Below are 56,340 nucleotides of genomic sequence, written 5' to 3'. Positions count from 1 at the left end.
GACACGGTCCAGGTGGACGAGGTACCCGCCTGGGACGCGCTCAGCCAGGGCCGGGTCGACGCGATCCTGGAGGACTGGGGCCACCCGGAGCAGGAGAAGCGGTACGTCGAGGACAAGAAGACGGTCACCCCGGGCGGTGAGCTGGGGGTGACCGGCCACATCGGCTGGTTCGTACCGACGTACTTCGCCGAGGCGCACCCGGACGTCACCGACTGGAGGAACCTCGACAAGTACGCCGGGGAGCTGCGCACCGCCGAGAGCCGCGGCAAGGGCCAACTGCTCGACGGCTCCCCCTCGTACGTCACGAACGACAAGGCGCTGGTGAAGAACCTGGGCCTCGACTTCGAAGTCGTGTTCGCGGGGTCCGAGGCCGCGCAGATCACCCAGATCAAGCAGTTCACGAAGGAGCGGAAGCCCTTCCTCACCTACTGGTACCAGCCGCAGTGGCTGTTCGAGCGGGTCCCCCTGACGGAGGTGAAGCTGCCGGCGCACGAGGAGGGCTGCGACGCCGATCCGCAGGAGGTGGCCTGCGGCTACCCGCACACGCCGCTGCGCAAGTTCCTCAACACGCGCTTCGCCCAGGAGGGCGGCAGGGCGGCCGCGTTCCTCAAGGAGTTCCGTTGGACGGTCGAGGAGCAGAACGAGGTGGCCCTGATGATCGCCGAGGAGAAGCTGCCCCCGCAGCAGGCCGCGAAGGCCTGGGTGGAGCGCAACGAACCGGTGTGGAAGCAGTGGGTCGGCTGATCCGCGCCCGGACCTGACGGTGCCGAGGCCGTCGCATCCCCCCTGGGTGCGGCGGCCTCGGCGTGGGCGGTGCGGCGCCGTCCTACTTCGCGGACACCTTCAGCAGCTTGTTCGGGGTGGCGCCGGTCGGGTTGGTGATCTTGCCGGCCGTCGCCCCGGCGGTCAGGGCCTGCGCGACCTGCGCGGGTGTCGCGCCCGTGTGACCCGCCAGGTAGAGGGCGGCGGCACCGGCGACGTGCGGGGCCGCCATCGAGGTGCCGGAGATGGTCTTCGTGCCCGTGTCGCCGTCGTTCCAGGCCGAGGTGATCTCCGAGCCGGGCGCGTAGAGGTCCACGACCGCGCCGAAGTTGGAGAAGGACGACTGGGCGTCGGCGGCCGTGCTGGAGGCCACGGTGATCGCCTCACCCACCCGGGAGGGCGATCCCTGTCCCGCGTCGCTCGACTCGTTGCCCGCCGCGACGGAGAAGGTGACACCGGCGGCTATCGCCCGGCGCACGGCCTCGTCGAGGGCCTCGTCGACCCCGCCGCCGAGGCTCATGTTCGCCACCGACGGGCCGGAGTGGTGCTGCGTCACCCAGTCGATGCCGGCCACGACCTGCTCGGTGCTGCCCGATCCGTTGTCGTCGAGCACGCGGACGGCGACGACCTTCGCCTTCTTCGCGACGCCGTGCGCCGTGCCGGCGATCGTGCCGGCGACGTGCGTACCGTGGCCGTTCCCGTCGTCGGCGCTGTCGTCGTTGTCCACCGCGTCGAATCCGTGCTGGGCGCGACCCCCGAAGTCCTTGTGGGTGACGCGCACACCGGTGTCGATGACGTACGCCGTGACACCCTCACCTCCCGCGTCGGGATAGGTGTACTTCTCGTCCGCGGCCGTCTCCTTCTGGTCGATGCGGTCGAGGCCCCAGGACGGGGGGTTGTCCTGCGTGGTGTTGATGGTGAACTTCTTGTTCTGGACGACCTTGCCGACGGCCGGGTCGGCGGCGAGGCGCTTGGCGTCGGACTCGGACAGCCCCGCCGCGGAGAAGCCGTTGATCGCGGACGTGTAGGTGCGCTTCACCTCGCCCCCGTACTTCTTGGCGAGGGCCTGCTTGTCGGCGTCCTCGTCGAGGATGACGATGTAACTGCCGCTGAGCGCTCCGGGTGCGCCGAGCCCGTACACCGTTCCCTCGGCCGGAGGGGTCGCGCCGGCGAGGGGGGACAGCAGCACGCAGAGGCCGGTTGCGGTCGTCACTCCGGTAGCGACTGCAAGGAGTCGGAAGCCGCGTGAACGGGTGCGCGCATGCTTGTGCGTTGACATGAAGGAGTTTCTCCTCGTGTTGACGTGTGGGGCGTCAAAGCGTTGTCGTGCCACCCCTGTTGGAGCCAAAAGATCTCCAGGGGCCGCTTCGAAACCCTGACCGATTCACGGAGGCGATTCAAGGCCGCCCGGGCCGTCGGCCTTGTTCAACAAGGTTTCTCAATGAGATCCCCTCGTCCGCACCGCAGGATGATCACACTCTTCGAACCATCCACACATTCACCGCACTTCCCCGGTGCATTAGCGAAGGCGCACATGCGACAGCCGCGGCGACCGTCAGGGGTCACCGCGGCTGTCGGTTCGGTGGGACCGGTTCGTGGGGACCGGTCCCCGGGTCCTCAGCAGATACGGGGCAGCTGCTCCCCGATCGGCAGGTCCACCACCCGGGTGCCGCCGAGCCCGGTACGGGCCACCACCAGGCCGGGGTGGGCCTCCACCGCCTCGCCGACGACCGCCGCGTGGCGGCCCAGCGGGTGGGCGCGCATGGCGTCGAGCACGGCGTCGGCGTGCTCGCGCGGCACGAAGGCGACCAGCTTGCCCTCGTTGGCCACGTACAGGGGGTCGAGCCCCAGGATCGCGCAGGCGTTGGCCACGGCCGCGGGGACCGGCACGCGTCCCTCGTGCAGGACGACTCCCGTGCCGGAGGCGGCCGCGATCTCGTTGAGCGATGCGGCCACACCGCCGCGCGTGGGGTCGCGCAGTACGTGGATGTCCGGGGTGACGGCGAGCATGGCCGCGACGAGACCGCCGAGGGCCGCGCAGTCGCTCTCGATGTCGACGCCGAATTCGAGCCCCTCGCGGACGCTCATGATCGCCACTCCATGGAGGCCGATCTCCCCGCTGACGATCACGACATCGCCGGGCACCACGCGCTGCGGACGCAGGTCCACTCCCTCGGGGATGAGCCCGATGCCGGCGGTGTTGAGGTAGATGCCGTCGCCGTGGCCCGCCTCGACGACTTTGGTGTCGCCCGTCGCCACCTCCACGCCCGCCGCCCGCGCGGCCGCTCCGAGGGCCTGTGCCACGCGCGCCACGACGGAGATCTCGACGCCCTCCTCCAGGATGAACCCGCAGGACAGGTAGGCAGCCCGGGCGCCGCTCATGGCCAGGTCGTTGACCGTGCCGTTGACCGCCAGGTCGCCGATGCTCCCGCCGGGGAAGAACAGCGGGCGCACGACGTAGGAGTCGGTGGAGAAGGCCAGTCGCACCCCGCCCAGTCGCAGTGCGGCGGAGTCCCCGAGCTGGGCCAGTACCTCGCCGCCGAAGGCGGGGGCGAAGAGGTGTTCGACGAGTTCGGCGGAGAGCGCTCCGCCGCCGCCGTGGCCCATCACCACGCGGGGGCGGTCCCGCAGCGGCGCCGGGCAGGTCCATCCGGTGATGTCGAGCGCGGTGTCAGGCAACGGGGCTCGCCTCCAGTGGTGCGGCGCTCTCGCCGGTTCCGGGCTTCGCGCCCTTCGCGGCCGGCGTGAGCTCCAGCCGCCGGTAGAGGTAGTAGGCGGCGCACGCGCCCTCGCTGGAGACCATGGTGGCTCCGAGCGGATTGCGCGGGGTGCACAGGCCGCCGAAGGCCTCGCACTCGTGCGGCTTGAGCAGCCCCTGGAGCACCTCGCCGCTGCGGCACTCGGCCGGTTCACGGGTCCGGATGCCGGTCACCGAGAAGCGGTGCTCGGCGTCGTAGTCCCGGTAGCGCGGGGAGAGCCGCCAGCCGCTGTCGGGGATGACGCCGATGCCGCGCCAGGCCCGGTCGGTCACCTCGAAGACGTCCTCCAGCATGGCGAGGGCGGCCGGGTTGCCCTCGGGGCGGACCGCGCGTGCGTAGGCGTTGTCGACGGTGTGCTCGCCGCGCTCCAGTTGCCGCACGGCGCGGCGCACGCCTTCGAGGATGTCCAGCGGCTCGAAGCCCGTGACCACGATCGGTACCTCGTGGCGCGCGGCGAGCTCGGGGTACTCCCCCATGCCCATCACGCTGCACACGTGCCCGGCGGCCAGGAAGCCCTGGACGCGGCAGCTCGGCGAGCGCATGATCGCCTCGATGGCCGGGGGGACCCGGACGTGCGAGACCAGCAGGCTGAAGTTGGCGATGCCCAGCTTCTTCGCCTGGTACACCGTCATGGCGTTGGGCGGGGCGGTCGTCTCGAAGCCGATGCCGAAGAACACCACTTGGCGCTCCGGGTTCTGCTGCGCGATCCGCAGGGCGTCGAGCGGGGAGTAGACGACGCGTACGTCGCCGCCCTCGCTGCGGACCTGGAACAGGTCCCGTCCGGTGCCCGGGACGCGGAGCATGTCCCCGAAGGAGCAGAAGATCACCTCGGGCCGGGAGGCGATCTCCAGTGCCTTGTCGATGACCTCCAGCGGGGTGACACACACCGGACATCCCGGGCCGTGGATCAATTCCACCTCGTCCGGCAGCAGTTGATCGATGCCATGGCGGATGATGGTGTGTGTCTGACCGCCGCAGACCTCCATCAGGGCCCAGGGGCGGGTCACGGTGGCGTGGATCTCGTCGAGGAGCCGACGGGCGAGATCGGGGTCCTGGAACTCGTCGATGTACTTCACTGTCGGGGCTCCTTCTGCCGTGCGCCTTCGGCGCGCTCGTCGTCGGCGGACTCGCCGTCGGGCTCGTCGTCGGCGGGCTCGTCGTCGGAGAAGGGCCAGGGAGCACCGCCGGCCTCCGCCGCCATCTCCCAGGGGTCACCGAACTCCTCTTGCAGGAGGCCGAGTTGGGCGAAGAGCTCCAGGGTCTGCCGGGCGGACTCCTCGTCGAGTCGCTGCAGGGCGAACCCGACGTGGACGATGGCGTACTCGCCTACCTGGAGGTCCGGGAGGTATTCGAGGCAGACCTCCTTCTGCACGCCGCCGAAATCGACGGTAGCCATGCGGGTGCCGTCCCTCTCCCCGATGTCAAGCACTCTGCCGGGTACCGCCAGGCACATGGGCTTCTCCTTGCTGTGGATGGGGTTCCGTGACGTGGGCGCCGGCCGCCGCCACCATGAGTTGTCCGAGGGACAGCCCGCCGTCGTTCGGCGGGACGAGGTGGTGGCGCAGGACCGTGAAGCGGCGCTCGCGCAGCATGCGGGCGCACGCGCCGGAGAGCAGGGTGTTGGCGAAGACCCCGCCGGTCAGGGCGACCGTGTCGAGGCCGTGCCGCTCGCGCGCGCTCTCGCACAGCGCGGTGACGAGGTCGGCCACGCAGGTGTGGAAGCGGGCGGCGATCACGCCGGGACGCACGCCCGCACGCACGTCGGCCACCACGGCGGCGAGCACCGGCGCCGGGTCGGCGGTGACCGGGAGCCCGGCATCCGCCGCGGGGACGCGCAGCGCGAAGGCGTAGCCCGGGTCGGCATCGGGGCCGGTGTCCGGGCCGGTTCCCGTCTCGGCCAGGGCGGCGTTCTCCAGCTCGACGGCGGCCTGGGCCTCGTACCCGGCGATGTGGCAGATGCCCGCGAGGGAGGAGACGGCGTCGAAGAGGCGCCCCATGCTGGAGGTCGGCGCGCAGTTCAGGTTCCGCTCCAGCAGCGCTGCCAGGAGCGGCAGTTCGGCGGGCGGGCAGGCCGCGACCGAGGGCAGCTCCGGCAGCCAGTCGATCCCCGCGGCTCGCAGATGAGAGAGGGCCATGCGGTACGGGAGCCGCACGGCGGCGTCGCCGCCCGGCAGCGGGACGTATCCGAGGTGGGCGAAGCGGGTGAACCCGGTGTAGTCGGCGAGCAGGACCTCACCGCCCCAGACCGCGCCGTCCTCGCCGTAGCCGGTGCCGTCGAAGGCGACGCCGATCACCCGCCGGCCGCCGTCCAGGCCGTGTTCGGCCATCGCCGAGGCCACGTGCGCGTGGTGGTGCTGCACCCTGACCAGAGGGCGGGAGCCGGCGCCGCGCCGGGCCCACCGGCCGGACCGGTAGCCGGGGTGGCGGTCCGCCGCGAGCAGGGTGGGCGCGACGCCGGTGAGGGACTCCAGCTGGAGCTCGGCCCGCTCGAAGGCGTCCTGCGTGGCGAGGTCGTCCATGTCGCCGATGTGCGCGGACAGCCAGGCCCTGCGGCCCTCGCCGAGGCAGAAGGTGTTCTTCAGGTCTCCCCCGGCGGCGAGGATCGGCGGGACCGGGACGGGCAGCGCGACCGGCAGCGGGGCGTACCCGCGGGAGCGCCGCACGGTGAGCTGCTCGCCGTCGCAGACGCGCACCACGGAGTCGTCACAGGGCACGTGGATCGGCCGGTCGTGCGCGAGCCAGCCGTCGGCGAGGCGCCCCAGCCGCTCCAGAGCCTCGTCGTCGTCGGTGACGATGGGTTCCCCGGCGAGGTTTCCGCTGGTCATCACCAGCAGGCGGGGGCCCGGGGGGTCGCCGGGCAGGCCGAGCAGGAGGTGGTGCAGCGGGGTGTACGGGAGCATCACCCCGAGGTCCGGACAGCGCGGGGCGATCGCCTCGGCGAGCCCCCCGGGGGCGTCGGCGCGTCGGCGCAGCAGCACGATGGGCCGTACTCCCCCGGTGAGCAGGCCGCGCTCCTCGGGGCCGATGTGCACGAGGTGCTCGACGGCGGCGAGGTCCCGGGCCATCAGGGCGAACGGTTTGTCCCCCCGGCCCTTGCGGCGGCGCAGTTCGGCCACGGCCCCGGGTCGGGCGGCGTCACAGGCGAGGTGGTAGCCGCCCAGCCCCTTGACGGCGAGGATCGCCCCGGCGGCCAGCATCCGGCGGGCCCCGGCGACCGGGTCGGCGTCGCGTGCCTCGCGGACCGGCCGCCCGGTGAGCAGCCTGAGCCGGGGCCCGCAGGCCGGGCAGGCGACCGGTTGGGCGTGGAACCGCCGGTCGGTGGGGTCGGTGTACTCCCGGGCGCAGTCCGGGCACATGGGGAAGCCGGCCATGGTGGTGTGTGCGCGGTCGTAGGGCAGCCCGGTGACGATGGTGAAGCGCGGGCCGCAGTGCGTGCAGGTGATGAAGGGGTGCCGGTGGCGCCGGTCGGCCGGGTCGGCCAGCTCGGCGAGGCAGTCGGCGCAGGTGGCCACGTCCGGGGAGACCAGCGTCCGGGCGGGACCGCCGGTGCGGGAGGCCACGATGGTGAAGCCCGCGCCGCCCGCGACGGGCACTTCGCAGTGGTCGACGGCGTCCACCACGGCGAGCGGGGGCGCGTCCGCGGCGAGCCGTTCGCAGAAGCTCAGGACGGCGGCGGAGTCGCCCTCGACCTCGGCTACGACGCCCTCCGGGGTGTTGGTGACGTGCCCGGCGAGGCCGAGGCCGACGGCGCGGGTGTACACGTAGGGGCGGAAGCCGACGCCCTGCACCACGCCGCGGACGGTGACGCGGCGCCGTTGTACGGACTCCATCAACGGGTGCGGGCCACGGTGTGCGGAGCCTGGTGGTGGTCGTGGTCAGGACCGTGGTGGTGCTCAGAACCGTGGTGGTGGCCGGGCCCGGCGTGGTGGCCGGGCCCGGGGCCGTCCTGCTGCCGCGCCATGACCGGTACGTGTACGGCGCTCCCCGTGCCGGCGGCCAGCGCCCGGTCGAGCAGCACGCCGAGCCCCTCGCCCGCGCGGGCGGAGGTCAGCACCACCTCGACCCCGGGGTTGACCCGCTGGACGTTCGCCCGGAAGGCGGCCTCGTCGAACTCCACGGCCTCGGCGATGTCCGTCTTGGTGACCACCACCAACTGGGCCAGACCGAAGGCCGTCGGGTACTTCAGCGGCTTGTCCTCCCCCTCGGTGACCGAGGCGAGCACCACGCGCAGGGACTCCCCCAGGTCGTACGAGGCCGGGCAGACGAGGTTGCCGACGTTCTCGACGAAGAGGAGGCGGGTGTCCTCGGGCAGCCACCCGTCGAGGTGCCGGCTCAGCATGGCGGCCTCCAGGTGGCAGAGCCCGTCGGTGAGCACCTGCTTGACGGGGGCCCCGGAACGGGCCAGCCGCACCGCGTCGTTCTCGGTCGCCAGATCGGCGGTGAGGGCGGCGACGGCGACTCCCCGTTCCCGGGCGAGGAGGAGTTCGCGCTCCAGCAGCTCCGTCTTGCCGCTGCCGGGGCTGGAGAGGAGATTGACGGTCACGGTGCCCCGGGCGGTGAGTTCGGCGCGCAGTGCCCGCGCCGCCTCGTCGTTCCTGGCGAGTACCGCCTGCCGTAGATCGACCACTCGGCACATGGTTTCAGGCCTCCTCGGAGATCGGTTCGCGGCTGTCCGCGCGGGCGGGGCCGTCCTCCCAGTCCACGCTGACGATCTGCAGCTCGCGGCCCGAGAGCAGCTCGACGTCCGTGGCCCGCCCGCAGCCGGGGCAGCACAGTTCGGGGGGCATGCCCACCGGCCATTCGCCGGTGCAGGACGCGCAGCGGGCGCGGGCCGCCACGGATTCCGCCGTGAGCTCCGCGCCCTGGAGTACCGTTGCGGCACAGGCCAGTTCGAAGCAGAAGGCCAGCGCGTCGGGGACCACGCCCGCCAGCTCCCCGACCTGGAGCCGGACAGCGGTGACGCGGCTCGCGCCCGCGGCCCGGGCCGCTTCCTCCACCTGGCCGACGACGGCCAGGGCGATCGACATCTCGTGCATCGGGACTCCGTCCTGCCGGGGCTCATTACACCGGCGGGGCGGGCACGGCGCGGGCGGCCACGCCGACGCACCGTGCCTCCCGTAAGCCATTCGGGCGCCCGGCGGGGGCCCGGTGTCACATCCGGCGCATGCGCAGGTAGCGCCTGACGTCGGGGAGGACCTGGGCCAGCACGGCGAGGACGGCCACGGCCGCCGCGACGCCGATGAGGGACTTCTTCACGGTGTTCTCCTCAGTTCTCGGCGGGACGATTCGCTCCGGAGCAGGTCCAGGAGCATGTGTACGGCGTGCGGCACGGCGGCGGCCACCGGCTCGCTCAGCCCGATGCCCTCCTCGGTCGAGGAGGGTTCGCAACCGAGGACGAGCGTCCTGCGGGGCGGGGTGGAGCCGGTGCCGGCGCACAGGGTGTCGAGCAGGGCGAGGACCGCGTCGGGGGACATGTGGTGGCCGTCGAGGACGGCGCCTCCCCCCGTGACGGAGCCGGGCTCGGCGGCCTCGATGAGATAGAGCGTGCCCGGGTCGCCGCCCCGGGCGGTGGCGTCGACCAGGACGAGCGTGTCGTAGCCGTCGAGGAGCTGGTAGGCGAGGTGGACTCCGCGCACTCCGAAGTCCACCACCTCGACGTCCGGGGGGAGTTCGGCCGCGGACAGGGCGCGCACGACCTCGACGCCGAAGCCGTCGTCGCCGAGGAACACGTTGCCGATGCCCGCGACCAGGATGGCGCCGCTCACGCTTCCTCCAGGGGGGTGACCTCGTCGGGCTGGAAGTAGAGGAACCGGCCCTGCTCCCGGCGGATGTCCGCGCCCGGGTCCCCCTCGACGACGACGGCGAGGTGCACTCCCCCGTCGACGTCGTGCAGGACGGCCTCGACCCCGGCGGCCCGGCCGTGGAGGAACAGGTCCTGGGCGTCGGTGCGCCGCGCCCCGGGACGCAGCAGTACGCGGCTGCCCGCGCCCACCGACACCCCGTCGACCAGGACGCGGTCACGGGCCGGGTCCGCGGTGTCCGCGCGGGCCGGGTCCCACCAGGGGGTGCCGGGACGGAACACGTCGCCGTCCTGCGGGGGTTCGCTCGTGGAGCCCGCCATACCGGGGACATCCGGGAGCCGGGGGACGCCGGCGAGGTCCGGCGGAGGCGCGGCCCCGTCCGGGCCGGTGATCTCGCGCAGGGCACGGACCGCTCCGTGGAGCCGCTCCAGGACCTCGGGCGGCATGGAGTCGGCCAGGTCGATCACGGCGGCGGCGCGCGGGTCCGTTCCGCGCGCCTCGCGCTTCTCCTGGTCCGTGAGGGCGGCCGTGCGCAGGGCGAGGATCTCGTCGATCTCGGTGGCGTCGTACATCGCTCCGGCGCTCTCGGGCGCGATGGCCGGGTGGTCCTCCAGGATGATCGGTGAGGAGAGCACCACGTCCGCGCGGCCGGGCTCGCCGGCCAGTACGGGCCAGGTGTGCTCGTTGACGCAGGCGGCGACGGCGTTCCTGGCCCACTCGGGCGGGTCCGTCATCGACAGGAAGGAGCCGGCGTCGAGGCCCAGCAGGAGGTGGGCGGCGACCAGTGAGTGCGGCAGGGCGGCCTCGCGGTCGGCGCGGTCGCCGCCTGGCGTCCACGGGCTGGTGTTCTCCACCACCGCGGTGAGCCGGACCACCCGGTAGGGGCCGTCGAGTTCCGCGGCGGTCAGCCGCACGACGCCGCTGATCTCCCGTGTGCGCCGGACGAGGCGGCCGACGGTGCGGCCGTCCGCGTCCCGCACGGTTTCGGTGTCCTGCCCGGCGGGGCGGGAGAAGGGCAGGGTGACGCCGTCCGCCGCCAGTTCGGCCACGCCGACGGACAGTTCGACCCGTTCCTCGATCCCCTCGTCCCAGGGGACCAGGACGCGGTCGGCCAGGTGCAGTTCGTCGGTGTCGGCGAACACACCGTCCTTGAGCACCTGTTGGACCGTACGGCGCTGAGCACGCAGGAAGCGCAGCTCCAGGGTGAGTGCGGCGGCGCCCTTCGGCTCCATCAGGATCTCGGTCCGCGAGCGGGTGTGCTCGCCGTGCACGGGGGCCCAGGCGGGGGGTACGAGCACGCCGAACTGCCAGCGCAGCCGGTTCTTGGCCGCCGAGGCCCGGTACGGGTACAGCACGTAGCCCTCGAAGAGGACGGTGTCGGCCACCTGCCGGGCGGTGGCGAAACGGGACTCCTGGGCGGTGGTCACGGTCACGGCGCCGCCTTCCCGCCGGCGCGCGGCAGGACGGCGCCCGCCCACACGGGGTCCCGTGGTGCCGGTTCGGTGCGTGCGGCCGTGTCGAGAAGGGCCCGTACGGTCGTCTCCCAGGAGGCGAGCGCGTGGCGTGAGCGGTAGGCGAGCAGCTCGTCCATGAGGTCGCGGGGCAGCCGCAGCCAGCCGCAGCCCGGGAAGTGCTGTTCGACCATCTCGCGCCATGCGGTGACCGGCATCCGGTACGAGGCCTCCCGGTCCCAGGGCACGGGCTCGACGCGGAAGCCGCCGTCGCCGGTGAAGGCGGTGCCGGAGAAGAGCATCAGCAGCGGCACCTCACCGTCCTCGACGGCGTTGAAGTAGCGGGTCGCGGCGATGTCCATGTCGTAGGTGCAGGGGACGACCAGGTCGGTCTCGGTCTCCCCGGTGAAGCTGGGCACCATGACCGCGACCTGGGCGAACTGCACCGGCTGGAGGGTGGTTCCCCAGCGGGCCCGGTCGCCGAACAGGTCGGCGAGGGCTTCGGCCTCGGCGCCGCTGTAGCCGCGCCTGGCCGGTTCGATGCGCAGCTGGCAGCGCAGCGCCATGGCGTGCACCCGGGTGCCGGCGTCCGCGGTGATGCGGAGCCGGAAGACGAGGGTGGGGCCGGCGGCGTAGGCGTCGGCGCGCACACCGGTGCAGGTGAAGGTGAATCCGGTGGTGGCGGTCATGTCCGGGGCACCTCCGCCCGCCGCCCGGCCGCCGTCCCGGCTCCGGGACCGGTGTCCGGCACGGCCCTGGCCCGTTGCTCGACCTGCTCGAAGAAGGTGCGCAGGGCGGCCCTCGCCTCGGCGCCGCCGTCGAAGCCCTGCCACAGCAGCCGCATCCGCCCCACCAGCTCGTAGCAGATGTCGATCGGCACCAGGTAGCACTCGGTCCGGCCCTCCGTGCGGCGCAGGAGCAGCGCTTCGACGTCCGGCTCCAGCAGGGCCGACAGCCGGCCGCCGCCGAGCACCGTCTGCCAGGTCGCCGGGTCCAGTTCGCTCTCGGTGGCTCCCGCCGGACTGGGATACAGGGCGACCAGGCGGTCGAGCGCGGCGTTGCGGAAGAAGAACGCGACGCCGACGGGGATCTGGAGGAGTTCCCAGGCGCCCTCCTCCAGCGGATGGCCCGGGTCGACCAGGTACCGGGTCGGGACGGTGCGGAACCGGCCCGTCGCGGCGCCCGGCCGGTCGAACAGCATGGCGCAGGCGGTGCAGGCGCAGACCAGGGCGCGCCGCTCGACCTCCACGAGGTGGCGGTGGCCGTCGTCCGGCACGACCACCCCGCACAGTTCGCAGGTCTCGGGGCGGGGCGGGCGCGGGCCCGTGAACCGCCGCAGCCCGCCCCGGGCGCCCGTACGCGGCGGCGCCGCCGGGTGCCCGCTCACGGGATCCGCGCGGCGGCGGGCGGGCGGGTGGTGATCTGGAGCAGCGGCCGGGGCGGTGCCTCGGCCGCCGCCGACTCCACCCGGGTCACCTCCGGCGCGAAGCAGGCCAGGGCGTCCTCGACGGCCCGGCGGGAGGCCGCCTCGGACTCGGAGGAGCAGCCGCAGCCGCCCCCCGCCGCCGCGGGGCGCAGCCGTAGGACGCCGGTGTCCTCGTCGAAGTCGAGCAGTTCCACCGGCTCCCCCGCCCGCTCCAGGGCGCGTGCGATCCGGGTGCGGGCGTCCTCCGGGTGGAGGTCGTGCAGGGAGAGCAGGCTCGCGACGAGCTCGTCGTCGAGCAGCGGGCCGAGCGGCCCGCCGGGCGCGGTACCGAGCCGTTCCACGATCCGGGCGAGGCCGGCCCCGTAGAAGTCCATGAGGACGCGCACCAGTTCCTCGGCGGCCGCGCACGCCTCGCGCTCGCCGGTGGCGGCGAGCCGGTCGAGGACCTCCTCCACCCGCTGCCCCGCCCGCCGGGCGTCGGTCGCGGCGCTCATCCGCCCAGTCCGCTCAGGCCGGTGGGCACGTGCATCGTCTTGACCGTCTTGCCGCCGCCCACGTACATGTGGACGCCGCACGGCAGACAGGGGTCGAAGCTGCGCACGGCGCGCATGATGTCGATGCCCTTGAAGTTCTCCGGGGAGTTCTCCTCGAAGATCGGAGTGTTCTGCACGGCGTCCTCGTACGGTCCGGGTGTGCCGAAGGTGTCGCGGGTGCTGGCGTTCCACGGGGTCGGCGGGTAGGGGTGGTAGTTGGCGATCTTGCCGTCGCGGATCACCATGTGGTGCGACAGGACGCCGCGGACGGCCTCCGTGAAGCCGACGCCGATGGACTCGTCCGGCACCTCGAACTTCTCCCAGGTCTGGGTGCGTCCGGCCCGGACCTCGGCCAGGCCCTTCTCGGCGCAGTGCAGCGCGATGGCGGCGGCGTAGGCCTGGAAGTACGTGCGGGCCCGGTTGCGCTCCAGCGCGTTGCTCCACTTCGGGATCTGCCATTCGAAGCGGGTCTCGGGCTTGGTCATCGTCCGCGGCAGGGTGATGACCACGCTGTGGCCGGTGGCCTGGACGTAGTCGGTGTGGACGAGGCCGGACAGCGCGGTGGACCACAGGCGGGCGAGGGGGCCGCCGCCGGTGTCGAGGGAGAGGTGGTCCTTGCCGTCGAACCAGCGGGGCGACATCACCCAGCTGTACTTGTCGTCGAAGTTGCGCTTCTGCGGTGCGGGGATGGTGTGCTGGTTCCACGGGTGGCGGGGGTCGACCGGGTTGCCGAGCGGGTCGTGGGTGACGAACTGCTCCTGTCCCTGCCAGTCGTCGTAGTAGGAGCTGCCCAGCAGGATGCGGATGCCGAGGTTGATCTCGGTGAGGTCGTTGGTGACGAGTTTGCCGTCCACGACGACGCCCGGGGTGACGAACATCTTCCGTCCCCAGTCGGTCATGTTGGCGTACGTGAAGTCGCAGTACTCGGGGTCGTTGAGGGCGCCCCAGCAGCCGAGCAGCACCCGGCGCCGGCCGACCTCCTCGTACCCGGGCAGGGCCTCGTAGAAGAAGTCGAACAGGTCGTCGTGGAGGGGGACGACGCGCTTCATGAACTCGCAGTACCGCATGAGGCGGCTCATGTAGTCCGTGAAGAGCTGCACGGAGGCGATGGTGCCGACGCCGCCGGGGTAGAGCGTGGAGGGGTGCACGTGGCGCCCCTCCATCAGGCAGAACATCTCCCGGGTGTAGCGGCTGACCTGGAGCGCCTCGCGGTAGAACTCGCCCTCGAGGGGGTTCAGGGAGCGCATGATGTCGGCGATGGTCCGGTAGCCGTGCTCGCCCGCGTGCGGGGCCGGGGTGCGCTCGGCCAGCTCCAGGACGCCGGGGTTGGTCTCGCGGACCATCTTCTCGCAGTAGTCGACCCCGACCAGGTTCTCCTGGAAGATGTTGTGGTCGAACATGTACTCCGCCGACTCGCCCAGGTTGATGATCCACTCGGCGAGGTGGGGCGGCTTCACCCCGTAGGCCATGTTCTGCGCGTAGACGGAACAGGTGGCGTGGTTGTCGCCGCAGATCCCGCAGATGCGGCTGGTGATGAAGTGCGCGTCACGCGGGTCCTTGCCGCGCATGAAGACGCTGTAGCCCCGGAAGACCGACGAGGTGCTGTAGCACTCCGCGACCCGCTTCTGCTTGAAGTCGATCTTCGTGTGGATGCCGAGGCTGCCCACGATCCGGGTGATCGGGTCCCACGCCATCTCCACCAGGCCGCTGCCGTCACCGGCCGCCTTCGTGTTCGGTGCCATCGTCTGTGCCGTGACCCTTCTTCTGAACGGAGTTGATCTGCTGCGGACCGGGACGGGGCCGCTCACCAGGGCGGTCGGTAGCCCGTCGTCAGCTTGTCGCCGCCGCGGCGCCACTTCGGCTCCTTGTCCACCGTGTGCGCGGTGACCGACCGGAGTCTGCGGACCAGCGCGCCGTACGCGGTGCTGGCTTTGCTGGACACCTTGGCGCCGGGAGGTTCGTCCATGAACGGCATGAACTTGTCGGGGAAGCCCGGCATGGTGCAGGCGATGCAGATGCCGCCCACGTTCGGGCAGCCGCCGATGCCGTTCATCCAGCCGCGCTTGGGAACGTTGCACTTGACGACCGGACCCCAGCAGCCGAGCTTGACCAGGCATTGGGGCGAGTCGTAGGTGTGGGCGAACTGGCCCTGCTCGTAGTACCCGGCCCGGTCGCAGCCCTCGTGCACGGTGGCGCCGAAGAGCCAGGTCGGGCGCAGCTTGTCGTCCAGTGGGATCATCGGGGCCGAGCCGGCCGCCTGGTAGAGCAGGTAGGTGAGGGTCTCCGAGAAGTTGTCCGGCTGGATCGGGCAGCCGGGCACGCACACGATCGGGATGCCGGCCTTCGAGGTCCAGTCCCAGCCGAGGTAGTCGGGCACACCCATGGCACCCGTGGGGTTGCCCTCCATCGCGTGGATGCCGCCGTACGTGGCACAGGTGCCGATGGCGACGACGGCCAGCGCCTTGGGGGCGAGCCGGTCGATCCACTCGCTGGTGGTGATGGGCTGCCCGGTCTCGGGGTTGTCGCCGAATCCGGACCAGTAGCCCTCGGGCTTGATGTCCTCGTTGGGGATCGAGCCCTCGACCACCAGGACGAAGGGGTCGATCTCACCGCGCTCGCCCTTGAAGAACCACTCGATGAAGGTGTCCGCGCCTCCGACGGGGCCGCATTCGAAGTCGATCAGGGGCCAGTGCACGGCGATCTTGGGCAGACCGGGCAGCACGCCCATCACGATCTCCTCGATGCTCGGCTGCATCGCGGCCGTCAGGGAGACGGAGTCGCCGTCACAGCTCAGCCCGGCGTTGATCCAGAGGATGTGGATCGGGGGGTCCTCGACCGGGTCCTGCGTCGCTGTGTCCATGGGATACCTCCTCGGGGAGGGATTGCGGGGTTGGGTGCGGGGAGGGTCGGCGTGGCCGCGCCCCACCCTTCTTGCTAACAGCCGACCGCTCCGGGTGCCGCGTCTTGTACGGCCGATCCAGTGACGGTGCGCGGCCCCGGGGGCCGCGCGGGTACGGGCCGGGCGTCCGCGGCGCGGGCGAGGTGCGGCGGGGTGCCGGCGGGGGTCTCCTTGCGTACGAACGCCCGGCGCAGGGCGTGGTACGGGGCCTGGGGGTCGAAGAAGGTGCGGTACATCACGGCGAGCTCGGCCTCCCGGTAGGACGCGAGCGGGCGGACCGCCTCGTCGAGGTCGCGCCGGACCTTCTTGGCGGCGATCCGGGACTGCGTGGCGGGCCGGCCGGCCAGTCCCGCCGCCAGCCGGGCGGTCTCGGTCGCGAAGTCCTGGGGCGAGCAGGCGAGCGTACGGTCGGCCAGGCCGAGCCGGAGCGCGGCGGCGGCGCTGAGCGGCAGGGCCTCGCCGGTGAGGCGCTCGGCGGCCTCGGCGCCGACGCGGCGCGGCAGGGTGTACGTCCAGTACTCCGAGCCGTGCAGGCCCATCAGGCGGTAGTGGGGGTTCAGCACGGCCCCCGCGCGGCACCAGACCTCGTCGGCGGCGAGGGCGAGCATGGCCCCGCCGGCGGCGGCGTTGCCCCCGAGGGCGGCCACCACCAGCCGGTCGGTGGTGGTGAGGACGGCTTCCACCAGGTCGTTCATGGCGTTGATGTTGGCCCAGGACTCCTCGGCCGGATCGCCGGCCGCCTCGATGACGCCCAGGTGGATGCCGTTGGAGAAGAAGTCGCGGCCGCCGCCGAGGACGAGGACCGAGGTGGGGCGGGTGCACGCGGCGCGGTAGGCGTCCAGCAGGCGCCGGCACCGCTCGGTGCTCATCGCGCCGCCGGGGAAGGAGAACGACAGGAAGCCGGCCTGCCCCTCCTCGCGGTAGCCGATGTCGGACCAGGTACGGCCCTCGGCGGCGGCCTCCGGGTCGGCCGGGAGCTCCGGCAGCGCGGGCAGCCTGTCGCCGAGGGCGAGGGTGGCGGGCAGCTTGAGGGGGGCCGGCCCGCCCGGCACGCGGCGGGCCCGCAGTTCCGGGATCCACACGGCGCCGTCGGCGGTGGCCCGGCAGACCGCGCCCGCCCGGCTGGCCAGCAGCGCGCCGGGGCGGCCGCGCAGGCCCTCGCCGGGGTGGACGGGGCGGCCGCCGTGCAGGTACCACTCGACGCCGAGCAGCTCGTCCCGTACGCCGGGCTGGGAGTCCGCGGCCCGCAGCAGCCGCAGGACGCGCTCGGTGGGATCGGTCGCCCAGTCGATGCGGCGCTCCTCCTGGCGCAGGTAGGGCCGGGTGCGGGCGGCGGTGTCGTTTTGGGGGGCGGGGGTGTGGGTGCCGGAGGCGTAGCGGTCCACGGCCAGCAGGACGGCCTCCAGGGCCGCGTCGGAGATCTCACCCCGGTAGAGGTCGCTCTTGCCGACCTCGGGCACGGGGCACTCGACGCAGGCCCACACGTCACCGGCGTCCATCTCCGCTTCGGCCTGCAGGACCGTGACGCCCCACCGGGTCTCCCCGTCCTGGACGGCCCGGTCGACCGACGAGGGGCCCCGGTCTCCCAGCGGCCCCGGATGGACGATCAGGCAGGTGCGGGAGGCCCAGACCTCCCGGGGGACGGCCGTCTTCAGCATCGGGGCGAGGACGAGGTCGGGATCGTGGCGGTGGACGGCAGCGGCCAGGTCCGTTCCCGGCAGGGCGAGCTCCACCGCGACGCGGTGGCCGTGGTCGCGCAGTTCCGCGTGGACCCGCTGCGTGAGGCTGTTGAACGCGCTGGCGACGAGCAGGACGTACACGTGGTCTCCAAGCGGCGGCAGGGGCCGCGACGGCGCGGCACCCGGCCTGATCGGCGGTTCGTGACCGGCACCCGACCGGCGCCTGAGATGGTCGGCCACACCGCAGGGGCCAGGTCCGCAGCCGTGCGGTGGTGTCACTCGGACGCGCTGCCGCGCGGAGCCACTCGGGCGCACGGCACGGGGCCGTACGCGCCCCGGTTCGCCCGCCGGTCGGGTCCCGGCCGGTCGGGCCGCCGGGGACCCGGCGAGTCGGGCCGCCGGGGGGGCGGCGAGTCGGGCTGCCGGCCGGTCGGGCCGCCCGCCGGGCTACTCGCCGGGCGGTGGCTCGTCGGCGGTGGTGGGCGCGTCGGCCGCCGCCGGGTCCAGGATCCGGTTCAGGAAGTTCCTGGTCCGCTCGTGCGCCGGGCTGCCGATCACCCGGGCGGCCGGTCCCTGCTCGACGATCACACCGCCGTCCATGAACACGACCCGGTCGGCCACCTCGCGGGCGAAGCTCATCTCGTGGGTGACGACCATCATCGTCATCCCCTCGTCCGCCAGGATCCGCATCACCGACAGCACCTCGCCGACGAGTTCGGGGTCGAGGGCCGAGGTCGGCTCGTCGAAGAGCATCACCTCCGGGCCCATCGACAGCGCCCGGGCGATCGCCACCCGCTGCTGCTGGCCGCCGGACAGCTGCGCCGGGAACGCTTCCGCCTTGTCCGCGAGGCCGACGCGCGCCAGGTTGTCCCGGGCCACCGCGGCGGCCTGCGCCTTGTCCCGGCCCAGCACCCGGCGCTGCGGCAGGGTGAGGTTCCCGGTGACGCTGACGTGCGGGAAGAGGTTGAACTGCTGAAAGACCATGCCGATCCGGCGGCGCACGGCGTCGATGTCCACGTCCAGGTCGGTGACCTCCGTACCGCCGACGAACACCTGCCCCCCGCTCGGCTCCTCCAGCAGGTTCACACAGCGCAGCAGGGTCGATTTGCCGGAGCCGGACGGGCCGATGACGCACACCACCTCACCGCGCGCGATCTCCAGGTCGATGCCGCGCAGGACGTGGTTGTCCCCGAAGGACTTGTGCAGCCCCCGGATCACGATCTCCGGCCCGTCGGCCGGCCGCGTGTCCGCCGACTCGGTCTTCTGTGGCATCTCGTCCTCACGTGGCCTTGTCCGCGCGGGCTTCGAGGCGGCGCACCACAAAGCTCAGGGGAATGGTCACGAGGAGGTAGCACAGTCCCGCGACCAGGATGGGGGTGGAGTTGGCGGTCTCGCTCGCGAGGTCCCGGCCGAATTTCGTCAGTTCCCGTTCCTCCAGGGTCACGCCCAGGAAGAGCACCAGTGAGGAGTCCTTGAACAGCAGGACCAGCTCGTTGGTGAGCGGGGGGATGACGATGCGGAACGCCTGCGGAATGATCACCGTGACCATGGCGCGGGCGTGCGAGAAGCCCAGCGAGCGGGCCGCCTCCATCTGGCCCTTGGGGACGGCCTGGATGCCCGCCCGGATGGTCTCCGCCATGTAGGCGGCGGCGACCAGACCCAGACCGAGCGCGACCTTGCCGTACGTGCCGCCGGGGATCTCCGTGCCGGGGAACGCCAGGGGGACGGCCACGCCCACGAAGATGAAGATCAGCAGCGCGGGCAGGCCGCGGAACAGTTCGATGTAGACGACGGCGAGCCACCGGTACGGGGCGACCGACGAGAGCCGCATCATCGCGATGACCAGGCCGAGTACCAGACCGAAGACGAAGCCCGACAGCGTGTACACGACCGTGTTGCGCAGGGCGAGGGTGATGATCTCGGGGAAGAGCCGTGCGGCCAGGTCCGTCTGCGCGAACTGGTTGCGCAGCCGGCCCCAGTCGGCGAGGACACCGACCAGGACCAGCGCGGCCACGAAGACCGTGTACTGGATGCCCTGCGAGACGCGGCGCCGCTGGCGCCGCGTCAGCCGGGAGGTCACGCAGTGGCCTGGGGCAGCGGGCCGATCCACTGCTCGTAGAGCTTCTTGTAGGTGCCGTCGGCCTTGGCGGTCATGATCGCCTTGTCGATCGCGGCCAGGAGGGCGGCATTGCCCTTCTTCACCGAGAAGCCGTACTGCTCACCGGTCTCGATGTTCTCACCGAGGACGAACTCCTCGGCGTTCTTCTTGTCCTTGAGCCATCCCTGGACGACGGGGTAGTCGATGACGACGGCGTCGACCTGCCCGGTGCGCAGCCCGTTGAGCACCGCGTCGGAGCTCTCGAAGGCGACCGGGTTGAGCCCTTGGGACCGGGCGTAGCTCTCGCCGGTCGTCTCGGCCTGCGCCCCGAGCTTCTTGTTCTTGAGGTCGGCGAGGGTGGTCACACCGCTCTTCTTGGTCGCGAGGAGCGCCTGGGTGGCGTCGAAGTAGGGGACGCTGAAATCGACGTTCTTCTTCCGCTCGTCGGTGATCGTCATTCCGGCGGCGGCGAGATCGCACTCGCCGGAGTTCAGGAAGGCGCCCGTCTTGAAGTTCTCGAACGGAGTGTCGAGGATCTTCTGCTCGACCTTGAGCTCGGCCGCCACCAGGTCGACGAGGGCCACGTCGAACCCGACGACCTTGCCGCTCTGTTCGAACTGGAACGGCGGGTACGGCAGGTGGGTGCAGGTGGTCAGCTTGCCCTTCTCGACGACGGGCACCCCGCCGGCCGCCTCCCCCGGTTCCTCGCCGGAGGAGCAGCCCGCGATGAGGAGCACGGCCGCCGCGGCGGCGCCGGACGCGGCGCGGAAGCGGAACCGGCTGCGGTGACTGCGCTGTCCTACGGCCGTCCAGGACACGTTGACCTCCACGGGGTGCGGGGCGGGGGACGGTCACGACGAGACCGCCGGTCGAGATCGTAAGCCCCTCGCGCCGCCGGGCAAGGGACCCCTGGCCCCGGGGCGTCCCGGGTGGCGCGTTCCCGTCGGTGGCGACCGTCGGGCTTCGGCCACGGCCACCGGCCGGCCCCTCCCCGTACGGCGCCGGTGGCGGTGGCCGTTCGCTCCCGACCACCGGTCACCGCGCGCCGCGGACCGAGCGGTGCGGCGCGATCACGCCATGCACGGCCTTGTCGGCAGGGGCCGAAATGTACACATCATTTCAGTCCGGGCCGCTCGCCCCGCCGGGTCACATGCCGGCGGCGTCCACCACGGCGCCCAGGTCCACGAACTTGAATCCGGTCGACTCGCGCGGTTCGCCCTCGCCGTCGACGGCGCCGGGGGTCTCGTGTCCGTCCTGGACGACCAGCAGCCCGCGGGGATAGCGGTCGCCCAGGGGGGCGTTGAGCACGGCGGCGCCGTCGCACTCCTGCACGCCGTCGAGCATTCGGGTGGCCGCCCCGATCCGGAAGCCGCCCTCGTACTCGTTGTGCTCGTCGATCTCGCGGTCGTAGAGGACGAAGGAGTCGTCGCCCTGGCCGGAGGCGAGGAGGTAGCCGTCGCCGTCGCGCTCCTGGAACAGGGTCAGGCCCTCGACGTCCGCCGCGAGCCGCGTGCCGCCGTAACCGGGGTCCGCGCCGGGGACGCACTCCTCGCTCTCCTCGTCGTACACCCCGGGGACGCCGTACTCCTTCACCTTGTCGACGAGTACCGGGGCGCCGGTGAGGTCGGCCCGCACCCGCCAGATACCCACGTCCTCCTGGCCCGCGTACAGCGTGCCGTCGGCCGGGTCGACCACCATGCCCTCGACCTGGGGCAGTTCACCGGGCTCGGCGCAGGGGGTCCAGGTGCTGCGGTCGGGAAGGCGGAAGGAGGCGGGCAGGTCGAGGGTGCGCACCGTCCGGTACCCGACCGTGCCGGTGCCGGTCGGCCGGAGTTCGAGCAGGGCGATCCGGGTCCGGTTGCGCTGGCTGACCAGGGCGTAGGACCGGCCGGTGGCCCGGTCCTTCCAGGTGGCCAGCCCGTACGCGGTCTTCTGCTCGTTGACCTCGGCCTGGTCCGCGGAGAACACGGCGGGGGCCGCCGCGTCCGTCACGTCCGTCAGCGGAGCGCCGGGGCGCGACGGGTCGATGCGGTAGAACCGCAGGCGGTCGTGGCCGCGGTCGCTCACCACCGCCACGTCGGCCGGTCCGGACGTCAGCCGCAGGCCGGGGATGATGTCGACGTTGTTGAACCGCCCGGGCGCGTCGCCGGACGCGCCGGGGGGCGGGGCGGGTACCGACTGCACCAGTCGGGCGTCCAGGTCGTAGACCCGGAGGCCGCCCTCCTTGACGGTGGCGACGACCAGGCTGCGCCCGGGATCGTTGGCGTTCCGCCAGATGGCGGGGTCGTCCGCGTTGGCGTTGCCTCCCTCCTCGTCGTCGTAGAGGGCGGCGGTCTCCGCCGCGGGGCGCACGGTGGGGGGCGCGGACGCGCCCGCCTGCGCGGGGGACGCGAGGAGGGCGATCACCGCCGTGCCCGCGGTCGCTGCGATCAGGAGCCTGGAACGGGCGTTTCTCACGGGCGCTTCCTTGGGGACGTAGGGACGGCAGGTTGCCGATGGGCCGTGGGAGAGCATGGGGAGGGCAGGCGGCACCCTGCCGTCCACCAAGTGATGCGGCCGTGTGCGACGCGTGAATTCACCCTGCCGGACGCCCGGTTGCCCGCGGGCTCGCGGCCCCGGGTCCGGATCGCGGCGCGCCGTCGAACGGCAGGACCTCCCGCGCGACCTGGGCAAACCGAATTTCACGCCGCCCGGCTCGCATACGATCTTGGCGGGATCCGGGAACCGGATCCACGGGAGGGAACCATGGGATTCATAGACACCAACGGCATCGACCTGTCCGGAGCTACGGGGAAGCTCCTCCAGACGATGCCCCTGACGAAGAACCCCGCGCCGCAGGCCTTCGCCACGGACACGGTGAACGGGCACGTCTTCGTCCTCCAGTTGGAGAGCTCCGCCGGGGCCCCCGCCGGGAACATGTACCTCAACCGGCTCGACCGGAAGACCGGTCAGCTGACCGGCAGCATGTCCCTCAAGGGGTTCGGACACGGAATCTCGCTGGGGGCTCAGCCGGTCGGGGCCGACACGTACCTGTGGACCGAGGTCGGTCCGGTCCACCCCAATGACGGGGTCAGCAACGGCTTCGGCACGGCGGTCACCCGGTTCGCCTTCGTCAACGGCGCGACGCTGGACCAGGCGGACGTGCCCGCGGCCAAGAAGTTCTGCCCCACGGGCGCACGCCAGACCGGCCCGTCCGTCGACCTCGCCAACAACACCTTGACGATCGTGTACAGCAAGTCGAGCGTGCGGCACTTCACCCGCTACGACCTGACCAAGGCGACGAACGGCGAGTGGGTCGAGGTGGGTGGGACGTTCACCATGCCCGCCGGCTCGGAGACGGGTCTCACCTTCCAGGGCTACACGACCCTGAACGGGGTGCTGTACGTCTATCAGTGGAAGAAGGATCCGGTCACCACCTATCCGGGAACCGCGTACATCACCTCGTACTCGCTGGACACGAAGGCGAAGCTGGACTCCCAGGTCGTCACCGGCGCCGACGGCCTGGAGCGGCGCGAGCCGGAGGGCCTGGCCGTCGAGGTCGATCCCGGGACCGGCCGGACCCGGCTGCTGTTCGGCTTCAGCGACACCGTCCCCGGTACCACGGGGCGGCGCAACGTCACCATCGGCTGGTACCCGACCGTGCCCCCGGTCGACGGGGTGCAGGGGCTGACCGGCTGGGAGGACCTGACCCTCGCCACCGGCGTCGGCGTCGCGGGCGGCGAGGTTCCGCGCGGCCGGCTGGTCGTCATCGCCGGCACCACGTACCTCCAGCTGCGCGGCAGGGTCAACTGCGGCCTGACGGGCGACGCCGTCATCGCGACGCTCCCGCAGTCGCTCCGGCCCACCCGGCCCGCCCGGCAGAGCGTGCCGCGCAACATGAACCTGGGGCGCGGGGTGTGCCAGCTGGAGGCGAACCGGCTCGGCGAGCTGTGGGCGTACGGCGCCGCCGCCGACAACGCGATCACCTGGATCGACCTCGACTGCGTCTCCGTCAGCTGGCGATGACGCAGCCCGACTCCGGCCCCCGGCCGCCCGAACCACACCACTCTTCGCGATCCGGAGGATCCACCATGACCACGCGCACCACCAGCCGCCGTTCCCTGCTCGCCGCCGCCGTCGCCGCCCCGGCGGGCGCCGTCGGCGCGTCCCTGCTCACGAGCACGCCTGCCGCCGCATCGACCCCCAGCGGCGCCCACGCCGTGGTGGACTGGGCGGACATCGCCCTGGCGGCGGGCGTCACCGCCTTCACCGGCGAGACCCCCCAGGCCCGCGTGGTGAGCATCGCGGGCACCGAGTACCTCCAGCTGCGCGGCAGGATCACCTGCGACTTCGCGGTCGACTCCCCGCTCGGCACCCTGCCGGCGACGATCCGTCCGCCGAAGACGACCCGCGGCGTCTGCCCGCGCAACAACAACACGGGCATCAACTCCACCCGGGTCGAGGCCGAAACCTCCGGCCGGATCATGGTCTACGGCCCCCAGGCCGCGAACAGGGCCACCTGGATCCAGCTGGACAGCTTCTCGTCCGTGATGCGCTGACCTCGGGCGGGCGGGCGGGGACGGGCAGGGCAGGACCCCGCCCCCGTCGGCGTACGGCCCCCAGCAGGTCGGCCTCCGCGCGGACGGTTCCGGTCCTGATCCGTGGGTCTCCTCGGGACGCGGTCAGCCGCGCCGGATGGCGTTCACCAGTCCGGCGACCAGGTTCGCCCGTTCCGTCATGGCGTCGACCACCAGGTACTCGTGGTCGGCGTGGGCTCCGCCCCCGACCGCTCCGAGCCCGTCGAGGGTCGGCACTCCCAGCGCGGCGGTGAAGTTGCCGTCGCTCCCGCCGCCGACCGCCTTGCCTTCGAGGCCGGGGAGCAGCCTCTGCGCCACGGCGAAGAGCTCGGCGGACGCCGACTCGGGCATCGGGGGGCGGCCGATGCCTCCCTGTACGGCGATCTCGGCCTCGTCCAGGTGCGGCGTGAGGGCCGCCAAGGCGGCCTCGACGCGTTCCCCTTCGTCGGCCGACTCGACGCGGACGTCGACGACGACGAGCGCCTGCGCCGGGACGACGTTGTCCAGCGTTCCGGCGGAGGCGACGGTCGGAGTGACCGTCGTGCCGCTGCCGGGCCGGCCGAGCGCCACGATGTCCAGTACCTGGTGCGAGGCCTCGATCAGGGCGTTGACCCCGGCCGCGGGCTCCAGGCCCGCGTGCGACGCCCGCCCCTTGACGGAGACCTGGAAGGTGCCGCAGCCCTTGCGGCCGGTCTTCAGGGCGCCGCCGTCGGCGGCGCCCTCCAGCACCAGTACGGCCCCGCAGGCCAGGGCCCGTTCCTCGACGAGGGCCCGGGAGGCGGGGGAGCCGACCTCTTCGTCGGCGGTCACCAGGATCTCGACGCCCGACCGGTCGTCGAGCGCCGCCAAGCCGTGGACGCCCTGCACCAACCCGCCCAGCATGTCGAAGACCCCGGGGCCGGTGGCGTGCCCGCCCTCGACCTTGAACGGGCGCCGCGCGAGGGTGCCGAGCGGGAACACCGTGTCGTGGTGGCCGAGGATCAGCACCTTCGGGTCGCCGCCGGCCGACCAGTGGACGTGGGGCCCCGCCTCGCTCTCCACGAGGACGGCATGCCCACCGAGACGGTTCTCGATGACGGCGGCGACGGCTTTGGCCGAGGCCACCAGGGCGTCTCGGTCGCGAGAGGGGGACTCCACTTCCACGAGGGTCCTGAGGTCCTCGATCATCGCGTCGGAACTCACCTGAACGGTCCGCTGCATCGTCATGCCGAAAGGGTAAACGGCGCCCCTTCGCCGTGGGCGGGCGGCCGGGCGGCCCGGTCCAGCCGGACGCGCTGCTCCTCGTCGAGCACCAGGGTGGCGGCGGCCGCGGAGTCCCGTACGGTCTCGGGCCGGCTCGCGCCGGGGATCGGTACGACGACGGGCGAGCGGGTCAGCAGCCAGGCGAGGGCCACCCGCTGCGGACTCACGCCGAGTTCGGCGGCGACCGCGTGGAAGGCGGTACCCGCCGAGGTGGGCCCGGACGGCCCGTCCAGGGCGCTGCGCGAGAGGCCCCCGAGGGGGCTCCACGCCAGGAACGCGAGGCCCAGTTCGGTGCACAGGCGCAGTTGGGGCTCGCTGTCGCCGACGGCCGGGGAGTACTGGTTCTGTACGGAGACGAGCCGGTCGCCGAGGATCGCGCGGGCCTCGGTGATCTGCCCGGCGCTGACGTTGGAGAGTCCGGCCGCACGGATCTTCCCCGCGTCGGCGAGTTCGCGCAGCGCGCCCACCGACTCGGCCCAGGGCACCGCCGGGTCGGGCTTGTGCAGTTGGTACAGCCCGATGGCGTCCACGCCGAGCCGGCCGAGGGAGGCTTCGCAGGCCCGCCGCAGGTGCTCGGGGCGGCCGTCCACGGTCCAGGAGCCGTCGCCGGGGCGGCCCCGTCCGCCCTTGGTGGCGATCACGACGGCGGCGCGGTCGCCACCGGTCCGACCGGCCAGGGCGCGGGCGACCAACCGCTCGTTGTGGCCGGCCTCCCCCGCGTGCCAGTGGTAGGAGTCGGCGGTGTCGATGAGGGTGACACCGGCGTCGAGCGCCGCGTGCACGGTGGCGACGGCGCGCGCCTCGTCGGGCCGGCCCTCGACGGACAGGGGCATCGCGCCGTACCCGATCGGGGCGGTCCGGAGCGTGCCGAGCGGGCGGTCACACATGACGGCCTCCGGCCTCCTGGGCCGCGTGGACGGTCTCGACCACGGCTCCCGGCATCCAGTCGGTGACCTGCCCGAAGTCGAAGCCGAGTCGGGTCGCCCTGCCGTTGTCCATGGCGTACCCGCGGTCGAACGAGAAGGGTGACGCGGCGGCGCCGGGGGCGACGGTCTCGTACCGGGGGCGGCGGCCGACGTGTGCGGCGACGAGCTCGCAGAGTTCGGTGACCGTGAGGGTGCCGTGCGAGCAGGCGTTGACCGGGCCGGTGAAGGACGCCCCGGCCGCCCACCGCAGGAACTCGGCGGTCTCCCGGTAGTGGGCGAAGGAGGTCGGGTAGGGGTTCTCGTGGACGGCGACGGGGACGCCGGAGGCGATGCGCTCCGCGTAGTGCGCGAGCCGCCCGGTGAACTCCCGTCGGCCTCCGCCCAGTACGTGCGCCGTCCGGACGGACACGAAGGGGAACGCGGGGTCGGTGAGGAAGACCGCCTCGGCCTGCCGCTTGCCCTCCGCGTAGGCCGTCGCCTCCTCCGCTCCGGCCGCGATGCCCGGCGCGGGGGCGCCGGCCGGGTCCACGTGCTCCTCGGTGAGCGGCGCTCCGGAGAGGGAGTCCGCCCGGCCGGAGGGGAGGGTCGTCGGGTGCGCGGGGAGGGTCGCAGGGTGCGCGGGGAGGGTCGCAGGGTCGTACACCTCGATGGTGGACGTCATGACGTAGCGGCCGGTGCGGCCGGCGAAGACCCGGCGGGCGGTCCGTGCCTGCTCCGGCCCGTAGCAGACCTGATCGACGACGGCGTCGAAGGTGCGGGACCCGAGGGCGGCGCCCAACTGCCGTTCGTCGTCGCGGTCGGCGACCACGTGGTCGACACCGGGCGGCGGCGCGACGCTGCCCCGGTTGACCACCGTCACCTCCGCTCCGGCGTCGCGGAGCAGGGTGACGAGGTCCTTGCCGAAGTACCGGCTTCCGCCGATCACGCATACGTTTCGCATGCCCCGAGTCTGTCGGGGCCACGGCCCCGGCAGAACTGGTCACTCACTGAACGGGTATGAAGCAGAACTGATGACCCGGGTCAGGCCGCGCCCGCGTTCGCCTCCTTGAACGCCTCGGTCATGTCGGCCGTCTCGGCGGCGGGCGGTGCGGCGATCTCCTTGGCGGCGCCGAAGGAGAGGAAGTCCATCGAGACGTTGGTGGGACCGAAGACCTGGCTCAGGCGGGCCGGCATCCCCTTGTCGTCCACCCATACGTCCGTGACCAGCTCACCGCTGCCGCCCAGCGACTGGAACGTCGCCGCGACGTCCTTGCCCAGCTTGTCCGCCGGGATGGTGGCCTTGTAGTGGACGGTCGGCTTCCCGTTCACGTCCTCCTTGCCGACCTTGTCGACCCCCTTCGCCCACTTCAGCATCTTCAGGCCGGCGGTGGGGTCGTTGTTCGACCCGTTGAGGGAGGCCGCGCCCTTGTCCCCGAGGACCGCCGAGGCATCGAGCTTCAGCCAGGTCTTGCCCTTGAACTCGCCGGTCTCCGCCGGGTCGACCTGGTAGTAGTACGCGCCCTGGACGAGCCGGTAGGTGACCGTGCCGTCCTTGACGAGGTCTTCCATGTCGAGGTCGGCGGCCGGCATCTCGGCCTCCATCGCGAGGCCGTTGCCCCACGAGTAGGTGCCGGTCATCACCGTGGGCTTGCCACCGGTGTCGGGTGAGGTCACCGTCATCCTCACCTCGGCGGAGCCCGCCTGCGAGGCCGCGTCGGAGGCCTTGCCGAGGGAAGCGATCATCGCCTCGGCGGTATCGGCGGCCGAGTTGGCGGCCTGCGTGCCCGCGAGCGAACAGCCCGCCGCGCCTATCGACACGACCACGGCCGCCGCCGTGCCCACCAGTGTTTTCGCTGCCTTCATTGTTCCCACCCCTGAAAGATCCGGATGGGGGTCAATCTACCCGCGACCGCCGGCGAGCAGCTATTCGTTTCCGCTGCCGCTGCCGCGGCGGCGGGGGCGGTCAGCGGTCCGCGAGGTCCGAGGGGGCTTCCTGGACCGTCCAGCCGTTGCCGTCCGGATCCTCGAAGGACATGAACGAGTTCCAGGTGCCGCCCTTGCCCTCCGTCCAGCCCGCCTCGCCGACGTGCCGGATCGGCGAGACGTCCACGCCCCGGGCCACCAGTTCCTCCCGGGCGGCCTCGATGTCCGTGACGCACAGCTGGAGGCCCTGCAGGCTGCCGGGGGCCATCTGCTGCGTGCCGGGCGCGGCGGGCATGCCCTGGAGCATGGCGATCGAGCACCGCGAGCCGGACGGGCTCAGCTGGATGATGCGGACGCCGGGGGCGACCTCGTCGTCGAGGTCGAGGTTGAAGCCGACCTTGGCGGCGTAGAACTCCTTCGCCCGGTCCATGTCGGTGACGGGGACCGGTACGACTTCGAGTGTCCAGTTCATGGGGAGACTCCTCGGCAGTGGTTGCGGGCGGCGACGGTGGTGGCGGAATCCACCGTCGCTCACGACGCGTCCGTCGCGCACGTCGAAACGCCCGTGCCGCGCGGAATTCCGGTCCGGTGGTCACCGGGACCGCGGCCGGTCCCGTCCGCCCGGCAGGAGGAGCTCCGTCGCGAGGGCCGTCCGCTGGTGCAGCATCCAGCGGCCCGAGCGGTGCGAGGTGACCAGGTGGCAGCGGCGCAGGACGGCCAGGTGCTGGCTGACGGCCGCGCTGCTCACCCCCAGGTACGCGGCCAGTTGTGTGGTGGACACCGGCAGGTCGAGGTGCACCAGCAGGGCCGCCCTGCTGCGTCCCATCAGTTCGGCCAGCGGTTGCGGCCGCGCGTCGTCCCGAGCCGACCACAACTGGCCGATGCCGCGCGGCGAGTAGGTCAGCGTCGGCTGCCGCGGTGCGTTGTGCAGGACGAGGAGCCGCGGCCACGCGAAGACGCAGGGCACCAGGAGCAGTCCCGCGCCGGAGGCGGACCGCACCGCGTCGTGGCGGGGCTTGTCGATGTTCAGCCGGCCGGCGGCATAGGTGACCTCGGGGTGGAGGTCCTCGAAGACCCTGTCCAGGCCACCCGCGGTGAGCTGCTGCGCGCGGTGGGCGACATCGGCGTCGCTGAGGGAGCGCAGCCGCGGCCATACCGGCTCGATCGCCGCGCGCCAGTACGCGGCCATGGTCGCGACGAGTCGCGCCAGTTCGCGTTCCGGGTGTTCGTGGAGCGGGCGCAGCGGCTCCGGCAGGCCCTGGCCGGCTCGCAGCTCTTCGAGGGAGCACACCACCGCTTCCGCGGGTGTGGCGGCCACGGCGTCGAGTTCGTCGGCGAAGTGCCCGGTCATCGCCTCCGGCGGGGGTGCGAGGAAGTCCGCCACGAAGCGGGGTCCCCGGGTGAGCGCCGCCAGCACCCCGAGATCGAGCCCGGCGACCGCCGGCAGCGCCCGGGCCCGCCAGGGCCGGTGCAGGATGTGCTGCCCGCTGCCCGTCAGCACCGGAACGCTGTGCACGAGCTCTTCCAGCGGAGACAGGGCGAACCGTATGCGGGCCAGGTCGTCCGGCCCCAGCAGAAGCTGGATCACGCTCGCGAGCGTAGCGCCGCCGTGGATTAAGCAGGGGCGAAATCGTGGTGCGGGACCGGCCGCCGGGCCAAGCTCGTGCTCACCAACCCGTCCCTACCAGGGGGAAACATGTCGAAGTTACGCAGCCGGGTCCTGCAAGGGCTCCTCACCACCGCCCTGGCGGTGGGCACGCTCTTCGCCGCACCGGCCACGGCGTCCGCGTCCACGTGCGGGATCAACGCAGGGGGGCACCAGGGCTACTACATCTGCGAGTACGCGCCGACGCTCGTCCAGTGGCCCGACGGGCACTACCAGTGGTTCGTCGTCGGGACCGACAACCACGTCTACGACTCGACGCAGTGGGGCGCCGGAAGCCCGAACTGGGGCGCCTGGTACGACCTGGGCGGCGTCGCGAAGAGCTCGGTGGAGGTCACCTACCTGACGTCGTCCAGGATCGACCTCAGGGTCTGGGGCACCTACAACGGCTACTGGTGCAAGCGCTGGACCGGCTCGGGCGGCTGGACGAACTGGTGGGACTGCTGAGCACCTGGTCCTCACCACGGTCTCCGCGGACGCCTTGATCACGGTGGCGCACCCCGAAGACCACCCGGCGCCCCCACCCCATGAGCCGCGGGGACCGCCGTTCGCCGGACGGGTGGGCAACCGTCCGGCGAACGGGCAGCGGCGCCGTCAGTGCCGACCGGAGCCGCGCGGTCGCCGGCAAGCTCCGAGCACCGCCGGGATCAGCCCTCGTCCAGGACCGTCCGGATCACGTGCCGGGCGTTGTCGGCCATCGCCGGGTTTGTCTCGCGGTAGTACGGCAGCGCGGTCAGCGCCTGCGAGAGCGTGCGGGCCCGGCCGCGGCGCCAGGTCGCGTCGTCCACCCCGAGCTTCTCGCGGAAGACCTGCCGCGCTTCGGCCGGCAGCAGGTTCCACGCCGGGAACAGATCGCAGGCAGGATCACCGACCCCCGTACAGCCGAAGTCGATCACCGCGGCCAGCCGGCCGGCGGCGTCCACGAGCAGGTTGCCCGGCATCAGATCGGCGTGCAGCCACACGTCGGGGCCGTCACCGGCGGGGGACCGCAGCGCGTCCTCCCAGACGGCGGCCGCCGCGTCGCAGTCCACGCCCTCCCGGGGGATGTCGCGCAGTTGCTCGATCGCCGCCCGCGTCGACGCGTCGAGCAGGGCGAGGGGTCCGCCCCGGTAGGCGCGCGGCGCCCCCGGCAGGGTGATGCTCCGCATCCGCGCCACGAACTCCGCCAGGTCCGAGGCCAGGAGCAGCGGCGCGCGCAGCGCCCCTGCCTGCGGATTCTCTCCCGTCAGCCACCGGTACACCGACCACGGCCACGGATATCCCTCGGCGGGCGCGCCCGCTCCGAGCACTTCGGGGACGGCGGTCGGCAGCCGGGCGGCGAGGCGGGGCAGCCACTCCCGTTCCCGCTCCACGTCCTCGGTCCCGCCCGCGCGCAACGGCAGTCGTACGACCATGCCGTCGCCCAGCCGGAACATGGCGTTGACCGTACCGCCGGAGGGGAACCGCGCCACCGCCGGCTTGGCCCACTGCGGGAACTGCCCTGCGACCAGCCGTCGTACGAGGTCCTCGTCGACGGGATGGATGTCGGGGTGCATGGGTCGGGTGCTCATGGACCGCTATCCGATCGCCGGGCGGCCCCGGACGTCAAGCGGTTTCCGGGTCGCCGGGGAGGGGCTCTGTTCCACAGCCGGTCCATCCCCGGTCCGGGGATGGACCGGGGCCGGACCGGGGTCGGACCGGGGCCGGTCCGCCGTCAGCGAACCGGGGCTCGCTTCCGCCGTCCGCCGTGTTGGGGTGGGGGCATGGACATCTTGGTACTGGGCGGAACGGCATGGCTGGGCCGGGAGTTGTCCCGGCAAGGGATCGAGCGCGGGCACCGGGTGACGTGCCTCGCGCGGGGCGAGAGCGGCGGGGTCGCGGACGGGGCGCGCCTGGTCGTCGCCGACCGGCGGGACGCCTCGGCGTACGAGTCGCTGCGGGACCGCGCGTGGGGCGCGGTCGTCGAGGTGTCCTGGCAGCCGCGCTTCGTCCGTGAGGCGCTCGACGCCCTGGGCGACCGGGCAGCGCACTGGACGTACGTGTCCTCCGTCAGCGCCTACGCGTCCCACGCCGTCCCGGACGCCGACGAGTCCGCCGCGCTGCGGCCCCCCACCGACCGGGACGAGGTCGACCGCGCGCTGTACGGCGAGGCGAAGGCGGCCTGCGAGCAGGCGTCGGGTGCCGCCGTCGGCGACCGCCTCCTGGTCGCGCGCGCGGGCCTCATCGGCGGCCCGGGCGACCACAGCGGGCGCTCCGGGTACTGGGTGGCACGCGCCGCGCGGGCGCCCCGCGAGCCGATGCTGGTGCCGGCCGCCGCGGCGATGCCGACGCAGGTGGTGGACGTACGGGATCTCGGCGCCTGGCTTCTGGACTCCGCCGAGAAGGGGAGCACCGGCACCTACGACGCCGTGGGTCCGGTCGTTCCGCTCGGGGAGTGGATCGAGCTGTCCCGTGCCGTCGGCGAGCACTCCGGTCCGGTCGTCGCAGCCGACTCGCAGTGGCTGCTCGCCCACGGGGTGGCCGGGTACATGGGGCCGGAGTCCCTGCCGATGTGGCTTGCGGAACCGGGCTGGGAGGGATGGTCCGCCCGGACCGGGTCCGCGGCGCGTGCGGCGGGACTGCGCCACCGGCCCCGGGCCGAGCTGCTGGCCGACACCCTGCGCTGGGAACGCGAGCAGGGGCTGGCCCGGCCGCGCCGCGCCGGCCTCAGCGCGGAGCGGGAGCGCGAACTGCTCGACGCCCTGGGCTGACCGCGTTCACCGGCGCCACCCGGAGCCGGAGGCCGGGTCTCCGCCAGCCGGGGCGGTCCCGCCGCGCGCGTGACCGGGCATGCCGACGGCGCCCGACCCATCCGGGTACGGGCGCCGTCGGAAGAACACAGAGAGAGCAGAGGCGCGCTCAGCCTCGGACGATGTTCTCCGCCTGCGGGCCCTTCTGGCCCTGCGTGACGTCGAAGGTCACCGCTTCGCCCTCCGTCAGTTCGCGGTATCCGTTGCCGGAGATGTTGGAGTAGTGGGCGAAGACGTCCGGTCCGCCTCCGTCCTGGGCGATGAAGCCGAAGCCCTTTTCGGAGTTGAACCACTTCACTATGCCGCTGGCCATGCTCGTCCTTCTGCTCAATCCAGCAAGCGGCCCGGGCTCGGACCGCCCCGGCACCCCTGTCGGAGGTGCCGTTCACACTTCTCCCCCGCCCGACGCGTCCCTACACCCCCAACCGCCGGGATCTTGTCGGATGGTCGTTCCGGGTGGCCGGCCGGGCGGGACCGCCCGCCGGACGCGCCCTTCGGAGCCGCCGCGACTCGCGTCCCCGGTTCAGGCCGGCAGGTCGAGGAGCAGCAGCGGTGTGGTGGTGGGTTGCGGAGAGCCGCCCCCGGGTTCGAGGGTCAGGCCCACGGCGCGGGCCCGGCCCGGGTCGCCCTCCATCAGGACCGCGCCGTCCCGCGCCAGGAGGCCGGCGGGGAGCATCGTGCCGCGGTCGTCGAACCACAGCTGGTACGTCTTTCCGGCGGGCGCGGGCGGGAGCCCGGCGGCAGTGAACACGGCCTTGTTCAGGCGCGGGGAGGTCACCACGGCGGCCCCGGCCCCGGTGCTGGTGCGGCCGTGCGCAACCCGGGCGTCGGGGGCGGCCATCACGGCGGCGAGGTCCTGGACCTGCCGGCTCGCCTCCTGGGCCCGGGTGCGGGCCGCGTCGGCCTGCTGGTACTGCCGGGCGGCGAGGCCGCCGAAGGCAGCCGCGGCGGCGATGCAGGCCGCGACGACGAAGGGGCCGGTGCTGCGGCGCAGTACGGACCCGAAGGCGGCCGCCGCCGGTCTACCGGGCCGGGTGGGCGGCGCGAACTGGCGTACGGAGTCGACGCGGTGCAGCACCGACTCCCTCATCCGCGCGGGCGGGGCCAGGCTCACGGCGGCCGCCAGGCGGGTCGCGGTCGCGGCGAACTCGGCCACCTCCTCGGCGCACGGAGCGCACCGTCCCAGGTGGGCGGCGAAGGCGTCGCGTTCCTCCCGGGTGAGCGCGTCGAGTGCGTAGGCGCCGGTGAGGGTGTGCAGGTCGTCGTCGTGCTTCACACGACCCACGTGGTTCCTGCCGCTCGTGCCGCTCGTGCCGCTCGTGCCGTTCATGCGGTCACCCCCATGCAGTCCCGCAGCCGGATCAGCCCGTCGCGCATACGGGTCTTGATCGTGGGGAGCGGGGCCCGCAGTGTCTCCGCGACCTCCCGGTAGGTCAGGCCCTGGTAGTAGGCCAGGGTGACCGCCTGGCGCTGCAACTCGGTCAGCCCGCGCAGGCAGCGTCGTACCTGCTCGCTCTCCAGCCGCGTCTCCACCTGCTCGACCACTTCGTCGAAGGGCCGTTGCTGGTCCCGGACGGCCTGGTCGTGCTCGCGGTTGCTCGCGGCCTGTGCGGAACGGACGCGGTCGACGGCGCGGCGGTGCGCGAGGGTGGCCACCCAGGTCATGACCGAGCCCTGTCCCGGACGGTAGCGGGCCGCTTGGCGCCAGAGGTCGATCATCACCTCCTGGGCCACCTCCTCCGACTGCGCACGGTCGCGCACGACCCTGACCACGATCCCGAAGACCGTGTGCGCGACGGCGTCGTAGAGCGTGGTGAAGGCGTCCTTGTCGCCGCGCGCCACCCGTTCCATGACGTCTTCCAGCCGGAGCCGGGCCGTGTCGGGGCCGCCGAGCGGCAGGGGCTGCGTCACGGGCGCCCCTCGCCGTACGGCGGGGCGTCGTGCCGCCCCGGGGAGTCGGGGTGTCCGCCCTCGTGCATCCATCGCATGAACAGTCCTTCGCGGAGGGACCGGCCCCTGCTGCTGCCGGGGCCCGACCGCATGCTCTCTCACGTGCGGTCTGCTCATTGCTTCGGAGCGGGGACCCGTTCCGGATTGGCCGCGGTCGTCAAAGATTCGGGGCGGCCCGGGGTCAGGCGATGCCGACGGTGTACGCGGCGCGGTACCCGCTGCCGCGACCGTCGCCACCGCCGTCGGGTACGGGGGCCAGGGTCGTGGTGGCGCCGGAGGCGCGGTAGCGGTCGTCGCGGTCGTTGGGGTGTGCCGGTACGGGGCGGCGGTCGTAGGGCGGGAGCGCGTACACCTTCAGCAGGAGCTCCTCGGGGAAGAAGAACTGCGAGGTCGTCTCGGCGCGGCGGTCGGGACGCACCGTGAAGTGGATGTGCGGGGCCAACCCCGCGTACCAACCGGGCACGATCGTCCGGAACACGCACCGGCCGGAGGCGTCGGTGACCTGCGTGCCGCGCAGGAAGGTGGCCGCGCCGGTGGAGTAGGCGCCCGAGGCGTCGGCGTGCCACACGTCGACGGCGGCGCCCGCGAGGGGGCGGCAGCCGTCGGACGCCCGGACCACGGTCAGGTCCAGCCGGAGCGGCACGCCGCCGCGGCCCTCGGTGATGTCCGACCGGACCCGGTCGAGGTCGAGGTAGTACGGACCCGCGCCGGCCTCCGGGATGAGGACGCAGGCCGGGGTACGGGAGACCGCCGCCGACGGCACTGCCGGGCTCGGCGCCGGGGACGAGGCCGGGGACACGGGCGCCGAGGGCTGTCCCGCCGCTCCCCGGGTCCCGGACGGGCCGGAGCACGCCGCGGTCAGGGCGGTGACCCCCGCCGATCCGGCCGCGAGCAGGAGGGCGCGGCGGCTGGTACCGCTCCGGGGGATGCCGTACTCGGTCATGCCGAACCTCTCGCGCGCTCCTGGGCCTCCGTGCCCGGCGGCCACCGACCGCGCTCACCGTGCCGGACGGCGGGGGCCGCGACCAGCACCGACACGCGGCGGTGCGGGCCCGACGGACCGGTCGGGCGCACGGGCCCGGCGGCCCCCTCCGAGGTCCGGGGTACGGATCGGAGGGGGCCGCCGGTGGGGCACGTCGACGCCGGAGCGCCGCGTCGGGTGCTTACCAGGAGCGGTTGAACTTCACGTGGCCGCCGTTGCGCTCGAACCAGCCGACGAAGCCCCAGTTGATCCAGCCGCCGTCGCCGTTGTTGGTGAACTGGCCCGACTCGAAGATCCACAGGCCGTAGTGGATGTTGCCCCACTGGACGTTGGCGTAGACCCGGGTGCCCTGGAACTGGTCGTCGTAGTTCTGGCTCAGGTTGAACAGCATGACGTTGTGACGGCCGCCGGCGGCGTTGAAGGCCTTGTCGACGGCATCCCGTACGAAGGCTCCCCGGTCGTCGGTCTTGATCCCGCGCAGGGCGTCCGCGATGGCGGCTCCCCGACCCGTCTGGTCCATGGAGACGTTGACGGTGACGCTCTTCCCCGCCGCGGCGGCGGCCGGGGCCGGGGTCTGGATGTCCGAGGTGGCGACCGCGGCGGCGGGGCGCTCGGCCGCCTGGGCCGGGAGGGATGCGGCCCCGGTCATCGCGAGCGCGGTGAGGGCGATCGTGGCAAGTGCGGTGTTGCGGCGCATGAGGGGTGATCCTGTTCTTGAGGGACGAGGCTGGGACGAGGGTGCGTGGGCGTGCGGGTACGGGTGCGAGCGCAGGGGCGCCTGCGGGAGCGACCGCGGGGGCCGGGAGCCGGGGCTCCGGGTCACCAGGAGCGGCGGAAGTTCACGTAACCGCCGTCGCGGTCGAACCAGCCGCGGAACGCCCAGTTGATCCAGCCGCCGTCACCGTGGTTGGTGAACTGGCCCGACTCGAAGACGAGCACCCGGTACTTGCCGTGGATGCCGCTGACCTTGGCGTCGTAGACCACGCCGTGCAGGTTGGGGGTGTAGCGGTTGGCGTCGTTGATGACCATGACGTTGTAGCGCTGCCCGGACTCGTAGAAGGCGCCCTCCATCAGGGACTTCACGTAGCCCGAGCGGTTCTGGCCGCGTTCGATGGCTTCGTTGACGATGTTGAAGATCTTCTGCGTGATGTCGAGGACCGCGGAGGCCACGTCGACGCGTCCGGCGAGGGCGCCCACCTCACCCGGGGCGACGCCCTGAACGGCGGCCGGCCGGGACTGCGCGGGGGCCTCTGCCGCGTAGGAGGCGGCGGAGGGCACGAGGACTCCGGCGGCGGCGATCGAGCTGACGATCATGATGGCCATTCGCTTGCGGTTGATACGCATACCTTTGCTCCTTTTAGTGATTTTTCGGGCATCCGAATGCGGCGAGGATCGCCGAGTGCGTGATTGTCAGGTGCGGGATTACCGCGGCCGGGGTGCTGGATTCGGGCGGGCCGGGCCACTCCGCACACCCCGCCACGGCGAGTCCGAAGTCCGGCCGAGGGAAAAGATCGGGCCTATTTGAGGCCGAAACCCATTCAGCCGTACCCGCTTTCGCACCGGACTGCTGATTTACTGAAAGAGCCTTTCGGGATACTGCGGTCGCGAGAGGCTTTCCTTCACCACGAAGTGGTGAGGTGGGCGGCCGCGTCGTCCCGGAAGGAGCGGGCGCCGCCGCCGACGCGACGGGCCGCACGGGAAGGGGGAGCGCCGGTGATCCGTCGACACAGCACCACGGCGCAGCAGCCGGCACAGATCAGCGACAGGGCCGACCACCAGGGAAGACGAGCTTCCCTGCGACCGAGCGGGGGGTTCGTCATCGGATTTTTCCGGACACTTTCGCGTGGTGGGGAACCCGGTGGAGCCCGATGGGCTCTAGAGGGTCGGAGGGCAGTGGGTCGCGGGGTTGTTCCACTCGGTGTCCCCCGGCCGGGGGGTGTCGCAGACGGCCGGGCTCTGCGCGGAAGTCGACGTCGGGCCGGAGTTGCCGTCGGATGCCGCTCCTGCCACGAGGCTGCCCGCAATACCCGCAGCCAGCGCCGCCGCACAAAGGAACCGAGTGAGCTTCATGCTGTACTCCTGAGAAAGTGAATTCTGGGCAAGAACCCTGCGGGCTCTTTTCTTTCCGACGACTCAAGAATCTCCCGAGCGGAACTCCCGGTCCAGAGGAGACGGTCCTCAGCAAGGTGCGTGGCACGAAAGGGAGGGGTGGCGATTTTGGACAAAGCAATAGAAAAAGGCGCGCCGGCAGGGTTTCGGAGCGCCTGGGCGCCGCCGGACCCCGAGGCGGCGTACCCCGATGCGGCGGACTCCGATCCGGTGCACGCCGCCCTGGTGGACCCCGACCCGGTGCACCCCGACCCGGTGGAGGCTCCGGACCTCGACGCGACGGCCGTCCGGCTGTACACCCGCCTGCTGGAGCACGGTCCGGCCCCGACTTCCGCCCTGGCCGCCGCACTTGGCCTCGCCGCGGAGGGCGTCGAGCGGGCCGCCGCCGAGCTGGTGCGCCACCGCCTGGCCACCCATGACCCGGGTGGCGCCCGCGCGCGCTGGCGGGCGGTCAGCCCCTACACGGCCGCGGCCGAGCTCGTCGGACCGGAGGAGAACCTCCTGCGCCGCCGCCTGGAGATCCTCGAACGCACCCGGGCCAGGCTGAGTTCACTGATCCCGCTGTACGAGGAAACGTACCGCCGCGGCGCCGACTCCGGCGCCGTCGAGGTCGTCGAGTCACGCGACCGCGTCATGCTGCTCATCTCCGACGCCGCGGCCCGCTGCACCGAGGAGGTCCTCACCGTGCAACCCGGCGGAGGACGCCCGCCCGGGTACCTGGACCGCGCGCTCCCGCGCGACCTGGAGATGCTGCGGCGGGGGGTGCGGTTGCAGACCCTCTACCAGCACACGGCCCGCTACAGCCCGGGCACCCAGGAGTACGTCCAGGCCGTGAGCGCCGCCGGCGCCGAGGTCCGCACGCTGGGCGAACTCTTCGGCAAGATGCTGGTCTTCGACCGGGCGACGGCGTTCCTGCCCGTCTGGGACAACCCCGACGCGGCCGTCGTCCTGCGGGAGCCGTCGGCCGTCGCCTTCCTCTGCTCGGTCTTCACCAACGCGTGGAGCCTGGCGGAACCCTTCTCGGCCTCGTACACCGCGACGACCTCGATCCAATTGCGGGACACGATCGCCGGCCGGCTGGCGAGCGGCGCCAAGGACGAGCTGATCGCCCGCAGGCTGGGCATGTCCCTGCGGACCTGCCGACGGCACATCGCCGAGCTGATGGACGAGCTCGGCGCCGACAGCCGCTTCCAGGCGGGATACCTGCTCGCCCTCCGGGCCCGGGGCACGGCGCCGCCCGCCGCGCCCGGGGGCCCTCACCGCGCGTCGACCAGCCCCTGAATGCGGAGGCGGACCCCGGACGCGGGCCCTGCACGCCGACCGCCGACGCCGGAGATGTCACCGGACGTCGCGGCGCGGCTCAGCCGGTCCCCTCCAGGCTCCACAGCGGCAGGAGTTCGAAGAAGTCGACCGCTTCCGCCCGCCAGCGGGGGCGCCACCGGGCCGCCTCGGCGGAGGCCAGTTCGGCGTGCCGCCGCATCCGGGACCGCAGGGCGTCGTCGACGCCGTGGCGGCGGCCGATCTCCCGCACCGCCTCCACCGTGTCGGCGCTGACGGCCCCGGCCCCGGTACGGTCCCGATCGTCGTGGCCGGTGCCGAGCGCGGCCTCCACCACGGCTCGCTCCGCGTCGGTGGCGGCGGCGAGGATCGCGGCGACGGCGTAACTGCGCCTGCCCTCGCGCAGATCCGTTCCGGTGGGCTTGCCCATGGTCTCCGCGTCGCCGAACAGGTCGAGGTAGTCGTCGCGCATCTGCCCGCAGATCCCGACCAGGCGGGCGTAGCCGCGCAGTTCGGCGTCGAAGCGCTCCGGCCGCTCCCCCGCCGCGAGCAGTCCCAGCCGGAGAGGGGCGAGCACGGAGTAGCGGGCGGACTTGTAGTCGGCGACCCGGTCCAAGGTCTCCTCGTCCGGGACGGCGGTGAAGTCCCTCTCCAGGTCGATGATCTGGCCGGCGAAAGTGCTGGTCGCCGCCTCGGTCTGGATCTCCAGCATGGCATGGCGCAGCGCGAGCGGAGCCGGCGAGTCGAGGAGCACCCGCAGCGAGAGGAAGGCGGCGAGGTCCCCGGCGAGGACGGCGAGCCCGAGGGCCGCCCGGGGGTGGTCCGGGAACCGGGCGCGGTAGGCGTAGTAGGTGGACGGTCCCGAGCGACGGGTGGGGCTGTCGTCGATGATGTCGTCGTGGACCAGCCCGTGGGTCTGCAGGAGTTCGATGCTCAGCGCGGCCTCGTCCAGCCCCACCGGATGCCCGTCGGTGACCAGGCCGGCGGCCTCGTGGAGCAGGGCCACGCGCAGGCGCTTGCCTCCGCGCAGCGAGAGGTCCCGCAGCAGATCGACGCACTCGGGGGTGAAGCGGCTCCGCTCCGGGGCGTCGATCGTCCGGCGGAGGGTGTCGAAGTACTGCTCGAAGAGCCGGGCGAAGCGGTGCTCGTGGGCGGCGAGGCGTTCCCGGATCCGTTCGGCACGGTCGGTGGTGGCGGGCACGGGCGGGTCTCCTGTCGGGTGGCCGCGCGGAGTGGTCCGCTCGCGGCACGGGGTGACCGGGCGCGACGATCACGGGCGAGGTGATCCTACGTGCGGCCGGCGGGGCCCCGGCGGGGCGGTGTGCGTGCCGGACGCGCGTTCGGGACGTACGGAGGGTGCGGGGGCGGCGGCGTCGGGGGCGGTGGGGCGGTGGGGTGGGAGTCGCAAGCCGGAGTCGGCCCGCGGCCCGGGACGCGGCGGGGCCGGGAACGCGGCGCGCCGCGCGGGATGCGGCCCCCGTCGCGGCCATGAGGGCCAGGACCGCACCCCGCAGTCCGCGCCTACCCCGGTACCTGCCGTCCGATGCCCCGCCGCGCACGGCAGAAGTCGCTGGTCAGAACACCGGTCAGGCGCCGACGCACGCGCGGCGGACCGCGTCGAGCGCACGCGTCACGTCATCGTCCGTGGTCGACCAGTTGCTCACCGAGATGCGCATCACGCGCCGCCCGTGCCAGGTGGAACCGCTGATCCACGTCGTTCCGTCGTCGAGCAGCCGGGCGAGGACCCGGTCCGTGCGACCGTCGTCCCCGAACCGGGCGCAGACCTGCGTGAACACCACGTCGTTGAGGACGGTCGCGCCGTCGATCCCGTCGATGCCCACGGCGAACGCGCGAGCGTGCCGGCACAGCCGGTCGACGAGGTCGGCCACGCCGGAGCGGCCGAGGCACCTGAGCGCCGCCCACACCGGGAAGGCCCTGCCGCGCCGGGAGAGCTCCGGGACCTTGTCGACGGGGTCGCCGCGTTCGTCCTGGATGAGGTAGTCGCCGCGCAGGCCCATCGCCGCCCGGAGCGCCGACGGGTCCCGGACGACGACGAGGCCGCAGTCGTAGGGCACGTTCAGGGTCTTGTGGGCATCCGTCGCCCAGGAGTCGGCCTCCGCGCAGCCGTCGCACAGGTGCGCGTACGCCGGGGAGGCCGCCGCCCACAGTCCGAAAGCACCGTCGACGTGCACCCATGCGTCCGCCTCCCTCGCGGCGCGGATGGCCTCGGGGAACGGGTCGAAAGCACCGGAATGGATGTCGCCGGCCTGCAGGATCACGAGCGTGGGCCCATGGCGGCCGACTCCGAGGGCTTCCCGTAGGGCTCGGGGCTCGATGCGTCCCTGACCGTCCGCCCGTACCGCCTCGGGTGCGCCGAGTCCCAGGTAGCGCAGCGCCAGGTCGACGGCCATGTGCCGGTCCTCTCCGGCGAGGACGCGAACGGCCGGGCCGCCCGTGAGGCCGTCGCGAGCGACGTTCCAGCCGGTGCGCCGCAGCACCGCGTCGCGTCCGGCGGCGAGGCCCGTGAAGTTCGCCATGGTGGCGCCCGTGGTGAAGCCGACTGCGCTGCCGCCCGGCAGGCCCAGCAGATCGAGCAGCCACGCGCCGGCGACCTCTTCCGCCGCGGCGTACGCGGGTGAGGCGGCGCGCATCACGCAGTTCTGGTCCCAGGCACTGACGAGCCAGTCAGCGGCGAGTGCGGCCGGTTCGGTGCCGCCGACGACGAACCCGTAGAAGCGGCCGCTGGGGAACGCGGTGAGCCCCGGCTCACAGGCCGTGGCCAGCAGGTCCACGACATCGGCGGGGGCACCGGGAGCGTCGGGCAGTTCGGCGCCGAGCGCGCGCACGATCTCCTCGACCGAGGCGCGGGCGGGTACCGGGCGGTCGGACAGGCTCGCCAGCCAGCGGACGGCGTGGCCGTACGCCTGTCGCAGCGCCTCCTCGCGCGCGTCCATACCTCGGACTATGGGACGACCGCCGCCGCCCCGCAAGCGGCGGCCCGCACGGTCGCCGCCCCGGGCGTCGCGGCCGCCCGGCGTCCTCCGGCGAGGAGTGGGCCGTCGGGGGCTGGGTAGGGGCCGGACATCCCGACGGCCGATCCGACAGGCCCGCGCGGCGGACCCGGCTCCGGGCGAGGAGGCCAGAGATGTCCGTACCCAGCCCGAACCCAGAATCTCGGGGTGCGCCCCGACCGTCCGAGGAGCGCGGCGTGCCCCCGGGCGAGACACCGGCCGGCGAGTCCAGCACGGGCTCCGGGACCGGACCGTACCGCCCCCTCACCCGTGGCTGGTCCAAGGGACCCCTGGTGGTGATCTGGGTGCTGGCGGTGGCCTGCGCCCTCTTCTTCCTCGCCTATGCGATCGTCCTGGACATCTGACCCCGTCCGACCCCGGTCCCACACCACGTCAGATCACCAGCGGTGCCTCCGACCAGCGGCGGACCCGGTAGGGGGCCAACCACAGGTGGTCGCCGAAACGGAGGACGAGGGTCTCGGCCATGAGGTCGTCCAGGACCGGCCGCGGGATCGCGTCGGCGGGGGCGCCGTCGGTGAGGGCGTCGATGGCCTCGTGGTACTCCGGTTCGTCAATGGTGAAGCGGCGCAGCTCGCCGTAGCGCCGGTCGCGCACCTGGATGAACCCGGGGCCGTAGCGGAAGACGCATTTGCAGATGTAGTACGCGTTGCGCCACGCGAGTGCCGTGGCGGCCGGGTCGGCGGTGCCGAGGACGGCGGTCGGCGGGTGGAGATGGCCGTAGTGGCGCCAGGCGTCGGGGTCCGGTCCGGTGTGCAGCTGCCAGTCGACCGAGATGGCCAGGCTGGACAGGTCGCCCACGAAACTGAGCGCCCGGACCGTCCAGGCCGCGTCGGCGGGGTCCGTCACATCGACCGGGCGAGGCAGTACGACGTGGCGGGCCCCGGCGGCGAAGAGCCGCCGGGCCGCCTCGCCGCCGGCGAGGTCGATCTCGTAGCGGCCCAGGGACATGCTGGGCAGCGTGCCCACCTCGGGTTCGTAGTCCCGCGAGGCGGTCACGGTGAAGGGTGCGGTGCCGGTGAGGGCTGGAGTCATCGTCGTCTCTCTGTCTGGCGGTCGTCCGGCGGGGTCGTCAGGCTGTCGTCGCGGCGAGTGCGCTGTCGCGGGCGGACGTGTGCCGCATGAAGTCGATCCGCAGGAACTCTTCGTTGAGTGCGGGCGGCGCGATCTGCACGAACTGCCCGCTGTCCTCGAAGACCACCCCGAGCGCCCGCCACCGCGCCAGTACCTGCCGCAGGGCGTCCTCGCCCACGTGGTGGTTCTCGTGCAGCTTGCGGGCGGCCGCCTTCACGGTGTGCGGCTGGTCGAGCAGCCGGAACAGGGCAAGCTCGAACGGGTCGGTCAGTTCCAGGTGCGTCCAGTCGAAGGCCCGGCGCTTGCTGACCAGGACGATCCGGTCTTCCATGTCGCAATGGGTGAGACGGCTGCCGGCGTAGTTCCGCCTCCAGTGCGAGATGCCTTCGTTGAGGCGGTCGACCACGTCCTCACCGATCCCGCGGGGCGGCACGTCGAAGACGTACGCCAGGTCGAACATCTCGGCCTCCGGGAGGTCGTAGGTGAGCCGGTACGGTTCGGCGGGGCGCAGTTCGGAGAATCCGAGCCCGGGGTCGTTGAAGTACGGGCTGAACCGCTCGATCGCGATCCGGGAGGACGGGCCCACGGGTGGGTTGAGGTGCTCCAGCGCGGCCAGTTGGGCCACCACGTCGTCGTAGTCCTCGACGTCCTCGCCGGGGAAACCGTGCAGGTAGTTCCAGGCCACCGAGAGGCCGACGGTGGCGGCGTCGCGGAGCATCCGGACGTTCTGGCCGCCGGTCACGCCCTTGTCCATCAGTGTCAGCACCCGGCTGTTGAGGCTCTCGATGCCCGGTTGGACGAAGATCAGGCCCGCGTCCGCGAGGGTCTGGAGCTGCCCGCGCCGCATGTTGGACTTGATCTCGATGTGCATGCGCAGGTCGAACCCGCTGTCGATGATGCGCGGCAGCACCGTGTTCACGTAGCCCATGTCCAGGATGTTGTCGACGACGTACATGTCCAGGACCCGATGCTTGCGCGCCAGCTCGATGATCTCGTCGTAGAACACGTCCGGGCTCTTGCTGCGGAACTGCATGAACGAACCGTTCAGCCCGCAGAAGGTGCAGTGGTGCTTCTCGCCCCACCAGCAGCCCCGTGCGCCCTCGACCACCAGCTTGGGTTCGACCCAGTGCCGCGCGTGGGAGGAGGCGAGCCGCTCGAAGTACCCGGTGTAGTCCGGCGGCAGGATCGAGGCGGGCGGCAGCGGTGCGGTGCTCATGGCGTTGACCACGGAGCCTTGGTCCGCGTCGCGCCAGCACAGCCCGGGTACCTCTGCCAGCGGCTCGCCGGCGTCCAGCGCCGTGAGCAGCGCGGGGAACGACACCTCGCCCTCGCCGCGCAGGACGTAGTCGACGAAGGGGAAGTTGCGGTGGACGGTCTCGCCCTGCTTGCCGTCGCAGTTGGCGCCGCCCATCGCCGTCACGATGTGCGGGGCGAGGCGCTTGACGTACTTGGCGGCCGCCAGGGCGGCCGTGTTCTGCTGGAACGTCGAGGTGAAACCGACCACGTCCGGAGCGAGTTCGACAATGCGCTCGGCGATGTACTGGACGAAGTCGGGCGCGGTCACGTGGAGCGCTTTCGTCATCTCCATGCGAGCCCCGCGTACCCGGCTGCTCATCGCTTCGGTGAACTCGGCGACCCGCCATTGGGGGTCGTCGTAAAGAGCGGAGGAGAACACCCAGTCGCCGCAGCCCAGGAAATATGATCCGAGCGCGTAGTAGGAGTAGTCCTCCAGGGTGAATTCCGTATTCTTGGTGATCCAGTCCACATAGTCGATATTGGCGTGGAGAACGTCCGCTGTTCCGTTCGGGACGCGCTCGTCGACACTGCGCTTGAGAATTCCGAGAGCCAGCGACGGGAGATCGATCGGGGCCCAGGGCATGTTCACCAGGAGTACGCGCACGGCTGGCCTCTTCTCATTGTGATCAGTGCACGGGGTCAGTCATCTGTCAGGCGTCCGGCCGGGGGCCGGTCCGGGCCGGGGCGGTCGGGGCGGTCGGGGCCGGTCGCGCACGGAGTGCGGGGCCGGCCCCTTGGTGCTACTTGTCCTCGTCGTCCATCTCTTCCGCGGAGCGGAGGTAGACGACGACGCCGACGCCCGGCTTGCGGCTCTCCTCGTCGCCCTCAAGCGGGTCGCCGTGGATGATGTCCTTCTGCATGCTGTTCACCTCCTCTCCGGGTGCGGGGGCGGCTCGGCCGGTGCGGACGCCGAAGGCAGCCCGCGGCCGAGAAATCTGAGGGAGCGCCGGATCACGGCCAGGTGATCGGCACCGTCGTAGCCGTCATGGCCGGAGTCCAGCCACATCAGCTCGTGGGCCACACCGCCCGCGCGCAGCACGGCCAGGTACGCCTCGATCTGTTCCGGCGGGCACTTGGCGTCCCGCCGCGCGGCGACGACCAGCAGCGGGGAGCGGATGGCGGCGGCGTACGAGGACGGGGAGGCGTGGGCGTAGGCGTCGGGCACCTGGTCCGGAGTGCCGCCGAACAGCTCGGTGTCCAACGCCTGGAGGGCGGGCGTGGAGTGCCGGAAGGCCGTGACGCAGTCGGCGAGCGGTTTGACGGCCACCCCGACGTTCCACAGGTCCGGACGGGTTCCCATGGCCAGGAGCGTCAGGTAGCCGCCCCACGACGTGCCGCACAGGCCCACGGCGCCCTCGCGGCCGATGCCCCGGTCCAGCAGCTCGGCCCGGGCCCGCACCAGGTCGGCGACCTGGGTGTGGCCGACGCCCTCGGAGAAGGCGGAGCGCCAGCGCGGCCCGTAACCGGTGGAGCCCCGGTAGTTGACGCGGGCCACGGCGTACCCCGAGCCGACGAGGGCCTGCACCATGGGGTCGTAGGCGTCGCGGTCGTGGTCGGCCGGCCCGCCGTGGACGAGGAAGACCAGCGGGTGCGGCGCGGGACGGTCGGCGGGTGTGGTGACGAAGGTGTGGACCGGGCCGTCGGGGCCGGGCGTCCACAGGTCCTGGCGGTGGCCGAACCGGGGAAGGCGCCACTGGCTCTGGCCGGGCAGCGGCGCACCCGACAGGGACAGCGCGCGCGGCACGTTCACCGCGTCGGTCCAGATGAAGTGCACGTCACCGTCGGCGGCCGGTGACGCGTCCAGGATGCTGCCCTCCGGCGTGGGCACCGGGGTCAGCTCCTGGCGGTCCAGGTCGGCGGTGAACAGCCGGCTGCGGCCGTGCCGGTCCTGCCGGAGCAGGACCCGCCCGCCGCCCGGGCCGGGGTACCAGCGGGCCGTCGTCTCGGTGTCGAACGAGCACCAGGGCAGCAGCTCCAGGCCGCGCCCGGGAGCCCAGGTGCCGAGGTGGTAACGGCCGGCCCGCTCGCGCATGACCAGCAGCAGGGGGCGGCCGGGTCCGGGATCGGGTCCGGAGAACGGCTTCGGACCGGATGACGGACCCGGATCGGGTAACGGACTGCGACCGGACGGCGGACCCGGGTCGGGCACCGGACTCCGGCCGGGCAAAGGACTCGGACCCGGCAACGGCTCGGACGCGGGCGCGAAGCCGAGCGCCCAGGTGCGTTCCCTTGCGCCGGAGAGCACCGCGAGGGTGGTCCCGTCCGGGGTCAGCAGTGTCACGGCGCGGTCGGAGCGGGCCGGTCCGGACACCGCGAGCAGCCCGCCGTCCGGCGCCAGGTCGCACAGCGTGCCCGGTTCCGTCGTGTGCAGGACGGCCGTGCCGGTGCCGCCGCGCCGCCCCATGTGGACGGTGAGTCCCTCGGCGGTCCGGATGCCGACGGCCACCGTGCCCCCGGCCGTCAGCGCCAGCCCGGCGGGCCGCCCGTACGGCACCCCGAGCAGCGCGTGACGGTCCGGGCCGCCGTGGAAGTCCTGGGTGCGCCAGCCACCGCTGCCGCCGCGGTCCTCGTCGAACCACCACACGACCTCGTCGTCGTCGATGGCGCACAGCAGGGTGCCGTGCGGACGGTTCGTCAACTGCCGTTCCGCGCCGCTGGAGCGGTCCCACGTGAAGATCTCGCACCGGCCGTCGGCGTCCCCGGTGTACACCATCCGGTCGGGGTGCCGTGGGCTGACCACCGGGAGCACCGGCCGGTAGACGCCGTAGGTGCGCGTGGCCGCCTTCGGCGGCGCCGGGGTCACGGGGCGTCCTCCCGGGTCACGAGCCCCGCCCTGCCGGTCGCGTACAGTGCCAGCCCGGCGAACGCGCCCGCGCAGCCCAACGCCACGGTACGGCCGCCGTACGCCGCCACCAGCACCCCCGCCGCCACGGGTGCGAGCACCGCGACGCCCTGCCCGGCGGTGCCCAGCACCGTCCCCATGCGGGCCAGCAGCCGGTCGGGGGTGACCAGCACCGCCCGGGTCTGCAGTACGACCACCACGGACGGCACGATCAGCGACACCCCGCTCAGCAGCAGTCCGTAGGCCCAGGTCGTGGACGCGAACGCGAGCCCGGCCGCCGTCGCCACCATGGCCCACGACGCGCCCGTCACGATGCGCGCGGCCGGAACCCGCCGCACCAGCCAGGGCGCGGCGAGTGCGCCCAGCAGCCCGCCGACGCCCGCCAGGGTGAGGATGAGCCCGATCGATGCGGGGCCGGCGCCCTGGGCGTGGGAGGCGAACACGGCGTGGAAGTACAGCGCGCCGAGCAGGGCGTTGATCCCGGCGGTCCACACCACGACGAACCGCAGGAAGGGTTCCGCGCGCACGAAGCGCAGCCCTTCGGCGAGGTCGTGGGTGAACGATGCGGCCGGGCCCTCCCGTGCGGGCGTCAGGTCCGCGCGGATGGCCTTGCTCAGCACCGCCACGAGCAGGAACGACACCGCGTCCGCGAGCAGCGGCACCCACCGCGCCAGCTGGTACAGCACGCCGCCCAGCGTCGGTCCGACGATCTGCACCGCCTGGTCCCGCGCCTGCAGGTACCCGATCGCCCGGGCGTACTCCTCGGGCGGCACCAGCCGCCGGATCGTCCCGGAGGCCGCCGCCCCGTAGGTGGCGCTGGCCGCCTGCTCGACGACGGCCGCGACGAGGACGTGGACGAGGACGACGTGGCCGAGGGCCACGGTCACGAACACCGATCCCATGGCGGCCGCCGCGACCAGGGCCGCCGCGTACATCATCGGCTTGCGCGGCCACCGGTCGGCGAAGACGCCCGCGACGGGCGAGACCACCAGCCCGCTGACCAGTGCCACCGACGCGACGAGTCCGGCGAGCCCGGCCGGATATCCGGCGCCGAGCAGGATCAATGGAAGAAAGAGGGAGGACGCGCAGGTGCCGAGACCGTCGACGGCGCCCGCCGCCCAGAAGAGCGAGAAATCCCGTCTGCGGAACGGGGACGAGGATAAGGAGGATAAGGAGGAATTCTTGGGTAATTCAGGGCCGGAAGGTCTTAACTTCTCTTCGGCCTCGCCCATCAAATGTCCCGCTCAAAGGGGATTGCTGACGCGGACGCACCCACAATGCCCCCCTTTGATAAACGGACTTACGGCCGCTGAGGGTAGCGATCGTATCGAACGGAGACACGCGTCACAACACCCTTGTTCGAATGGAATGATGGATCAAGGAACGGCCATTTCCGGGGCGCAGGTCAACGGGTCCCCACCAGGGCGGCGCCGGCTCGCCGGCTTCGGTCCTGAGGCGCGCCCCGGGCCGGCCGCCGGCGCTGTTCCGCTGAAATTCACTGGCCACGCGGTTGTCCCGATTGCTTGGATCACGGCATGGACAACGACCTCCCCGCCGGCTGCGAGATCTCCACCGACCCGGCCCGGCTCGACGCCGCCCTGATCCACCGCTGGCTCTCCGAGGACTCGTACTGGGCCCTCGGCCGCAGCCGTGAGAAGCAGGACGCCGCCCTCGCACACTCGCTGAACTTCGGCGTGTACGACAGCGCTTCGGGCGCCCAGCTCGGCTACGCCCGCGTGGTCACCGACATGTCCACCTTCGGCTGGCTCTGCGACGTGTACATCGCCCCGGACGCCCGGGGCAAGGGCCTGGGTACGGCGCTGGCACGGGCGGTGCGGGAGCACCTCGAACCGTACGGGCTGAGGCGGATCCTGCTGGCCACGGCCGATGCCCACGAGGTGTACGCCCAGGTCGGCTTCACCCCGCTCACCCACCCGCAGAAGTGGATGGCCCTCGGCGAGCAGTGACGCTCCCGTCGCCGGGGGTCGCGCAGGAGTACGCCGGTCCGTTGCCGTGCCGCTCGGACGGTTCGTTAGACAGGCGAAGAGTTTCGTTACATAATTCTTAGGCATGGGAAAGACTTACGCACGCATCGACGGCCGCCTGCGCACCTTCATAGAGCAGCAGCCGATGTTCTTCACCGCGACCGCCCCGCTGGACGGCGACGGCACGGTCAACCTCTCCCCCAAGGGCCTCAGGGGCTCCTTCGCGGTGCTCGACGAGCAGCGGATCGCCTACCTCGACTTCGCCGGCAGCACTGCCGAGACCGTCGCGCACCTGCGGGAGAACGGCCGGATCACGGTGATGTGGTGCGCCTTCCAGGGGCCGCCCAACATCGTCCGGGTGCACGGCCGCGGTGAGCCGGTCTTCCGCGACGACCCGCGCTTCAAGGAACTGCTCGCGCACTTCCCGGACATCGACCCGGCTCTGCACGGGCTGCGCGCGATCATCGTGGTGACGGCCGAACTCGTCCGTGACTCCTGCGGATACGGGGTGCCCTTCATGTCGTACGACGAAGATCGCGACCTCCACGGCAAGCGCTTCTCGCGTGAGGACGACGCCTCGCTGAGCGCCTACTTCGCCAAGAAGGACCACATCGCACAGAGCATCGACGGTCTGCCCGGGCTGCCTCTTCCGCTGCCTCCCGGAGACTTCTGAGCCGTCACGGGGGGCCCGGGGACGCACGGTCCATCAAGCGCGCCAGGTCGATCCGCGAACGGACGCCCAGGATGGCGAAGACGTTCCGCAGGTGGTGGTCGACGGTACGCGGGCTGAGCGAGAGCCTGCTGGCCACCTCCCGGTTCGTCGCACCCTGCGCCACGCACCGGGCGATGCGCTGCTGCTGCGGGGTCAGCAGGACCAGCGGCCCGGTGTCGCCGTCCACCGCCACCGCCTCACCGGCGGCCCGCAGTTCTCCCGAGGCCCGCTCCGCCCAGACGCGGGCGCCGCAGCGTTCGAAGGCGACCAGGGCGTCGCGCAGGGGCCCGCGCGCCTCCCGGGTCCTGCGCCGCCTGCGCAGCCACTGCCCGTACAGCAACCGGGTGCGGGCTCCCTCGAAGTCGCCGCCCGCAGCGGCGTGATGGGCGAGCGCTTCCTGGTACCGGGCGGCCGCCTCCTGGGCGGGGGCCAGCAACGCCCGGCACCGGGCCAACTGGGCGGGAGCCTGCGGGTCGGCGGTCGTGGCGGTCCACTGCGCGAACTCCTCGACCGCGACTGCGGCCGCCGCGCACCCGGCCCCGCGGTCCGCGAGCACCGCGGCCTCCACGAAGCAGGGCACCAGCAGCATCCGGGCCGCGAAATGGCCGCGCAGGGGCCCGGGGCCGACCAGCGGCAGGAGCCGTGCGGCGGCTTCGGCGGACCTTCCCTCGGCCAGGTCCGCGCGGGCGAGCGCCCAGGTGGCGAGGGTGGCGGCCTGGGCGAGGCCGTGCGGACCGGCGACAGACGCCGCGGCCCCGGCATGCTCGGCGCAGGCGGCGGCACCGCCCTCGACGGAGGCGGCGAGGGCCAACACGGCATGCAGGTGGGCCGCCTTGTTGCGCTGGCCGAGCCGGTGGGCAGTCGACAGCCCCTCCTCGGCGTGGGCGCGGGCGCGCGCGTGCCGGCCCGCCCGCAGTTCGGCGTACGCGAGCTGCTCCAGTGCTTGCGGCAGCAGCGACTCCCCTCCGTGGACGCGGACGGCGGCCAGCGCCCTGGCTCCGGCCCGGCACGCCGCGTCGATCTCGCCGAGGACCAGCGCGGCCCCCGCCGTACGCAGCAGCGCGGCCGGATCGGCCGCGGCCTCGGAGCCGGGTCGCCCCCGCAGCAGGTCCCGGCCCTCCCGCCGCAACCCCTGGCCGAACACCGCGCACAGGCCCGCCCGGTACCGCTCCAGCGCCGGGTCGGGCTGCGGCGCCGGTATCCGGCCCAACGCGTCGAGGCAGGCGGGCACGTCCCCCATGGCCCACGAGGCCTCCGTCGCGCCGAGCAGCGCCTGCACGGCCCGCTCGGCGTCGTACGGTGCGAGCAGCGCCGATGCGGTGAGCAAGGCCTCGCGGGCGTCGGCCACCGGCCCGTCGCGCAGGGCGAGGAGCCCGCGTACGTAGTGGGCCTGGCCGGGCGCCGGTACGACGCGCACCTGGGCCAGCAGGTCGCGGGCCCGCCCCGGGTCCCCGGCGAGCAAGGACTGCTCCGCCGCGGCGGCCAGCCGGGCGCTGCGCAGGGCCTCGTCAGGAGAGAGCAGCGCGGAGCGCGCCAGTGCCACGGACCGCTCCGCGTACGGCCTGGGGGCGACGGCGGCCCGTACCAGCGCTCGCGCCAGCGCCGGATCGGGGCCCTCCGCGGCGCAGGCCTGCTGGACGAGACGCGGCAGGGCCGGGTGGTGGGGGCCGTCGAGCAGCGTGGCGAGCAGGAGGTGTGCGGCGCGGCGGCGGGCGACGGGGACGCGGCGCAGGAGCGCGGTGCGCAGCAGCGGATGGGTGAATCGGATCCGTACGCCGTCGTCGTGCACCGCGCCCGCCCGCTCGGCGGCTGCCAGCCGGCCGGGGTCGAGTCCTGCCGCCTGCCCGGCGCGGGTCAGCAGCTCCGCATCGGCGCCCGCGCCGTGGGGTTCGTGCTCCTGCGCGGCGGCGGTGAGCAGCAGGAGCAGGCGGGTGTCCCCGGGCAGCGCGTCGAGCAGGGCGCTGTACGCCGCCAGTACGCGCTCGGTCCCCGGCAGCGGGCGGGGAAGGGGGGCGCGCCCCGCCGACTGGTCCGGGGTGAGCCGGCCGGCGGCCGTGCTGAGGATCAGCGGATTCCCGGCGGCCTCGCGGCGCAGCTCCTCCCGGACGGCGGGAGCGGTTCGGCCCTCCGTCAGCCGGTCGATGAGTGCGGTGGCGGCGTGGTCGTCGAGCGGGTCGAGATGGAGCCGGTCCAGGCCGCCCACGTGGTCGTCGTTCCCCGGGTGCGGGCCTTCGGTGAGGAGGACGGCGACCCCGCGGCCGGGTTCGAGCCGACGGGCCGCGAAGCCGAGCGCCGCCCGTGAGCTGCGGTCCCAGAGGTGGACGTCGTCGACGCAGACCAGCAGCGGGCGGCGCGCCGCGAGGGTGCGGAGCAGGTCGAGGAGCGCGGTGGGTGCGGGGCCGGGGCGCAGGATGTCGGCGGCCTCCGGGGGAAGCGGTCCGGGGGCCGAGCAGAGCAGGGCGTGCAGACCGCTGTAGGGCAGCGGCCGTTCGGCGGGCGCGGCGCAGGCGTACAGGACGGGGCCGTCGCGGTAGCCGTCCATGGCGTGCCGCAAGAGGGCGGTCCGGCCGAGGCCGGGCGGGGCGCCGAGGACGAGCGTGCTGCCGCGCCCGTGCCTCAGGTGGCTCACCATGGTGTCCAGAGCGGCCAGTTCCCTGCTCCGGCCGTACAGCGGGAGCGGCTTGCGCACGGTCGTCGATGAGGTCACGGCCTTGTACGTTACTTCCGCGTAACGGGGGCCGGAAGTCTCGCGTCCGCCCGTAGCGCAGCGGCGGCGGACGGACTGGACCGGCTACCAACGCGATGCGCCCTCCGCTGTGCGGGAACACAGGCCCGGAACACCGGCCCGGAACACAGGCCGGGAACACCGACCGGCGAAACACCGACCGGGACCATCCGCCGTCCCGTATACGGCAGTTGCCGGTGGCGTCGGGCACGTCCGCCCCGATGCCACCGGCAACCGGCCGGCGGGTGTCAGGAGGTGTGCGGGCAGGTGCCGCGGTACTCCTCGATGGTCAGGCTCGGGCGCGGCAGCGGGCAGAGGAACTGCTCGTAGCGGGTGTCGTTGTCGATGAACCGCTTCAGCCAGGAGAGGCTGTACTTGGCGATGGTCGTGTTCGAGGTGTTCGGTGTGGTGTGCGTGGCGCTGTTGAGCTCCAGGTACGCCTTGTCGAGGGTGCTGGGCAGCGAGGTGTAGAAGGGCTCCGAGTGCGAGGAGACGGGGGCGATGGTGTCCCCGTCGGCGCCCACCACCAGCGTGGGCGTCCGTACCTCGGACCACGTCTTGTCGGTGTTCCATCCGGTCAGCGGGATCGCCGCCTGGAGCGACGGCCGGGACTTGGCGGCTTCCAGGGCGCCGCCTCCGCCCATCGAGTGGCCCATGACGCCGAGCCGCGCGCTGTCGATCCGGCCGCGGACGGCGCTGCTCCCGGTCAGGTAGTCGAGGGCCGCGAGGAGCTGCTCTCCCCGGCTCGCGGGCTGGTCGTAACGGGAGTTGGTGTCGATCGTGAAGACGACGAATCCCTGCGAGGCGAGGCGGGGACCGAGCCAGGCGATGCTGGACTGACCGGCGGTGAAACCGGGCGAGACGGCGATGGCGCCGAAGGTGCCGTCGGCGGTGGAGGTCGGGTAGTAGATGGTGCCGCCGCCGAAGCCCGAGACGCTCAGCGAGGAGACGGTGGTCTGGCCGACGGAGTAGGAGCCGCGGGCGGCCTCGATGCTCGCGACGGTGGGGGCGGGACCGCGTTCGTAAGGGTTGTCGGCGGCGTGGGCGCTCGGCACCAGCGCGGTGCACAGCGCGGCGGCCAGGAGGGCCGAGGCCAGACCTGACCGGACCGTGCGCGTTCGGTCCGTCGCGGTGGGCCGGCGGCGCGGGAAGAGGGGGAGGTGTCGCACGGGGGTCCTCTCGGTCGTGGGGGGAGCCACACCGGAGAGGGGATCGAGGACCGCGTCCTCGGCTGTCGGGCGCACCGGGTGGCTACCGCCGGGTGAGCCGGCGGTAGGGACACGGTGGGGGCGGACCCGGAGCGCACACATCGGCAAGTTCACCGGTTCTCCGGGGGCGGGAAGCGGGGTCCGGGCCGATCGAACGGCGCGGGGGGCGCAGCGGAGCGCGCGGTTCCTCACGGGTCGTGACGGAGGGAATTCGGCAGGTAGTAATTAGATGAATCCCTGACTGAATCCCCGTCAATAAGCCTCAACCCTTATCTCGATTTGATAACAACCGATCCGAAAAGGCCTGGACCATTGATGCGCAACGCGCGTAACTACCGTGTTGCTGTTGCATTTTGACGGTTCGTCAAATCGAGCACACAGGTAACGGAACGATATCCCGCACCCCGCTCCCCTTTGTCCGAATTCTCCGGCGCATTCGTCTGGCAGGCTTCCGCGCACCCACCTATCCGACTTCGATTTGAGGTGCCCATGACAGGACGTCGCAGACGGCGTGAACACCGCCGCAAACCCCGGCGGTTGATACTCGTCACCGCCGCCATGGCGACGGCGGCGGTGATCGCCACCGGTATCGCCTACTCCGGACTCGGCGACGACGCCCAGGCAGTGGCGCCCGTCCAGGCGGCGGAGGCCGCCGCTCCGGCGGCCGCGCCCGCGCGGGACCAGGAACCCGAACCCGTCGCGGCCGCGCCCGCCAACGAGGACGCGCGCGGCATGGTCTACAACGGCCTCCAGGCCGCCCCGAAGGGCGACCCCTGCGTCGGCGTGTTCCGTACCGACGTCGGGCACTGCACGCACGGCCCCGACGCCCCGCCCAAGGGCGTCGACATCAAGAAGGACATCCCGCCGGCCGTCAAGACGACGGCGCCCGCCGCCGATCCGGCCCGGCCCGCGACCGACGACCCGGCCAGCACGGAAGGCGGCGGGCGTCCTCAGGACGCGCCCGCCGCCGACGCGGGCAGTGCCGCGGCCACGGCCCCCGAGCCGGCCCCGGCCGCCGCGGCCCAGGGCCAGGCGGTCGCCGCCGGCCCCGCGGGCCAGACCGTCCAGTGCGAAGGCGACGGCAGCACGGGCAACCGCGTCCAGGTCGTCTACGTCCACGCACCCGGCCGCGACCGGTACTCCGAGTACGTCGCGTCGTTCCGCAAGTGGGCGGCCGACGCCGACCTCATCTACTCGGCCAGCGCCCAGGAGACCGGCGGCGTACGGCACATCCGCTACGTGACGGCCGCCGACTGCACCCCGACCGTGCTCAACATCGAGCTCCCCGATTCGGCACTGGGCGAGTTCAGCGCGACCAACCGCGCACTCGCCGCCAAGGGCCTCGACCGACGCGACCGCAAGTACATGATCTTCGCCGACTCGCAGGTCTACTGCGGCATCGGCACCTTCAACGGCGACGAGCGCCCCGGTCAGGCCAACCTGAGCAACTTCGGTCCGTCGTACGGGCGCACCGACTCCGGCTGCTGGGGCGGCCACACCGCCGCGCACGAACTGGGCCACAACCTCGGCGCGGTCAACAACAGCGCGCCGAACACCAGTCGCGGCGCACACTGCACGGACGAGTACGACGTCATGTGCTACTCGGACTCCCCGTACTACCCCAAGATGCGCAACATCTGCACCAACCAGGCCGCCGAGAACATCCTGGACTGCAACCACGACGACTACTTCCACACCAGTCCCAAGGCCGGCAGCTACCTGGCCACGCACTGGAACATCGCGGACAACCAGTTCCTGATGCGCGCGAAGGGCGGCGGAGGCACGGACCCCGGTCCCAACCCCTCGCCGACCCCGACCACCAAGCCGACCACCAAGCCCACCCCCGGCCCGACCAAGCAGCCCACCGGGGGACCGGCGGTGACCGCCAATCAGATCCGCTCCGACTCGGCGGTACTGAGCTGGCCGAAGGTCGAGGGCGCGGCCTGGTACCAGGTCGTGCTCGACGGCAAGCACCTGACGTGGGTCCAGTCCACGGCGCTGCGCGTCTACAACCTCCGGCCCGACACCTCGTACAAGGTCACCGTCTCCGTCCGCTACGGCACCGGTAAGGACAGCGGCCCCGGCAAGGCCACGTCCTTCCGTACGGCCGGCACCGGCGGCGGCGCGACGACCCCCGGCACGCGCTACCTGCTCGGCAACGGCAGCACGGGCATGGCCGCCGAGGTCTGGGGCGGCCGCACCGCCGACGGCACGGTGCTCGTCGGCGGCCGCGCCAACGGGTACGCGCAGCAGCAGTGGTTCTTCGACGACGCCGGCAGCGGGCAGGTCCGCATCCGGTCCGCGGTGTCCGGCAAGTGCCTCCAGCCGGGCGGCACTCCGGCCGCGGGCATGTGGGTCACGCAGCAGCCCTGCGGCTCCGACGGGGCCCAGGCCTGGCGGCTGACCTCGCGCGGCGGCGCGGTGACCGTCACGGACCCCGGGGGCGGCTTCGCCCTCACCGTGAGCAGCCGCCCCTACTACGGGACCTGGCTGCTGGACCTCCAGCGCGCGGACGGCCGCGCGGCGCAGCTGTGGAACGTCCAGAAGGCCGGCTGACCGGCCGGCCGGCCTGTCGGACGGCCGACTTCCCGCCGCTCCCCCACGCCGTGACGGCGTAACGGGACGCGGGCACCCCACCCCGGGGGGGGGGGGGGCCGCCCCGGGGCAGGGTGAGCGCGGTAGGGG

At 72.8% G+C, this 56,340-nt stretch carries 52 protein-coding genes (1 of these 52 only partly in view); 10 read left to right on the top strand and 42 right to left on the bottom strand.

What is annotated here, in order from left to right; all coding sequences use genetic code 11:
* Window positions 1-744: the 3' portion of an ABC transporter substrate-binding protein gene (locus ACWFQ8_RS14025; RefSeq protein ID WP_453786459.1), read on the top strand. Its footprint begins 240 nt before the window's first position; the window shows 744 of its 984 coding nt (coding positions 241-984); the start codon falls outside the window, past its left edge; it ends in the stop codon at window positions 742-744.
* 82 nt (window positions 745-826) lie between these two features.
* Here the strand turns inward: ACWFQ8_RS14025 and ACWFQ8_RS14020 are convergent, their stop codons facing one another.
* The 20 genes from ACWFQ8_RS14020 to ACWFQ8_RS13925 all read right to left on the bottom strand — a co-directional run bounded on the left by ACWFQ8_RS14020 (window position 827) and on the right by ACWFQ8_RS13925 (window position 21,865).
* Complete coding sequence (locus ACWFQ8_RS14020; RefSeq protein ID WP_453786458.1) at window positions 827-2,041, bottom strand: S8 family serine peptidase; 1,215 nt, start codon at window positions 2,039-2,041, stop codon at window positions 827-829.
* A 338-nt stretch (window positions 2,042-2,379) separates the two neighbouring features.
* Window positions 2,380-3,441 (bottom strand): hydrogenase expression/formation protein HypE, encoded by a 1,062-nt coding sequence (gene hypE / locus ACWFQ8_RS14015; RefSeq protein ID WP_453786457.1) that lies wholly within the window; start codon window positions 3,439-3,441, stop codon window positions 2,380-2,382.
* Window positions 3,434-4,597 (bottom strand): hydrogenase formation protein HypD, encoded by a 1,164-nt coding sequence (gene hypD / locus ACWFQ8_RS14010; RefSeq protein WP_453786456.1) that lies wholly within the window; start codon window positions 4,595-4,597, stop codon window positions 3,434-3,436. The genes hypE and hypD overlap by 8 nt, the downstream gene beginning before the upstream one ends.
* On the bottom strand, window positions 4,594-4,974 hold the full coding sequence (locus tag ACWFQ8_RS14005) for a HypC/HybG/HupF family hydrogenase formation chaperone (protein ID WP_453786455.1): 381 nt from the start codon (window positions 4,972-4,974) through the stop codon (window positions 4,594-4,596). Before ACWFQ8_RS14005 ends, hypD begins: the two co-directional genes overlap by 4 nt.
* On the bottom strand, window positions 4,943-7,351 hold the full coding sequence (gene hypF, locus ACWFQ8_RS14000) for a carbamoyltransferase HypF (RefSeq protein WP_453786454.1): 2,409 nt from the start codon (window positions 7,349-7,351) through the stop codon (window positions 4,943-4,945). The genes ACWFQ8_RS14005 and hypF overlap by 32 nt, the downstream gene beginning before the upstream one ends.
* On the bottom strand, window positions 7,351-8,157 hold the full coding sequence (gene hypB / locus ACWFQ8_RS13995) for a hydrogenase nickel incorporation protein HypB (RefSeq protein WP_453786453.1): 807 nt from the start codon (window positions 8,155-8,157) through the stop codon (window positions 7,351-7,353). Before hypB ends, hypF begins: the two co-directional genes overlap by 1 nt.
* A 4-nt stretch (window positions 8,158-8,161) precedes the next feature.
* On the bottom strand, window positions 8,162-8,557 hold the full coding sequence (locus ACWFQ8_RS13990; RefSeq protein ID WP_453786452.1) for a hydrogenase maturation nickel metallochaperone HypA/HybF: 396 nt from the start codon (window positions 8,555-8,557) through the stop codon (window positions 8,162-8,164).
* Window positions 8,558-8,672: 115 nt separating this feature from the next.
* Window positions 8,673-8,777, bottom strand: coding sequence for a DUF6893 family small protein (locus ACWFQ8_RS13985; RefSeq protein WP_453786451.1), 105 nt, complete (start codon window positions 8,775-8,777; stop codon window positions 8,673-8,675).
* Complete coding sequence (locus ACWFQ8_RS13980) at window positions 8,774-9,286, bottom strand: hydrogenase maturation protease (RefSeq protein ID WP_453786450.1); 513 nt, start codon at window positions 9,284-9,286, stop codon at window positions 8,774-8,776. The genes ACWFQ8_RS13985 and ACWFQ8_RS13980 overlap by 4 nt, the downstream gene beginning before the upstream one ends.
* Window positions 9,283-10,755 carry a hypothetical protein gene (locus ACWFQ8_RS13975; protein ID WP_453786449.1) on the bottom strand — a complete coding sequence of 491 codons (1,473 nt, stop codon included), beginning with the start codon at window positions 10,753-10,755 and terminating at the stop codon, window positions 9,283-9,285. Before ACWFQ8_RS13975 ends, ACWFQ8_RS13980 begins: the two co-directional genes overlap by 4 nt.
* Window positions 10,752-11,462 carry a DUF6084 family protein gene (locus tag ACWFQ8_RS13970; RefSeq protein ID WP_453786448.1) on the bottom strand — a complete coding sequence of 237 codons (711 nt, stop codon included), beginning with the start codon at window positions 11,460-11,462 and terminating at the stop codon, window positions 10,752-10,754. Before ACWFQ8_RS13970 ends, ACWFQ8_RS13975 begins: the two co-directional genes overlap by 4 nt.
* Window positions 11,459-12,160, bottom strand: coding sequence for a DUF5947 family protein (locus ACWFQ8_RS13965; protein ID WP_453786447.1), 702 nt, complete (start codon window positions 12,158-12,160; stop codon window positions 11,459-11,461). The genes ACWFQ8_RS13970 and ACWFQ8_RS13965 overlap by 4 nt, the downstream gene beginning before the upstream one ends.
* The gene (locus tag ACWFQ8_RS13960; protein ID WP_453786446.1) at window positions 12,157-12,693 is read right to left on the bottom strand and encodes a hypothetical protein; all 537 of its coding nucleotides are present in this window, start codon (window positions 12,691-12,693) and stop codon (window positions 12,157-12,159) included. Before ACWFQ8_RS13960 ends, ACWFQ8_RS13965 begins: the two co-directional genes overlap by 4 nt.
* Window positions 12,690-14,474, bottom strand: coding sequence for a nickel-dependent hydrogenase large subunit (locus tag ACWFQ8_RS13955; RefSeq protein ID WP_453786445.1), 1,785 nt, complete (start codon window positions 14,472-14,474; stop codon window positions 12,690-12,692). Before ACWFQ8_RS13955 ends, ACWFQ8_RS13960 begins: the two co-directional genes overlap by 4 nt.
* A gap of 62 nt (window positions 14,475-14,536) precedes the next feature.
* The gene (locus ACWFQ8_RS13950) at window positions 14,537-15,592 is read right to left on the bottom strand and encodes an NADH-quinone oxidoreductase subunit B family protein (RefSeq protein WP_453786444.1); all 1,056 of its coding nucleotides are present in this window, start codon (window positions 15,590-15,592) and stop codon (window positions 14,537-14,539) included.
* Window positions 15,593-15,666: 74 nt separating this feature from the next.
* Complete coding sequence (locus ACWFQ8_RS13945; RefSeq protein WP_453786443.1) at window positions 15,667-17,451, bottom strand: enoyl-CoA hydratase-related protein; 1,785 nt, start codon at window positions 17,449-17,451, stop codon at window positions 15,667-15,669.
* A 306-nt stretch (window positions 17,452-17,757) separates the two neighbouring features.
* Entirely contained in the window at window positions 17,758-18,582 is an 825-nt protein-coding gene (locus ACWFQ8_RS13940) for an amino acid ABC transporter ATP-binding protein (protein WP_453786442.1), read from the bottom strand.
* A 7-nt stretch (window positions 18,583-18,589) separates the two neighbouring features.
* Window positions 18,590-19,420 (bottom strand): amino acid ABC transporter permease, encoded by an 831-nt coding sequence (locus ACWFQ8_RS13935; RefSeq protein WP_453786441.1) that lies wholly within the window; start codon window positions 19,418-19,420, stop codon window positions 18,590-18,592.
* Entirely contained in the window at window positions 19,387-20,226 is an 840-nt protein-coding gene (locus ACWFQ8_RS13930; RefSeq protein ID WP_453786440.1) for an ABC transporter substrate-binding protein, read from the bottom strand. Before ACWFQ8_RS13930 ends, ACWFQ8_RS13935 begins: the two co-directional genes overlap by 34 nt.
* A gap of 328 nt (window positions 20,227-20,554) precedes the next feature.
* Window positions 20,555-21,865: a phytase gene (locus ACWFQ8_RS13925; RefSeq protein ID WP_453786439.1), complete on the bottom strand. Its 1,311-nt coding sequence runs from the start codon at window positions 21,863-21,865 to the stop codon at window positions 20,555-20,557.
* A 288-nt stretch (window positions 21,866-22,153) separates the two neighbouring features.
* Between ACWFQ8_RS13925 and ACWFQ8_RS13920 the strand changes: the two genes are divergently transcribed.
* Together ACWFQ8_RS13920 and ACWFQ8_RS13915 are read left to right on the top strand one after the other, a co-directional pair.
* The gene (locus ACWFQ8_RS13920) at window positions 22,154-23,413 is read left to right on the top strand and encodes a phage baseplate protein (RefSeq protein ID WP_453786438.1); all 1,260 of its coding nucleotides are present in this window, start codon (window positions 22,154-22,156) and stop codon (window positions 23,411-23,413) included.
* Window positions 23,414-23,478: 65 nt separating this feature from the next.
* Window positions 23,479-23,946 (top strand): hypothetical protein, encoded by a 468-nt coding sequence (locus tag ACWFQ8_RS13915; protein ID WP_453786437.1) that lies wholly within the window; start codon window positions 23,479-23,481, stop codon window positions 23,944-23,946.
* Between the two features lie 123 nt (window positions 23,947-24,069).
* Here ACWFQ8_RS13915 and ACWFQ8_RS13910 read toward each other — a convergent pair whose 3' ends face one another.
* The 6 genes from ACWFQ8_RS13910 to ACWFQ8_RS13885 all read right to left on the bottom strand — a co-directional run bounded on the left by ACWFQ8_RS13910 (window position 24,070) and on the right by ACWFQ8_RS13885 (window position 29,622).
* On the bottom strand, window positions 24,070-25,170 hold the full coding sequence (locus tag ACWFQ8_RS13910) for a M20 family metallopeptidase (RefSeq protein ID WP_453786436.1): 1,101 nt from the start codon (window positions 25,168-25,170) through the stop codon (window positions 24,070-24,072).
* Entirely contained in the window at window positions 25,167-26,093 is a 927-nt protein-coding gene (locus ACWFQ8_RS13905; RefSeq protein WP_453786435.1) for an aldo/keto reductase, read from the bottom strand. The genes ACWFQ8_RS13910 and ACWFQ8_RS13905 overlap by 4 nt, the downstream gene beginning before the upstream one ends.
* The gene (locus ACWFQ8_RS13900) at window positions 26,086-27,072 is read right to left on the bottom strand and encodes a reductase (protein ID WP_453786434.1); all 987 of its coding nucleotides are present in this window, start codon (window positions 27,070-27,072) and stop codon (window positions 26,086-26,088) included. The genes ACWFQ8_RS13905 and ACWFQ8_RS13900 overlap by 8 nt, the downstream gene beginning before the upstream one ends.
* Before the next feature lie 80 nt (window positions 27,073-27,152).
* On the bottom strand, window positions 27,153-27,974 hold the full coding sequence (locus ACWFQ8_RS13895) for a hypothetical protein (RefSeq protein ID WP_453786433.1): 822 nt from the start codon (window positions 27,972-27,974) through the stop codon (window positions 27,153-27,155).
* A 100-nt stretch (window positions 27,975-28,074) separates the two neighbouring features.
* Complete coding sequence (locus tag ACWFQ8_RS13890; RefSeq protein ID WP_453786432.1) at window positions 28,075-28,506, bottom strand: VOC family protein; 432 nt, start codon at window positions 28,504-28,506, stop codon at window positions 28,075-28,077.
* Between the two features lie 120 nt (window positions 28,507-28,626).
* On the bottom strand, window positions 28,627-29,622 hold the full coding sequence (locus ACWFQ8_RS13885; RefSeq protein WP_453786431.1) for a DUF5937 family protein: 996 nt from the start codon (window positions 29,620-29,622) through the stop codon (window positions 28,627-28,629).
* Between the two features lie 108 nt (window positions 29,623-29,730).
* Here ACWFQ8_RS13885 and ACWFQ8_RS13880 point away from each other — a divergent pair, with 108 nt between their 5' ends.
* Entirely contained in the window at window positions 29,731-30,144 is a 414-nt protein-coding gene (locus ACWFQ8_RS13880; RefSeq protein WP_453786430.1) for a hypothetical protein, read from the top strand.
* Window positions 30,145-30,344: 200 nt separating this feature from the next.
* On the opposite strand, the gene ACWFQ8_RS13875 is transcribed toward ACWFQ8_RS13880, so the two are convergent.
* The gene (locus ACWFQ8_RS13875) at window positions 30,345-31,247 is read right to left on the bottom strand and encodes an aminoglycoside phosphotransferase family protein (protein ID WP_453786429.1); all 903 of its coding nucleotides are present in this window, start codon (window positions 31,245-31,247) and stop codon (window positions 30,345-30,347) included.
* Window positions 31,248-31,439: 192 nt separating this feature from the next.
* Here ACWFQ8_RS13875 and ACWFQ8_RS13870 point away from each other — a divergent pair, with 192 nt between their 5' ends.
* On the top strand, window positions 31,440-32,426 hold the full coding sequence (locus ACWFQ8_RS13870) for an NAD-dependent epimerase/dehydratase family protein (RefSeq protein WP_453786428.1): 987 nt from the start codon (window positions 31,440-31,442) through the stop codon (window positions 32,424-32,426).
* A 148-nt stretch (window positions 32,427-32,574) separates the two neighbouring features.
* Here ACWFQ8_RS13870 and ACWFQ8_RS13865 read toward each other — a convergent pair whose 3' ends face one another.
* The 7 genes from ACWFQ8_RS13865 to ACWFQ8_RS13835 form a co-directional block, all read right to left on the bottom strand.
* Window positions 32,575-32,778 (bottom strand): cold-shock protein, encoded by a 204-nt coding sequence (locus ACWFQ8_RS13865; protein ID WP_384538932.1) that lies wholly within the window; start codon window positions 32,776-32,778, stop codon window positions 32,575-32,577.
* A 210-nt stretch (window positions 32,779-32,988) separates the two neighbouring features.
* Entirely contained in the window at window positions 32,989-33,795 is an 807-nt protein-coding gene (locus tag ACWFQ8_RS13860; protein ID WP_453786427.1) for an anti-sigma factor, read from the bottom strand.
* Window positions 33,792-34,376, bottom strand: coding sequence for an ECF RNA polymerase sigma factor SigK (sigK, locus tag ACWFQ8_RS13855; RefSeq protein ID WP_453786426.1), 585 nt, complete (start codon window positions 34,374-34,376; stop codon window positions 33,792-33,794). The genes ACWFQ8_RS13860 and sigK overlap by 4 nt, the downstream gene beginning before the upstream one ends.
* Before the next feature lie 220 nt (window positions 34,377-34,596).
* Window positions 34,597-35,358, bottom strand: a complete 762-nt coding sequence (locus ACWFQ8_RS13850; protein ID WP_453786425.1) for a dioxygenase family protein — start codon at window positions 35,356-35,358, stop codon at window positions 34,597-34,599.
* Between the two features lie 220 nt (window positions 35,359-35,578).
* Window positions 35,579-36,094: a hypothetical protein gene (locus ACWFQ8_RS13845; protein WP_453786424.1), complete on the bottom strand. Its 516-nt coding sequence runs from the start codon at window positions 36,092-36,094 to the stop codon at window positions 35,579-35,581.
* Between the two features lie 122 nt (window positions 36,095-36,216).
* On the bottom strand, window positions 36,217-36,741 hold the full coding sequence (locus ACWFQ8_RS13840) for a stress protein (RefSeq protein WP_453786423.1): 525 nt from the start codon (window positions 36,739-36,741) through the stop codon (window positions 36,217-36,219).
* A 531-nt stretch (window positions 36,742-37,272) separates the two neighbouring features.
* Window positions 37,273-37,467, bottom strand: coding sequence for a hypothetical protein (locus tag ACWFQ8_RS13835; RefSeq protein ID WP_453786422.1), 195 nt, complete (start codon window positions 37,465-37,467; stop codon window positions 37,273-37,275).
* A 147-nt stretch (window positions 37,468-37,614) separates the two neighbouring features.
* Here ACWFQ8_RS13835 and ACWFQ8_RS13830 point away from each other — a divergent pair, with 147 nt between their 5' ends.
* Window positions 37,615-38,787 (top strand): hypothetical protein, encoded by a 1,173-nt coding sequence (locus ACWFQ8_RS13830; RefSeq protein WP_453786421.1) that lies wholly within the window; start codon window positions 37,615-37,617, stop codon window positions 38,785-38,787.
* Between the two features lie 79 nt (window positions 38,788-38,866).
* Here the strand turns inward: ACWFQ8_RS13830 and ACWFQ8_RS13825 are convergent, their stop codons facing one another.
* Entirely contained in the window at window positions 38,867-39,985 is a 1,119-nt protein-coding gene (locus ACWFQ8_RS13825; protein ID WP_453786420.1) for a polyprenyl synthetase family protein, read from the bottom strand.
* 385 nt (window positions 39,986-40,370) lie between these two features.
* Entirely contained in the window at window positions 40,371-41,738 is a 1,368-nt protein-coding gene (locus ACWFQ8_RS13820) for a pyridoxal phosphate-dependent decarboxylase family protein (protein WP_453786419.1), read from the bottom strand.
* A 191-nt stretch (window positions 41,739-41,929) separates the two neighbouring features.
* Here ACWFQ8_RS13820 and ACWFQ8_RS13815 point away from each other — a divergent pair, with 191 nt between their 5' ends.
* Complete coding sequence (locus tag ACWFQ8_RS13815) at window positions 41,930-42,160, top strand: DUF6480 family protein (RefSeq protein ID WP_453786418.1); 231 nt, start codon at window positions 41,930-41,932, stop codon at window positions 42,158-42,160.
* Window positions 42,161-42,188: 28 nt separating this feature from the next.
* Here the strand turns inward: ACWFQ8_RS13815 and ACWFQ8_RS13810 are convergent, their stop codons facing one another.
* The 4 genes from ACWFQ8_RS13810 to ACWFQ8_RS13795 form a co-directional block, all read right to left on the bottom strand.
* A complete protein-coding gene (locus tag ACWFQ8_RS13810) occupies window positions 42,189-42,848 on the bottom strand; it encodes a DUF5825 family protein (RefSeq protein WP_453786417.1) in 660 nt (219 codons plus the stop codon).
* A 37-nt stretch (window positions 42,849-42,885) separates the two neighbouring features.
* Window positions 42,886-44,787: a RiPP maturation radical SAM C-methyltransferase gene (locus tag ACWFQ8_RS13805; RefSeq protein ID WP_453786416.1), complete on the bottom strand. Its 1,902-nt coding sequence runs from the start codon at window positions 44,785-44,787 to the stop codon at window positions 42,886-42,888.
* Between the two features lie 261 nt (window positions 44,788-45,048).
* Window positions 45,049-46,986 carry a prolyl oligopeptidase family serine peptidase gene (locus ACWFQ8_RS13800; RefSeq protein ID WP_453786415.1) on the bottom strand — a complete coding sequence of 646 codons (1,938 nt, stop codon included), beginning with the start codon at window positions 46,984-46,986 and terminating at the stop codon, window positions 45,049-45,051.
* Complete coding sequence (locus tag ACWFQ8_RS13795) at window positions 46,983-48,257, bottom strand: MFS transporter (protein WP_453786414.1); 1,275 nt, start codon at window positions 48,255-48,257, stop codon at window positions 46,983-46,985. Before ACWFQ8_RS13795 ends, ACWFQ8_RS13800 begins: the two co-directional genes overlap by 4 nt.
* A 303-nt stretch (window positions 48,258-48,560) precedes the next feature.
* On the opposite strand from ACWFQ8_RS13795, the gene ACWFQ8_RS13790 reads away from it, so the two are divergent.
* Both ACWFQ8_RS13790 and ACWFQ8_RS13785 read left to right on the top strand, forming a co-directional pair.
* Window positions 48,561-48,992, top strand: coding sequence for a GNAT family N-acetyltransferase (locus ACWFQ8_RS13790; protein ID WP_453786413.1), 432 nt, complete (start codon window positions 48,561-48,563; stop codon window positions 48,990-48,992).
* A gap of 103 nt (window positions 48,993-49,095) precedes the next feature.
* Complete coding sequence (locus tag ACWFQ8_RS13785) at window positions 49,096-49,683, top strand: pyridoxamine 5'-phosphate oxidase family protein (RefSeq protein ID WP_453786412.1); 588 nt, start codon at window positions 49,096-49,098, stop codon at window positions 49,681-49,683.
* A gap of 4 nt (window positions 49,684-49,687) precedes the next feature.
* Here ACWFQ8_RS13785 and ACWFQ8_RS13780 read toward each other — a convergent pair whose 3' ends face one another.
* Both ACWFQ8_RS13780 and bdeA read right to left on the bottom strand, forming a co-directional pair.
* Window positions 49,688-52,429 (bottom strand): LuxR C-terminal-related transcriptional regulator, encoded by a 2,742-nt coding sequence (locus ACWFQ8_RS13780; protein ID WP_453786411.1) that lies wholly within the window; start codon window positions 52,427-52,429, stop codon window positions 49,688-49,690.
* A gap of 266 nt (window positions 52,430-52,695) precedes the next feature.
* Complete coding sequence (gene bdeA, locus ACWFQ8_RS13775) at window positions 52,696-53,616, bottom strand: bis(hydroxyethyl) terephthalate hydrolase (RefSeq protein WP_453786410.1); 921 nt, start codon at window positions 53,614-53,616, stop codon at window positions 52,696-52,698.
* A gap of 576 nt (window positions 53,617-54,192) precedes the next feature.
* Here bdeA and ACWFQ8_RS13770 point away from each other — a divergent pair.
* Window positions 54,193-56,211 carry an RICIN domain-containing protein gene (locus ACWFQ8_RS13770; RefSeq protein ID WP_453786409.1) on the top strand — a complete coding sequence of 673 codons (2,019 nt, stop codon included), beginning with the start codon at window positions 54,193-54,195 and terminating at the stop codon, window positions 56,209-56,211.
* Window positions 56,212-56,340: the final 129 nt, after the last annotated feature.

It is taken from the genome of Streptomyces sp. NPDC055254, assembly GCF_053606025.1.
This window is presented reverse-complemented; position numbering and strand designations above follow the sequence as displayed.

Bases quoted from the DNA above. Each gene is read 5' to 3' on its own strand.
- ACWFQ8_RS13850 (WP_453786425.1), bottom strand. From the start codon at position 35,358: ATGACCGAGTACGGCATCCCCCGGAGCGGTACCAGCCGCCGCGCCCTC.
- ACWFQ8_RS13870 (WP_453786428.1), top strand. From the start codon at position 31,440: ATGGACATCTTGGTACTGGGCGGAACGGCATGGCTGGGCCGGGAGTTG.
- ACWFQ8_RS13900 (WP_453786434.1), bottom strand. From the start codon at position 27,072: ATGCGAAACGTATGCGTGATCGGCGGAAGCCGGTACTTCGGCAAGGAC.
- ACWFQ8_RS13865 (WP_384538932.1), bottom strand. From the start codon at position 32,778: ATGGCCAGCGGCATAGTGAAGTGGTTCAACTCCGAAAAGGGCTTCGGC.
- ACWFQ8_RS13895 (WP_453786433.1), bottom strand. From the start codon at position 27,974: ATGAAGGCAGCGAAAACACTGGTGGGCACGGCGGCGGCCGTGGTCGTG.
- ACWFQ8_RS13880 (WP_453786430.1), top strand. From the start codon at position 29,731: ATGTCGAAGTTACGCAGCCGGGTCCTGCAAGGGCTCCTCACCACCGCC.
- ACWFQ8_RS13840 (WP_453786423.1), bottom strand. From the start codon at position 36,741: ATGCGTATCAACCGCAAGCGAATGGCCATCATGATCGTCAGCTCGATC.
- ACWFQ8_RS13815 (WP_453786418.1), top strand. From the start codon at position 41,930: ATGTCCGTACCCAGCCCGAACCCAGAATCTCGGGGTGCGCCCCGACCG.
- ACWFQ8_RS13905 (WP_453786435.1), bottom strand. From the start codon at position 26,093: ATGTGTGACCGCCCGCTCGGCACGCTCCGGACCGCCCCGATCGGGTAC.
- ACWFQ8_RS13835 (WP_453786422.1), bottom strand. From the start codon at position 37,467: ATGAAGCTCACTCGGTTCCTTTGTGCGGCGGCGCTGGCTGCGGGTATT.
- ACWFQ8_RS13960 (WP_453786446.1), bottom strand. From the start codon at position 12,693: ATGAGCGCCGCGACCGACGCCCGGCGGGCGGGGCAGCGGGTGGAGGAG.
- ACWFQ8_RS13915 (WP_453786437.1), top strand. From the start codon at position 23,479: ATGACCACGCGCACCACCAGCCGCCGTTCCCTGCTCGCCGCCGCCGTC.
- ACWFQ8_RS13875 (WP_453786429.1), bottom strand. From the start codon at position 31,247: ATGAGCACCCGACCCATGCACCCCGACATCCATCCCGTCGACGAGGAC.
- ACWFQ8_RS13790 (WP_453786413.1), top strand. From the start codon at position 48,561: ATGGACAACGACCTCCCCGCCGGCTGCGAGATCTCCACCGACCCGGCC.
- ACWFQ8_RS13890 (WP_453786432.1), bottom strand. From the start codon at position 28,506: ATGAACTGGACACTCGAAGTCGTACCGGTCCCCGTCACCGACATGGAC.
- ACWFQ8_RS13795 (WP_453786414.1), bottom strand. From the start codon at position 48,257: ATGGGCGAGGCCGAAGAGAAGTTAAGACCTTCCGGCCCTGAATTACCC.
- ACWFQ8_RS13950 (WP_453786444.1), bottom strand. From the start codon at position 15,592: ATGGACACAGCGACGCAGGACCCGGTCGAGGACCCCCCGATCCACATC.
- ACWFQ8_RS13955 (WP_453786445.1), bottom strand. From the start codon at position 14,474: ATGGCACCGAACACGAAGGCGGCCGGTGACGGCAGCGGCCTGGTGGAG.
- ACWFQ8_RS13910 (WP_453786436.1), bottom strand. From the start codon at position 25,170: ATGACGATGCAGCGGACCGTTCAGGTGAGTTCCGACGCGATGATCGAG.
- ACWFQ8_RS13860 (WP_453786427.1), bottom strand. From the start codon at position 33,795: ATGAACGGCACGAGCGGCACGAGCGGCACGAGCGGCAGGAACCACGTG.
- ACWFQ8_RS13920 (WP_453786438.1), top strand. From the start codon at position 22,154: ATGGGATTCATAGACACCAACGGCATCGACCTGTCCGGAGCTACGGGG.
- ACWFQ8_RS13940 (WP_453786442.1), bottom strand. From the start codon at position 18,582: ATGCCACAGAAGACCGAGTCGGCGGACACGCGGCCGGCCGACGGGCCG.
- ACWFQ8_RS13970 (WP_453786448.1), bottom strand. From the start codon at position 11,462: ATGACCGCCACCACCGGATTCACCTTCACCTGCACCGGTGTGCGCGCC.
- ACWFQ8_RS13785 (WP_453786412.1), top strand. From the start codon at position 49,096: ATGGGAAAGACTTACGCACGCATCGACGGCCGCCTGCGCACCTTCATA.
- hypF (WP_453786454.1), bottom strand. From the start codon at position 7,351: ATGGAGTCCGTACAACGGCGCCGCGTCACCGTCCGCGGCGTGGTGCAG.
- ACWFQ8_RS14005 (WP_453786455.1), bottom strand. From the start codon at position 4,974: ATGTGCCTGGCGGTACCCGGCAGAGTGCTTGACATCGGGGAGAGGGAC.
- ACWFQ8_RS13820 (WP_453786419.1), bottom strand. From the start codon at position 41,738: ATGGACGCGCGCGAGGAGGCGCTGCGACAGGCGTACGGCCACGCCGTC.
- hypB (WP_453786453.1), bottom strand. From the start codon at position 8,157: ATGTGCCGAGTGGTCGATCTACGGCAGGCGGTACTCGCCAGGAACGAC.
- ACWFQ8_RS13845 (WP_453786424.1), bottom strand. From the start codon at position 36,094: ATGCGCCGCAACACCGCACTTGCCACGATCGCCCTCACCGCGCTCGCG.
- ACWFQ8_RS13990 (WP_453786452.1), bottom strand. From the start codon at position 8,557: ATGCACGAGATGTCGATCGCCCTGGCCGTCGTCGGCCAGGTGGAGGAA.
- ACWFQ8_RS13810 (WP_453786417.1), bottom strand. From the start codon at position 42,848: ATGACTCCAGCCCTCACCGGCACCGCACCCTTCACCGTGACCGCCTCG.
- ACWFQ8_RS14020 (WP_453786458.1), bottom strand. From the start codon at position 2,041: ATGTCAACGCACAAGCATGCGCGCACCCGTTCACGCGGCTTCCGACTC.